Annotated in this window: 49 protein-coding genes and 2 tRNA genes (1 of these 51 only partly in view); 24 read left to right on the top strand and 27 right to left on the bottom strand. The window is 67.4% G+C overall.

Going from position 1 to position 57,213, the window contains the following annotated elements; genetic code table 11:
• Position 1 carries a 1-nt sliver of an ADP-ribosylglycohydrolase family protein gene (locus AC1DEY_RS09645; RefSeq protein WP_476867750.1) on the bottom strand. Its footprint begins 1,175 nt before the window's first position, so just 1 of its 1,176 coding nucleotides falls inside the window; its start codon straddles the left edge of the window (only 1 of its three bases is visible, at position 1); its stop codon lies off the left edge, out of view.
• A gap of 185 nt (positions 2-186) precedes the next feature.
• On the opposite strand from AC1DEY_RS09645, the gene AC1DEY_RS09640 reads away from it, so the two are divergent.
• From AC1DEY_RS09640 to AC1DEY_RS09615, 6 genes are all read left to right on the top strand, one after another.
• Entirely contained in the window at positions 187-543 is a 357-nt protein-coding gene (locus AC1DEY_RS09640) for a YidH family protein (protein ID WP_390204633.1), read from the top strand.
• Positions 540-881 carry a DUF202 domain-containing protein gene (locus AC1DEY_RS09635; RefSeq protein ID WP_441407532.1) on the top strand — a complete coding sequence of 114 codons (342 nt, stop codon included), beginning with the start codon at positions 540-542 and terminating at the stop codon, positions 879-881. The genes AC1DEY_RS09640 and AC1DEY_RS09635 overlap by 4 nt, the downstream gene beginning before the upstream one ends.
• Positions 882-1,120: 239 nt before the next feature.
• On the top strand, positions 1,121-2,185 hold the full coding sequence (locus tag AC1DEY_RS09630) for an aquaporin (RefSeq protein ID WP_476867749.1): 1,065 nt from the start codon (positions 1,121-1,123) through the stop codon (positions 2,183-2,185).
• A 92-nt stretch (positions 2,186-2,277) separates the two neighbouring features.
• A complete protein-coding gene (locus tag AC1DEY_RS09625; protein WP_476867748.1) occupies positions 2,278-3,459 on the top strand; it encodes an exonuclease SbcCD subunit D in 1,182 nt (393 codons plus the stop codon).
• Entirely contained in the window at positions 3,456-6,545 is a 3,090-nt protein-coding gene (locus tag AC1DEY_RS09620; RefSeq protein ID WP_476867747.1) for an AAA family ATPase, read from the top strand. The genes AC1DEY_RS09625 and AC1DEY_RS09620 overlap by 4 nt, the downstream gene beginning before the upstream one ends.
• A 108-nt stretch (positions 6,546-6,653) precedes the next feature.
• Positions 6,654-8,123 carry an MFS transporter gene (locus AC1DEY_RS09615; RefSeq protein WP_476867746.1) on the top strand — a complete coding sequence of 490 codons (1,470 nt, stop codon included), beginning with the start codon at positions 6,654-6,656 and terminating at the stop codon, positions 8,121-8,123.
• Positions 8,124-8,240: 117 nt separating this feature from the next.
• On the opposite strand, the gene AC1DEY_RS09610 is transcribed toward AC1DEY_RS09615, so the two are convergent.
• A complete protein-coding gene (locus AC1DEY_RS09610; protein WP_476867745.1) occupies positions 8,241-8,957 on the bottom strand; it encodes an IclR family transcriptional regulator in 717 nt (238 codons plus the stop codon).
• 220 nt (positions 8,958-9,177) lie between these two features.
• Here AC1DEY_RS09610 and AC1DEY_RS09605 point away from each other — a divergent pair, with 220 nt between their 5' ends.
• The 3 genes from AC1DEY_RS09605 to AC1DEY_RS09595 all read left to right on the top strand — a co-directional run bounded on the left by AC1DEY_RS09605 (position 9,178) and on the right by AC1DEY_RS09595 (position 12,752).
• Positions 9,178-9,711, top strand: coding sequence for a flavin reductase family protein (locus AC1DEY_RS09605; protein WP_476867744.1), 534 nt, complete (start codon positions 9,178-9,180; stop codon positions 9,709-9,711).
• 91 nt (positions 9,712-9,802) lie between these two features.
• Entirely contained in the window at positions 9,803-11,257 is a 1,455-nt protein-coding gene (gene hpaB, locus AC1DEY_RS09600; RefSeq protein WP_476867743.1) for a 4-hydroxyphenylacetate 3-monooxygenase, oxygenase component, read from the top strand.
• A 160-nt stretch (positions 11,258-11,417) separates the two neighbouring features.
• The gene (locus tag AC1DEY_RS09595; protein ID WP_476867742.1) at positions 11,418-12,752 is read left to right on the top strand and encodes an MFS transporter; all 1,335 of its coding nucleotides are present in this window, start codon (positions 11,418-11,420) and stop codon (positions 12,750-12,752) included.
• Positions 12,753-12,845: 93 nt separating this feature from the next.
• Here AC1DEY_RS09595 and AC1DEY_RS09590 read toward each other — a convergent pair whose 3' ends face one another.
• The 5 genes from AC1DEY_RS09590 to AC1DEY_RS09570 all read right to left on the bottom strand — a co-directional run bounded on the left by AC1DEY_RS09590 (position 12,846) and on the right by AC1DEY_RS09570 (position 17,658).
• Positions 12,846-13,673: an alpha/beta fold hydrolase gene (locus AC1DEY_RS09590; protein WP_476867741.1), complete on the bottom strand. Its 828-nt coding sequence runs from the start codon at positions 13,671-13,673 to the stop codon at positions 12,846-12,848.
• Positions 13,674-13,677: 4 nt separating this feature from the next.
• Positions 13,678-14,007 (bottom strand): biotin/lipoyl-containing protein, encoded by a 330-nt coding sequence (locus tag AC1DEY_RS09585; protein ID WP_091559612.1) that lies wholly within the window; start codon positions 14,005-14,007, stop codon positions 13,678-13,680.
• Complete coding sequence (locus tag AC1DEY_RS09580) at positions 14,000-14,983, bottom strand: alpha-ketoacid dehydrogenase subunit beta (RefSeq protein WP_476867795.1); 984 nt, start codon at positions 14,981-14,983, stop codon at positions 14,000-14,002. Before AC1DEY_RS09580 ends, AC1DEY_RS09585 begins: the two co-directional genes overlap by 8 nt.
• 100 nt (positions 14,984-15,083) lie before the next feature.
• Positions 15,084-16,133 (bottom strand): thiamine pyrophosphate-dependent dehydrogenase E1 component subunit alpha, encoded by a 1,050-nt coding sequence (locus AC1DEY_RS09575; RefSeq protein ID WP_476867740.1) that lies wholly within the window; start codon positions 16,131-16,133, stop codon positions 15,084-15,086.
• Between the two features lie 106 nt (positions 16,134-16,239).
• Entirely contained in the window at positions 16,240-17,658 is a 1,419-nt protein-coding gene (locus AC1DEY_RS09570; RefSeq protein WP_476867739.1) for an amino acid permease, read from the bottom strand.
• A 183-nt stretch (positions 17,659-17,841) separates the two neighbouring features.
• Here AC1DEY_RS09570 and AC1DEY_RS09565 point away from each other — a divergent pair, with 183 nt between their 5' ends.
• Positions 17,842-18,318 carry an Lrp/AsnC family transcriptional regulator gene (locus AC1DEY_RS09565; RefSeq protein ID WP_476867738.1) on the top strand — a complete coding sequence of 159 codons (477 nt, stop codon included), beginning with the start codon at positions 17,842-17,844 and terminating at the stop codon, positions 18,316-18,318.
• Here the strand turns inward: AC1DEY_RS09565 and AC1DEY_RS09560 are convergent.
• Positions 18,315-18,959, bottom strand: coding sequence for a maleylpyruvate isomerase N-terminal domain-containing protein (locus AC1DEY_RS09560; RefSeq protein WP_476867737.1), 645 nt, complete (start codon positions 18,957-18,959; stop codon positions 18,315-18,317). The genes AC1DEY_RS09565 and AC1DEY_RS09560 overlap by 4 nt on opposite strands.
• A 232-nt stretch (positions 18,960-19,191) precedes the next feature.
• Between AC1DEY_RS09560 and AC1DEY_RS09555 the strand changes: the two genes are divergently transcribed.
• From AC1DEY_RS09555 to AC1DEY_RS09535, 5 genes are read left to right on the top strand one after another with little or no spacing between them, the layout of a single operon-like run.
• Complete coding sequence (locus tag AC1DEY_RS09555) at positions 19,192-19,908, top strand: NUDIX hydrolase (RefSeq protein WP_476867794.1); 717 nt, start codon at positions 19,192-19,194, stop codon at positions 19,906-19,908.
• Complete coding sequence (gene nadA / locus AC1DEY_RS09550; RefSeq protein ID WP_476867736.1) at positions 19,905-21,218, top strand: quinolinate synthase NadA; 1,314 nt, start codon at positions 19,905-19,907, stop codon at positions 21,216-21,218. The genes AC1DEY_RS09555 and nadA overlap by 4 nt, the downstream gene beginning before the upstream one ends.
• Complete coding sequence (locus tag AC1DEY_RS09545; protein WP_476867735.1) at positions 21,215-23,044, top strand: L-aspartate oxidase; 1,830 nt, start codon at positions 21,215-21,217, stop codon at positions 23,042-23,044. The genes nadA and AC1DEY_RS09545 overlap by 4 nt, the downstream gene beginning before the upstream one ends.
• Positions 23,041-24,012 carry a carboxylating nicotinate-nucleotide diphosphorylase gene (nadC, locus tag AC1DEY_RS09540; protein WP_476867734.1) on the top strand — a complete coding sequence of 324 codons (972 nt, stop codon included), beginning with the start codon at positions 23,041-23,043 and terminating at the stop codon, positions 24,010-24,012. The genes AC1DEY_RS09545 and nadC overlap by 4 nt, the downstream gene beginning before the upstream one ends.
• Before the next feature lie 8 nt (positions 24,013-24,020).
• Positions 24,021-25,178, top strand: coding sequence for a cysteine desulfurase family protein (locus AC1DEY_RS09535; RefSeq protein ID WP_476867733.1), 1,158 nt, complete (start codon positions 24,021-24,023; stop codon positions 25,176-25,178).
• A gap of 73 nt (positions 25,179-25,251) precedes the next feature.
• Here the strand turns inward: AC1DEY_RS09535 and AC1DEY_RS09530 are convergent, their stop codons facing one another.
• Both AC1DEY_RS09530 and AC1DEY_RS09525 read right to left on the bottom strand, forming a co-directional pair.
• A complete protein-coding gene (locus AC1DEY_RS09530; RefSeq protein ID WP_476867732.1) occupies positions 25,252-25,737 on the bottom strand; it encodes a GtrA family protein in 486 nt (161 codons plus the stop codon).
• Positions 25,738-25,741: 4 nt separating this feature from the next.
• Positions 25,742-26,416, bottom strand: coding sequence for a DUF1684 domain-containing protein (locus AC1DEY_RS09525; protein ID WP_476867731.1), 675 nt, complete (start codon positions 26,414-26,416; stop codon positions 25,742-25,744).
• A 112-nt stretch (positions 26,417-26,528) separates the two neighbouring features.
• Here AC1DEY_RS09525 and AC1DEY_RS09520 point away from each other — a divergent pair, with 112 nt between their 5' ends.
• The 3 genes from AC1DEY_RS09520 to AC1DEY_RS09510 all read left to right on the top strand — a co-directional run bounded on the left by AC1DEY_RS09520 (position 26,529) and on the right by AC1DEY_RS09510 (position 29,733).
• Entirely contained in the window at positions 26,529-27,965 is a 1,437-nt protein-coding gene (locus tag AC1DEY_RS09520; RefSeq protein ID WP_476867730.1) for a M20/M25/M40 family metallo-hydrolase, read from the top strand.
• 39 nt (positions 27,966-28,004) lie between these two features.
• The gene (locus AC1DEY_RS09515) at positions 28,005-28,853 is read left to right on the top strand and encodes a hypothetical protein (protein WP_476867793.1); all 849 of its coding nucleotides are present in this window, start codon (positions 28,005-28,007) and stop codon (positions 28,851-28,853) included.
• 76 nt (positions 28,854-28,929) lie between these two features.
• On the top strand, positions 28,930-29,733 hold the full coding sequence (locus AC1DEY_RS09510) for a transglutaminase-like domain-containing protein (protein WP_476867729.1): 804 nt from the start codon (positions 28,930-28,932) through the stop codon (positions 29,731-29,733).
• Between the two features lie 57 nt (positions 29,734-29,790).
• Here the strand turns inward: AC1DEY_RS09510 and AC1DEY_RS09505 are convergent, their stop codons facing one another.
• On the bottom strand, positions 29,791-30,252 hold the full coding sequence (locus AC1DEY_RS09505; RefSeq protein ID WP_476867728.1) for a MarR family winged helix-turn-helix transcriptional regulator: 462 nt from the start codon (positions 30,250-30,252) through the stop codon (positions 29,791-29,793).
• Complete coding sequence (locus AC1DEY_RS09500; protein WP_476867727.1) at positions 30,252-31,373, bottom strand: LLM class flavin-dependent oxidoreductase; 1,122 nt, start codon at positions 31,371-31,373, stop codon at positions 30,252-30,254. The genes AC1DEY_RS09505 and AC1DEY_RS09500 overlap by 1 nt, the downstream gene beginning before the upstream one ends.
• 209 nt (positions 31,374-31,582) lie before the next feature.
• Here AC1DEY_RS09500 and AC1DEY_RS09495 point away from each other — a divergent pair, with 209 nt between their 5' ends.
• The 4 genes from AC1DEY_RS09495 (at position 31,583) to AC1DEY_RS09480 (ending at position 40,549) form a co-directional block, all read left to right on the top strand.
• A complete protein-coding gene (locus tag AC1DEY_RS09495; protein WP_476867726.1) occupies positions 31,583-33,040 on the top strand; it encodes an MFS transporter in 1,458 nt (485 codons plus the stop codon).
• A gap of 439 nt (positions 33,041-33,479) precedes the next feature.
• Positions 33,480-34,751, top strand: coding sequence for a diaminobutyrate--2-oxoglutarate transaminase (gene ectB, locus AC1DEY_RS09490; protein WP_476867725.1), 1,272 nt, complete (start codon positions 33,480-33,482; stop codon positions 34,749-34,751).
• Positions 34,752-34,838: 87 nt separating this feature from the next.
• Positions 34,839-36,227: an aspartate kinase gene (locus tag AC1DEY_RS09485; protein ID WP_476867792.1), complete on the top strand. Its 1,389-nt coding sequence runs from the start codon at positions 34,839-34,841 to the stop codon at positions 36,225-36,227.
• A 59-nt stretch (positions 36,228-36,286) separates the two neighbouring features.
• A complete protein-coding gene (locus tag AC1DEY_RS09480) occupies positions 36,287-40,549 on the top strand; it encodes a Pls/PosA family non-ribosomal peptide synthetase (protein WP_476867724.1) in 4,263 nt (1,420 codons plus the stop codon).
• Positions 40,550-40,576: 27 nt separating this feature from the next.
• Here the strand turns inward: AC1DEY_RS09480 and AC1DEY_RS09475 are convergent, their stop codons facing one another.
• The 6 genes from AC1DEY_RS09475 to bcp form a co-directional block, all read right to left on the bottom strand.
• A complete protein-coding gene (locus AC1DEY_RS09475) occupies positions 40,577-43,804 on the bottom strand; it encodes an efflux RND transporter permease subunit (protein ID WP_476867723.1) in 3,228 nt (1,075 codons plus the stop codon).
• A 121-nt stretch (positions 43,805-43,925) separates the two neighbouring features.
• Positions 43,926-45,428, bottom strand: a complete 1,503-nt coding sequence (locus AC1DEY_RS09470; RefSeq protein ID WP_476867722.1) for a malate:quinone oxidoreductase — start codon at positions 45,426-45,428, stop codon at positions 43,926-43,928.
• A gap of 78 nt (positions 45,429-45,506) precedes the next feature.
• Positions 45,507-47,162 (bottom strand): ABC transporter substrate-binding protein, encoded by a 1,656-nt coding sequence (locus AC1DEY_RS09465; protein ID WP_476867721.1) that lies wholly within the window; start codon positions 47,160-47,162, stop codon positions 45,507-45,509.
• A 243-nt stretch (positions 47,163-47,405) separates the two neighbouring features.
• The gene (locus AC1DEY_RS09460; protein WP_441407562.1) at positions 47,406-48,080 is read right to left on the bottom strand and encodes a fasciclin domain-containing protein; all 675 of its coding nucleotides are present in this window, start codon (positions 48,078-48,080) and stop codon (positions 47,406-47,408) included.
• A 227-nt stretch (positions 48,081-48,307) separates the two neighbouring features.
• Positions 48,308-48,389, bottom strand: a tRNA-Leu gene (locus AC1DEY_RS09455).
• Between the two features lie 114 nt (positions 48,390-48,503).
• Positions 48,504-48,977 (bottom strand): thioredoxin-dependent thiol peroxidase, encoded by a 474-nt coding sequence (gene bcp, locus AC1DEY_RS09450; protein WP_476867720.1) that lies wholly within the window; start codon positions 48,975-48,977, stop codon positions 48,504-48,506.
• Between the two features lie 109 nt (positions 48,978-49,086).
• Between bcp and AC1DEY_RS09445 the strand changes: the two genes are divergently transcribed.
• Positions 49,087-49,587, top strand: a complete 501-nt coding sequence (locus AC1DEY_RS09445) for a MarR family winged helix-turn-helix transcriptional regulator (protein ID WP_441407680.1) — start codon at positions 49,087-49,089, stop codon at positions 49,585-49,587.
• Positions 49,588-49,606: 19 nt separating this feature from the next.
• On the opposite strand, the gene AC1DEY_RS09440 is transcribed toward AC1DEY_RS09445, so the two are convergent.
• Positions 49,607-50,236 (bottom strand): DUF2510 domain-containing protein, encoded by a 630-nt coding sequence (locus AC1DEY_RS09440; protein WP_476867719.1) that lies wholly within the window; start codon positions 50,234-50,236, stop codon positions 49,607-49,609.
• A gap of 120 nt (positions 50,237-50,356) precedes the next feature.
• Positions 50,357-50,554 (bottom strand): hypothetical protein, encoded by a 198-nt coding sequence (locus AC1DEY_RS09435; protein WP_476867718.1) that lies wholly within the window; start codon positions 50,552-50,554, stop codon positions 50,357-50,359.
• Positions 50,555-50,738: 184 nt separating this feature from the next.
• Here AC1DEY_RS09435 and AC1DEY_RS09430 point away from each other — a divergent pair, with 184 nt between their 5' ends.
• The gene (locus AC1DEY_RS09430; RefSeq protein WP_441407566.1) at positions 50,739-50,930 is read left to right on the top strand and encodes a hypothetical protein; all 192 of its coding nucleotides are present in this window, start codon (positions 50,739-50,741) and stop codon (positions 50,928-50,930) included.
• Positions 50,931-51,726: 796 nt separating this feature from the next.
• On the opposite strand, the gene AC1DEY_RS09425 is transcribed toward AC1DEY_RS09430, so the two are convergent.
• From AC1DEY_RS09425 to AC1DEY_RS09395, 7 genes are all read right to left on the bottom strand, one after another.
• Positions 51,727-52,407 carry a hypothetical protein gene (locus tag AC1DEY_RS09425; protein ID WP_476867717.1) on the bottom strand — a complete coding sequence of 227 codons (681 nt, stop codon included), beginning with the start codon at positions 52,405-52,407 and terminating at the stop codon, positions 51,727-51,729.
• 89 nt (positions 52,408-52,496) lie between these two features.
• Entirely contained in the window at positions 52,497-53,339 is an 843-nt protein-coding gene (locus AC1DEY_RS09420; RefSeq protein ID WP_476867716.1) for an oxygenase MpaB family protein, read from the bottom strand.
• 25 nt (positions 53,340-53,364) lie between these two features.
• Positions 53,365-54,330 carry a hypothetical protein gene (locus AC1DEY_RS09415; protein ID WP_476867715.1) on the bottom strand — a complete coding sequence of 322 codons (966 nt, stop codon included), beginning with the start codon at positions 54,328-54,330 and terminating at the stop codon, positions 53,365-53,367.
• Complete coding sequence (locus AC1DEY_RS09410) at positions 54,327-54,812, bottom strand: hypothetical protein (RefSeq protein WP_476867714.1); 486 nt, start codon at positions 54,810-54,812, stop codon at positions 54,327-54,329. The genes AC1DEY_RS09415 and AC1DEY_RS09410 overlap by 4 nt, the downstream gene beginning before the upstream one ends.
• 261 nt (positions 54,813-55,073) lie before the next feature.
• A tRNA-Lys gene (locus tag AC1DEY_RS09405) sits at positions 55,074-55,149 on the bottom strand.
• Positions 55,150-55,266: 117 nt separating this feature from the next.
• Complete coding sequence (locus AC1DEY_RS09400; protein ID WP_476867791.1) at positions 55,267-56,328, bottom strand: PQQ-dependent sugar dehydrogenase; 1,062 nt, start codon at positions 56,326-56,328, stop codon at positions 55,267-55,269.
• A 94-nt stretch (positions 56,329-56,422) separates the two neighbouring features.
• Positions 56,423-57,213, bottom strand: a 791-nt coding sequence (locus AC1DEY_RS09395; protein ID WP_476867713.1) for a sunset domain-containing protein, incomplete at its 5' end; no start/stop codon positions are given.

Raw genomic sequence — 57,213 nt, 5'->3', positions numbered from 1 at the left:
TGTCCTCAAATTTACCCGGCGCCGCCCCACCCGTTGCACCGCACTCTGCAGTGCCGTAACTGTGCAATGCAGTGCAGCGCCGGACGGGCGGCGGATGCGGAACGCCGGTAGGGTGCTGTTAGGACCCGTCCAGCGGTCAGGCGAAGCAACCGCCGGCGGCGTATCCGTCGGCAGCGGAGGAATCGAATGCGCGAACCAGCGTGGCGGAAGACCGGGAACACGCCGGATTACAGATTCTCCCTTGCCAACGAGCGGACGTTCCTGGCCTGGATCCGCACGTCCCTGGCCCTGATTGCCGGTGCCCTGGCGATCGACCAGCTGGCCCCGGAGATCGCGCCCGGTCCCGTGCGGATTGTCCTGTGCGTCATCCTCGCGTTCCTGGGGGCGGGCCTGGCGGCACTGTCCTACCACCGGTGGGGACTCATGGAGGCGGCCATGCGGAACAACCGGGAGCTGCCGTTTTCCGCCGTGATGCTGGTGATGACGATCGGCGTCGCGGCCGCGGCCCTGGTGTTCGCCATCCTGATCCTGGTGGCACGGTGAGCCCTGATCCGGCCCGGGATCCCGGACTGCAGCCCGAGCGGACATCCCTGTCCTGGCGCCGGACGATGCTCGCGCTGATCGTGGCCGACCTGCTGATCTGGCGCAGCTGGGCGCTCGCGGGGTCCCGCGGCGGCGGAGCGGTCCCCGTCGATTTCCTTGGAGTGTGCGCGCTCGTCGCCATGGCCGCCACGCTGGTCCTGGGTGTGTGCGTGCTGGTCCGAGGGCGGGAGCTCCGGCGCTCCAACGCCGCGCCGCCGGCGACGCTCCTGCGCTGGGCCGCCGCCGCCGTCGTGGCCCTTGCCGCCAGCGCTGTGACCGCGGTGGCCCTGGGGCACTGAACCGATGTCTGGGCAGGACCGATAACTGCACAGGGCCGATAACTGGACAGGCGGTTGGGCCGCTTGACGGGCACGGGCACTAGGCAAGAATCCAGCCAACATCCAGATTCCGCTGGAAGACTGCTGGCGGACCTATTCTCCGGGCGGCCTAGGCCTTCCCCGGACCACAACCCAGCGGCGGGCCGGACGCCGCAAGTGCAGCCCCAGGCACGCCGCCACCAGCAAAGGAAGTCCTGAACATGACCCTGCTTGTGCCAGCCCCCGAGTCCGTTGGCGTCCAGCCTCCGGCCGCCGGCGACGCTTCGCCCCGACCGGGACTCATCGCCCGGCTGTCCGCCGAGGCGTTTGGGACCCTGATCGTCGTCGTCGCAGGCCTGGGCGTGCCGCTGTTCACCATTCCGCAGTCGAATCCGCTGCCCGCGGCCCTTGCCGCCGGCCTGGCGCTGACGGCGGCGATGCTCGCCGTCGGCTACGTTTCCGGTGGCCACTTCAACCCCGCCGTCACCATTGGCAACGTCATCGCCGGCCGAATCCGCCTGGCCGCAGCCGCGGCCTACATCGGAGCCCAGCTTGTGGGTGCGGCACTCGGCGCCGTGGCCCTGTTCGGCGTCCTGCGCACCGTGCCGACGATCAATGACAGCACCGGCGCCTTCGCCACCGTGGCGGCCGGATTCGGCGAGCATTCCATCATCCAGGTGCCCATGGCCGGTGTCCTGCTCGTTGAGGTCCTCGGCACGGCCCTGCTCGTGGCCGTCTTCCTTGCCACGACGGCCAGCCGGAACCCCGCCAGGGCGGCGGCTCCTTTCGCGGTCGGCCTGACGACGGCGATGCTCCTGCAGCTTGGCCAGGCGCTCGGCAATGTCCCGTTCAACCCGGCCCGGGCCACGGCATCGGCCATCTTCAGCGGCCCGGACGCGCTCGGGCAGCTGTGGCTGTTCTGGGTGGCGCCCGTGGTCGGTGCGGCCATCGCGGGACTGGCTTTCCGCGGCTTCGCGCAGGGTGCCCAGACTGCCAAGACAACCGGCCCGGCCGGCGCAGCGTTCACGCCTGCCGAATCTAACGACGCCGATTTGGCTGGGTCCGACTTGGAGGACTTCGAGGTCGCCGACTTGGATGACGCAGAACTGACCGGCGCACGGTTGACCGGCGCACGGCTGGCCGGCCCACGGATGACCGGTGCAGCGGACGACGCCGACAAGGGCGCCCCCGCCGGGCGCAACGGCAAAGCGAAGGCTGCCGCTGCCACTGACACTGCCGAGAACGACGAGGCCCGCAGCTTCTTCGACAGCAAGGGTGGAAAGTAGCCACCCTTCACCACGATTACCCGTAGTTGACCTCCGTCACCCTTCCGGGGTGGTGGCGCAAGAGTGTCGGTGGCAGCCGATACCGTAGGAATATGCGGTTATTGCACACCTCCGACTGGCACTTGGGCCGGTCCTTCCACGGCATCGGCATGCTGGATGCCCAGCGCGCCTTCATTGACCAGCTCGTGACCTTCGTCCGGGAAGAGGCCGTGGACGTTGTCCTCATCGCCGGGGACGTCTACGACCGCGCGCTGCCGGGAGTCGACGTCGTCGGCCTGCTGGATGACGCCCTGGTGCGCCTCACCGGTACCGGCGCCCAAGTTGTCCTGACCAGCGGCAACCATGACTCCGCCATCCGGCTGGGATTCGCTTCGCGGCTGCTTGAGCGCGGGGGAGTGCATTTGCGCACGCGGCTGGACGAGCTTGACCATCCCGTGCTCTTTCCGCTTTCGGACAATACAGATGACGAAGCTGCGCCGCTGCTGGCCATCTACGGCATTCCCTGGCTGGAGCCCCGGCTTGTTGCCGAGCAGCTGGCCGTCCAGACCGCCAGCCACTTCGAGGTCACACGCGCCGCCACGGAACGGATCCGTGCAGACGTGCTGCGCCGCAGTGAGAGCCGGACCGTACATTCAGTGGTCCTGGCGCACACTTTCGCCAGCGGAGGCATCAGCTCCGACAGCGAACGGGATCTGAGCATCGGCGGCGTCGGCGCTGTCCCGCTGGATCTCTTCGACGGCTTTGGCTACACGGCACTGGGCCACCTGCACGGCCGGCAGGAGCTGTCACCGGCAGTGCGCTACTCCGGCTCGCCGCTGGCGTACTCCTTCTCGGAAGCCAAGCACCGGAAGGGAAGCTGGCTCGTGGAGGTCGACGCCGAAGGCATCGGCGATGTGCGCGAAGTGCTGTGGGACGCATCCCGGAATCTCGCCGTGCTCCGCGGAAAGCTGGAGGACCTCCTCGAATCGGAGGATTTCGCGTGGGCCGAGGGCGCCTATTGCCAGATCACGCTGACGGACACCGCCCGCCCGGCACAAGCCATGGACCGTCTGCGGTCGCGGTTCCCCGACACCCTGGTGCTCGGCTTCGATCCCGAAGGGACCGGCGCGGCGCCGAAGGCCAGCTACAGCAGCCGGCTTGCCGAAGCCGACGATGACCTCGCCGTCTGCTGCGGATTCCTCGATCACGTCCGGGGCCGGCCCGCTTCCGACGCCGAAGCAGCCGTTCTCGCAGAAGCGCTCGAGGCCGTGCGCCTGGAAGGGATATCCCTGTGAGGATCCACCGCCTGGAGATTTCCGCCTTCGGACCGTTCGCCGGCACGGAGCGGATCGACTTCGACCGTCTCAGCGCACACGGTCTGTTCCTGCTGAACGGCGCCACCGGCGCGGGCAAAACCAGCGTCCTGGACGCCATCTGTTTCGCCCTGTACGGATCGGTGCCCGGTGCCCGGCAGGACGGAAAGCGGCTGCGCAGCGACCACGCGGACACGGCCACAGAGCCGCGGGTCACCTGCGAGTTCTCCGCTAAGGGCCGGCATTTCGAAGTCTCCCGGGCGCCCGCCTGGGACAAACCGAGCGCTCGGGGCAAGAACGGCTTCACCCTCCAGCAGGCCAACACGCTGCTGCGAGAACGCATCGACGGCGCCTGGGTCGAAAAATCCGGCCGGAATGATGAGGCCGGCGCCGAGATCGCCGACGTCCTGGGCATGAACCGGGACCAGTTCACCCGGGTGGTCATGCTGCCGCAGGGCGACTTCGCGGCGTTCCTGCGCTCCAAGGCATCGGACCGCCTGGAGCTGCTGCAGAGCCTGTTCGGCACCCAGCGCTTTGAAGCCGTGGAACAGGAACTGTCCCGGCAGGCGCAGACAGCCAAAACCGAAGTTGCCAGCCTGACCACGAGGCTGGAGCTGCTGCTGGCCCAGGCTGAGTCCGAAACCGCGGCGCTGGACCTCGACCCCGCCGGGGCCCCCGGCAGGGACATGCCCGACGCCCTGTTGGCCTGGCTGGACGGCGCAGCGGCAACCGCCGCGCAGGAGCGGCGGACCGCCGCCGCAGCAGCCGAGCAACGGGCCGCCGAACAGGCCACCGTGCTGGAGGCCGCCAATGCGCGGGCCAACCGCCACGCCAGGCTTGCCGCCGCGGAACTGCGACGGATCGACGCCGACGCTGCAGCGCCGGTCCTGGCGCAAAAGGCCGTCACGCTAGGCCTGCACCGCCAGGCCGAGGTGCTGGGCGGCCAGTTGCGCGCCGTCGAAAGTGCCGCTGCAGCCCAGGACCTGGCCGAAAAGGCCCTGCTGGAGGCCGCCCGGCAGCTGCGGACTGCGGCAGCCACGGACCCCGAACTCGCCGGTCAGGACCTCCTCGACGCCGGCGCCGAGGACACTTCCATCGACGCTGACGCTGCTGGCCGGCGCGCCCCGCTGGACAGCGCGGCCCTGCGGAGCACCCTCGGACGGCTGAGGTCCCTCCGGGCCGTGCTCACCGAACGCCTGCCCGACGAATCCCGGCTCATCGCACTCACTGACCGCAGCAGCACGCTAAGCCTGCAGCTCCAGGAGCTGGAAACCGGGCAGCGGACAAGTGCCGCTGCCCTGGACGCGCTGCGCTTGGAATCGGCGGCCATCTCCGCCGGCATCCGTCCCCTCGAGGAACTCGCTGCGGAAGTCCAGCTGCGCACCAAGGAGGCCACTGCAGCCGACGAACTCGTGACCATCGTTGGCCGCTTCCTCGACGCCGAGGCCGAGTGCTCGGCAACCGCGGACCGGCATGCCGCGGCCCGGAACGTCCATCAGGACCGGAGGCAGCACTGGCTGGACCTCCGTGAGCAGCGGCTGATGAACGCCGCCGCCGAGCTCGCCACCCAGCTCCTCGCCGGAGTTCCCTGCCCCGTCTGCGGCAGCCCGGAACACCCCTCACCCGCCCCCGCCGCGGCCTCCGCGCTGACGGTCGCCGAGGCCGAGAAGGCCGCGCAAGAGGCCACCGACCTCGCCGAAGAGGCCTTCGCTGCCCTCGGCCGCGAGCTCGCCGACGCACAACAGCGCGTCGCCGTCCTGGCGGCGCAGGGCGGCAACACGCCTCCGGAGGAAGCCCGTGCGGAGGCGGCCCAGGCAGGGGAACGGGCGGATGAGGCCGGCCGCGCGGCCACGGACCTCGCCGCGGGACGGGCCCGGCTGGCCGAACTCGAAGCGGCCATCGCCGCCGCGGACCGGGAGCAGGCCGACGCCGCCTCCGGCATCGCCCAAACGCAGTCCACGATCACCGAAGTCGGTGAACAGGCCGGGGTCCTCGAACACGCCCTCGAGCAGTTGCGCGCCGGCCATGGCACCCTAGATCAACGCATCGCCGCCCTGTCGTCGACGACGGCGGTCCTGGAGCGGGGCGACGCCGCTCAGTCCGCCCTCGAGCAGGCCGCCGCCCGCACCCAGGAGGCACGCCGGCAACTTGACGAGTCGCTTCCCCCGGCCGGGTTCGGTACCGAGGCCGCGGCGCGGGAGGCACTCCTGCCGGCACCGGTGGCCAGCGGTCTCGAAACAGCCATCCGGGCGGGACAGGACGAGGCCGCCCGGATCCAGGAACTGTTCGCCGGGGAAGACCTCGCACTCGCGGCAGCCGAGCGGGCCGCAGGGGACCTCGTCAGCGACGCCGCCCTCGAACAGCTCAAAGCGGAGTCGGTGGCCGCCGAACGCACAGCCCGGGAAGCCGCACTTGCGGCCGGACTGGCGGAAAACTCGGTGAGGAACCTCGGACGCATAGCCGGTGACTACAAGGAACTTGCCGCCGCCGGCAGGGAACCCCGGGACCGGGCCGCACTGCTTGCCGCCGTGGCCGACGCGGCCAAGGGCGGAGGCGACAACACCTACCGCATGAGCCTGAACAGCTATGTCCTCGCGGCCCGGCTGGAGCAGGTGGCGGTCGCGGCCTCGGAACGCCTGATCGGGATGAGCGACGGCCGCTACACTCTTCAGCACACCGATGCGAAGGCCGCGCGCGGCGCGAAGTCCGGCCTCGGCCTGGAAGTCGTCGACGAGTGGACCGGCCAGCGCCGGGACACCGCCACACTCTCCGGCGGTGAATCCTTCATGGCCTCGCTGGCGCTGGCCCTCGGGCTGGCCGACGTCGTGCAGCACGAGTCCGGCGGTGTGGACATCGAGACCCTGTTCGTGGACGAAGGATTCGGCAGCCTCGACGACCAGGCACTGGAACAGGTTATGGACGCCCTTGAAGGCCTCCGCGACGGCGGCAGGGTGGTCGGACTAGTCAGCCACGTGGCGGAAATGAAGCAGCGCATTGGCACCCAGCTCCAGGTGGTCAAAGGCCGCAGCGGCTCCACCTTGCACATCAGCGACGACGCTCAAGTCTGAGCCAGGCCAACGGGTTGCCCGTCGCGGAATCAGCTATCATTGATCTGTTACCGGGTCGCGCGCATCGGGAGGAGGGACGATGCGCATTATTGAGCGAACCCGGAAACCATGAACCCTTCACCGTCTTCTCTGGCGTCCACTCTTGACGCACCCCTTTCGACCGACGCCCGGCCCGCCGCTGCACCGGCGCTTGCTCCTGCCACTGCACCGGCACCCGCCGCTGCCATTGAGCCGGCCAAGGGCGGCCGCTTCGCGCGGCTGCCGCTGCTCGCCGGCCGGAGCTTCATCCCGCTGGGGCTCTTCGCCCGCCTGCCGCTGGCCATGCTCACCGTCGGTGCACTGACGCTCGTCACCGCCGTCACGGACTCCTACGCCGTGGGCGGCGCCGCGGCCGGTGCCGTCGGCATCGGTTCGGCGCTGGGAGCCCCCGTCCTGGGCGTCCTCGCCGACCGGCTCGGCCAGCGCGGCGTCCTGCTCGTGTCCGCAGTCGCCAACACGGTGGCCATTGTTGCCCTGATCCTCGCGGCGTACCTCATCCCCGGGGCGAAGGACCTTGCCGCCGCCGTCCCCGTCCTGGCCGCCGCGTTCGTGGCCGGCGCAAGCTGCCCGCAGGTCGGTCCGCTGGCACGCGTGCGCTGGATGGCGCTGACTTCCCGGACCTCCGGGCCCGGCCGCACCCCGGCGGCCAATTCCGCGGACCTGGACACCGCACTGTCCTATGAGAGCACCGCGGACGAGCTCACCTTCGTGCTCGGCCCGGCACTCGTCGGCATCCTCGCGAGCCTGCTCGCGCCGTGGCTTCCGCTGGCCCTCGCCGCGGTACTGACTCTCGTCCTTGTCCCGGCGTTCGCCGTCCACCCCACGCACCACGCGGTGGTCCGCACAGCGCGGCGCCCGGCCGCTGCTCCTTCAGGCGTGGCCGCCGCACCAGCCGCCGGATCAGCCGCTGGCCTCGCGGGCGACCCGCACCAGGAGACCCGCCGTGCGGCCCAGCGCGCCAGGACCCTGGCCGCCGTCGCGCTTCCCGTCCTGGCGATGGTGTGCATGGGCACGTTCTTCGGCTCCACCCAGGCATCCCTGAGTTCGTTTTCGGCCAGCTTCGCCACCTCCGAACTCGCGGGCCTGCTCTACGCCGTCATGGGACTGAGCTCCGCAGCTGCGGCCCTCTCGGTCGCGTACTGGCCCCGGCGCTTTAGCGTGAACGCCCGCTGGATCGCGTGCGCGGCCCTCATGGCCGGCCTTGCACCGCTGCTGTTGCTGCCCTCGACCGCGCTGCCGATGATCCTGGTCCTGCTGGTTCTGGGCCTGCCCGTGGGCCCGCTCATGGTCACCGTGTTCGCCATCGGCGGCCTCGTGGCCCCGGCCGGCAAGCTCGGCACGGTCATGACCGCCCTGGCCAGCGGCATTGTCGCCGGCACCGCGCTCGGATCCTCGATCGCCGGACAGCTGGCCCAGAACTTTGGATATTCGGCGGCGTTCCTGGTTCCGGTGTGTGCCGCCACGGCGCTCTTCTTGCTGGGAACGGCAGCCGCCGTCGTGCCCCGGCAGCGCGGAAGGAAGACGGCGCCGGCCGCCTAAGCCCCGCTAACCCGCCGTTGCGCTATCACTCTTGGTCCCTAAAACGGCGCCAAGAGGACATCTACTGATAGAGCAACGGGGGGAAGACGGCGCCGGCGCTCTTACCCCCGCCAACGCCTAGCCCAGTTGCGCCTCGATCCGCCGCGCCGCCTCCTGGAGGGCCCCGGCCACCTCGGCCGGATCCTGTGCGGCACGGATGTAGACGACGGCGAGGGCGGCCGGCCTGCCGCCCGGCACCCGCAACGGGACAGCAATGGAGGAAACGCCGGGGATCACCTCGTCATGGCTCGCGGCAAAGCCGCGGGTCCGGGCCTCGGCCGCCTCGGGCCGGTACGGGATACCCGGGGACAACGCGTGCCACTCCTGCTCATCGAAGGCGGACTGGATGGCGATGCCCGGCGCCCCGGCGCTGATGGGATGCCGCGACCCCGGGTGCTGGACCACAGCTGCTCCGCTGTGCCGCGGATCCACGGTCACCAGTGTCACGCACTGCTCCCGGTCCCAGACCGCCACGAAGGCACTCATCATCAAGGTGTTGGCCAGCTGGGTCAGTTCCGGCAGGGTTGCCGACTGCAGGTCGCGGGAGACGCCGCGCGCCAGGACGGCGAGGCCGGGCCCCGGCTGGACGCGGCCGCCGTCGTCGCGGACCAGCAACGAATGGTCCTCGAGGGTGCGCAGGATCCGGTAGGCCACGGAGCGGTGGACGCCCATGGCATCGGCGAGCTCGGCAATGGTGAGCGGTTGCTGGGCTTCGGCGAGTATCTCCAACGCCCTGATGCCACGGGACAGCGTCTGGGACGGGGAGGTCTGCGCAGTGCCGGCGTTCGGGGTCATGGGGTCCATCCTAGGGGCGGGATCGCTGGACGCCGGCCGATCATGCCGGATAGCCCTTGTGCTCTTGTACACGGTCGGCTAGCGTTCTATATGGGAATTACTTGTTCGATTATAGAACACGATCTGTCAGAAAGCACAGCTGGTTCGAAGCCCAGCTCATCCAAAACGCAGCTCATCCCACCACAGCCCAGGGAACCGCCACGACCGCAAGGAATCGATAATGATTGCCAAGCCGCGCGACCAGGCCGGGAACATCCCGGGCCGGGCTTCTGCCCCGCGGGCCAACCACTTCCGGGGCAGCCTCGGCAGGTTCGCCACCGGCGTCTCGATCGTGACCTTCGACGGGGTGACCAAGCGCCACGGCATCACCGTGAACTCCTTCACCGCGGTCTCGATGGAACCTCCGCTGGTGCTGGTAAGCATCGCCCGCACCGCCAAGGCCCACGACGAACTCGCCGGGAGGCCCTTCACGGTGAACATCCTCGGCGCCGAACAGCGGTACCTGGCGCTGCACTTCGCCGGACGCCCCGGCCCCGAGCCGCTGTGGGTGGAGGGAGACACCGCGCCGCGGCTGTCCAACGTGCTCGCCTATTTCGAATGCAAGCCCTGGGCAGCGTACGACGGCGGCGACCACACCCTGTACGTCGGCGAGGTCGTGGACTTCAACTACCGCAACGGCGACGCCCTGGCATTCGCCAACAGCACCTTCACCACCATCCCGGAAAGCCAGCTGGGCATGGAGGACCTGCTCTAGAGCACGCACACGGCGAATCAACTCAACAGTGACACCACATAACTGTGACACCACATAACGGCGAACCACTCGATGATGACTGGAGAATCCCATGGGTATCCGTACCGGACAGCAGTATCTGGCAAAGCTCAACGCCATGACCCCGCACGTGGTGATCGACGGCGAAGTGGTCAGCGAGAAAATCGCCGAGCACCCGGCCTTCCGCAATGTGGCCCGGTCCTACGCCAGGCTCTTCGACATGCAGGACGACCCGAAGTACCAGGAGGCCCTCACCTACGCCTCCCCGAGCACCGGGGACCTCGTCAACGCCTCTTTCCTGGTGCCGAAGACCATCGAGGACCTCCAGCGCAGGCGCCGCGCCATCTCCACCTGGGCTGAGTCCTCCAACGGCTTCCTTGGCCGCTCCGGAGACTACATGAACTCCGCGCTCACTGCGCTGAGCACGGCGGGGGAATGGTTCGCTCAAGCGGATCCGAAATTCGGCGAGAACATCCGCGACTACTACGAGTGGGCCCGGGAAAACGACGTCCTCGCCACGCACACCCTCATCCCGCCGCAGGTGAACCGCTCGGTCTCCGGGTCGGAGCAACTCGGCGGCCAGCTCTCGGCCCGGATCGTGGAGGAGCGCGAGGACGGGGTCGTCATCCAGGGCGCCCGCATGCTCGCCACCATCGCCCCGATCGCGGACGAGCTCCTCGTGTTCCCGTCCACGGTGCTGCGCGGCACTCCGGAAGACGCGCCCTATTCCTACGCATTCGCCATCCCCAACGATGCCCCGGGGCTGCGGTACCTCTGCCGTACCTCGCTGTACAACGGCGGCAGCACCCACGACGAGCCGCTGGCCTCCCGCTATGAGGAAATGGACGCCGTCGCGGTCTTTGACCACGTCTTCGTGCCCAGCAAGCGCATCTTCATGCTCGGCAACCCGCAGCTGTGCAACGCCTTCTACGCCGAGACCGGCGCCGGCGCGCTCATGACCCACCAGGTGGTCACCCGCACCATCGCCAAGAGCGAGTTCTTCCTAGGCCTGGCGTCGGAGCTGGCCGAATCGATCGGCATTGACGGCTTCCAACACATCCAGGAGGACATCGCCGAGCTGATTATCGACGTCGAAATCGGCAAGGCGCTGGTCCGCGCCTCCGAAGCCGACGCCGGGCTCAACGACGCCGGCGTCATGCTGCCGAAGTGGTCCACGCTGAACGCCGCCCGCAACTGGTACCCCAAGATCGCCCAGCGCTTCCCGCAGATCATCCGGAAGTTCTCGGCGTCGGGCCTCATGGCACTGCCCGGCGAGGCGGATGTCAACAGCGAGGCCCGGGCGGACATCGAGCTGTACCTGCAAGGCAAGAACCTGACCGGTCCCGAGCGCGTCCGGCTGTTCAAGCTGGCTTTCGATGCCTCGATCTCCGGGTTCGCCGGGAGGCAGTCGCTCTACGAGTACTTCTTCTTCGGCGACCCGGTGCGCATGGCCGGGGCCCTGGTGAACACCTACGACCGCGGGCCGGTCCGGGCCAGGGTCCGCGAGTTCCTCGCCCGCACGGACTGACCGGGCGGGGACACGTGCGGAAAACATGTGCGCGGAATCACATCTTCATAGTAGTATTTGGGATACTAACTGACCGTTCGATCAGTAATTCCAGCAGCATTCAGTTATCACTTCGCACCCACTTTGGGCAGTACCTCTGCCCCCGGACATGAAAGTTCCAATGACTGTAACTTCAGCCGTAGATTCCCAGGCAGGTCCCAGCAGCAAGCAAGAGGAACGCAAGGTCCTCGCCGGGACGCTGGTCGGCACCACCATCGAGTGGTACGACTTCTTCATTTTTGCCCAGCTGACAGCCACGCTGCTGTCCCCGCTGTTCCTCGCCCCGCTGAACGCCTCCAACCCGGGCCTGGCGCAGATCCTGTCCTTCGCCCTCATTGGCATCAGCTTCCTGTTCCGTCCGCTCGGCGCGATCGTCGCCGGCCACCTGGGTGACCGCCTCGGCCGCAAGGCCATGCTGGTCTTCACCCTGGTCATGATGGGTGCCGCCACCGCGCTGATCGGCATGCTGCCCACCTACGCGCAGATCGGCGTCTGGGCCCCGATCCTGCTCATCACCCTCCGCGTCATCCAGGGCTTCTCCGCCGGTGGCGAATGGGGCGGCGCTGCCCTGATGGCCGTTGAGCACGCACCCAAGAGCAAGCGTGGCCTGTTCGGCGCCTACCCGCAGATCGGCGTGCCGGTCGGCATGATCCTGGCGACGGGCCTGCTGTTCTTCCTCAACACCAGCATGTCCAAGGAAGACTTCGCGGCCTGGGGCTGGCGGGTTCCGTTCCTGCTCTCCATCGTGCTGATCGTGGTGGGCTACCTGATCCGCCGCGCCGTCGCCGAGAGCCCCGTCTTCAAGGAGATGCAGGACCGCAAGGAAGCCAGCAAGGCCCCGCTCGGCGAGCTCATCCGGAAGCACAAGAAGGCCGTCCTTTACTCCACGATGATCTTCATCGGCAACAACGCTGCCGGCTACCTGCTGATCGCCTTCTTCATCTCCTACGCGACGAAGACGCTCAAGATGCCCACCCCGCAGATCCTGCTGGCCACCACCCTGGCCTCCTTCGGCTGGCTCGTCTTCACCCTGGTCGGCGGCTGGCTCTCTGACAGGATCGGCCGGGTCAAGACCTTCCTGATCGGCTACGGCATTGTCTTCGCCTGGATGATCCCGATGTTCGCGCTGATCGACACCAAGGACATCCTGCTCTACGGCGTGGCGCTGTTTGTCCTCACGATCGGCCTGGGCCTGTCCTACGGTCCCATGTCCGCGATGTACGCCGAGATGTTCCCGGCCAATGTCCGGTACTCCGGGATTTCCATCGGGTACGCGTTCGGCGCCATCCTGGGCGGAGCGTTTGCGGCCACCATCGCGGAGGCGCTCCTGCAGGGCACCCACTGGACCGGGTCGATCGGCATCTACATCATGGTCCTCTGCGTCATTTCCGCCGTCGGAGTCCTGCTGGCCGGGGAAACGAAGGGCCGCCCGCTCGGCCTCAGCAGCCACCACTAGGCTGAGGTTCCGGCAGGTAGAGCACGACACAAAAGAGGCACGGACCGCGGTCCGTGCCTCTTTTGTGTTGGCCTGTGGTGCGGCTTCCTCGGCTTAGACGCCCAGGAAGCTGATGGCACCTTGCTTGAAGGCGCGGCTGGTGATCGCGTTGGTGTGGTTGCGGGCCGGCAGCACGAGCTGTTCGACCATGGCGCCGGCCTTGGCGCCGAGGGCGGCCAGTTCCGGCATGGACGCTGCACGGTCGTCCTTTTCCCCGGCCACAAGGAGAATGGGCATGTGCGGGATGGCTTCGGCGGGATCGTACGGTTCGGTCTTGATCGCCTCGATCAGCGAGAGCAGCGCGAAGATGTTGTTGCTCGGCAGCAGCATGGCCATCTTCAGCAGTCCCGCGGTCGATTCGTCCGCGATCGGGGTGCCGTCGGCCAGGTACCGCTGCGCGGCGATCAGGTCGAAGTCCGCCAGAGGGTCCGCGACGTTCGGGCCTCCCAGGACCAGCCGGTGCACGAGCTCATGCTGGGTGGCGCCGAACTCCCACGCAAGCCGGGATCCCAGCGAATAGCCGATCACGTCGAGGCCGCTGGACGGGTCCCCGTCGCGCAGGGGCCGCGCACCGGCGTCGAACACGATCTGCAGCAGGTCCGCGCGGATCCGGCTGGGGGAGTAGGAGTCCATGTCCTCCGGCGCCCCGCTGCGGCCGTGGCCGGGCAGGTCCACGGTGATGACGCGGCGGCCGGCTTCCAGGAGCGCGGTGAGCCAGCCGCTGTCCTCCCAGTTGAGCTTGGAGGAGGAAGAGAAGCCGTGCAGCAGCAGGACGGGACGGAGCCCGGCGTCGTTCTGGGGCTCATGCACCTGCACGTACAGCTGGGGGTCGGTGCCCTCCACGGTGTGGGAATGCAGTTCGCCGGTGTGTCTGCCGCTCATGCTCTCAGTCCTCATCAAGTACGGCGCTCAGGCGGACCCGGCGCTTAGGTGCCTCTTCCTTCGGGACGGTGCCCACGATGCCGGCGGTGTTGTCCGGCACCTCAAACACAATCAGGGGCTCGCCGACGTTGATCTTGTCGCCGGGCCCGCCGTAGGTACGCACTACCTTACCCGCCTGCGGGCTGGGCAATTCAACGGCCGACTTGGTGGTTTCGACCTCCACCAGCGGCTGGTTGCGCTCCACCTGCTCGCCCGGCGAAACCAGCCATTCGAGCACCGTGGCCTCGATCAGGCCCTCGCCGAGATCCGGCAGCGGGAAGGAAATTTCAGCCACGTTTGTACTCCAATACTCGCTGGATGCCGAAGAGGATCCGGTCAATGTTCGGGATGTATTCATCTTCCAGGTCGCCGGAAGGGTACGGGACGTCGAAGCCGGTGACCCGTTCCACCGGCGCCTTGAGCGTATCGAAGCAGCTCTGGGTGATCAGCTGCGCCACCTCGGCGCCGAGGCCTGAGGTCAGCGGCGCTTCGTGGACGACGACGGCGCGGCGCGTCTTGCGCACGGAGGCGGCCAGCGCCTCGGCGTCGATCGGCTTGAGCCAGCGCAGGTCCAGGACCTCGATGTCGATCCCGTCCTCGGCCGCGAGTTCGGCCACCTGCAGGCAGCGCGCCACCATGGCGCCCCACGCGACCAGCGTCAGGTGGCGGCCCGTGCGCATCACCTTGGCGCCGGTGGGGGAACCGCCGGCTGCATCGTGCCGGGCGGCATCCACCTCGCCCTTCTGCCAGTACCGCGACTTCGGCTCCATGAAGATCACCGGGTCCGGCCGCGTCGCGGCGTACTTGAGCAGGTGGTAGGCCTCGTGCGGGTTCGACGGCGAGACGACCTTGAGCCCCGGGACGTGGGCGAAGAGCGCCTCGAGGCTTTCGCCGTGGTGCTCGGGGGCCCGGATGCCGCCGAAACTGGGCACCCGCAGGGTGATGGGCATCGGCATGGTGCCCCGGCTGCGGTAGTTCATCCGGGCGATCTGGCAGACGATCTGGTTGATGGCCGGGTAGGCGAAGCCGTCGAACTGGACCTCGGGGATGGGGTGGAAGCCGGCCATCGCCAGGCCCACGGACATGCCCAGGATGCCCGATTCCGCCAGGGGCGTGTCGAAGACGCGCTGTTCGCCGTGCTTGGCCTGCAGCCCGTCGGTGATCCGGAAGACGCCGCCGAGCCGGCCGCAGTCCTCGCCGAAGATGACGGCCTTGGGGTTTTCTGCCAGGACCTCGTCGAGGGCACGGTTGAGCGCCTGCTGCATCGACATCACGATGGCGGAAGCCGGTGCGTCTGCGCTGTTGGCAGTGCTCTCGGCGGTGTTGTCGGCAGTGCTCTCGCTGCTAGCGCTTGCGCTTTCAAGGATCGAGTTAGACATGTTCGGACTCCTCACGCCAGTTGGCGGCCTGGGCCTGCAGGGCAGGGGTGGTTTCCTGGAAGACCAGGTCAAACATTTCAGTCCCGGGACGGGAGCCCAGAGCCTGGATGCCGGTGCGGATCTGCTCCTCTTCGGCCTTGGCCGCCGCCAGCACCTCGGCAAAGAACGCCTCGTCCGCGATTCCGTCGGCCAGCAGCCGCTGCCGGAGGCGTTCCAGCGGGTCGATGCCGGCGCCGTCGCGTTCCTCGTCGAGGGATCGGTAGCGGCCCGGATCATCGGAGGTGGAGTGCGGGCCGCGGCGGTAGGTCATCGCCTCGATCAGCACCGGGCCGCCGCCGGCGCGGGCATGCGCGAAGGCGCGGCGGGTCGCCTCGAGGACCGCGACGACGTCGTCGCCGTCGATCTGCAGCGCCGGGATCCCGTAGCCGGCGGCGCGGGCGGCGACGGAGCCGCCGGCCACCTGGCGTTCGGTGGGGACCGAGATGGCCCAGCCGTTGTTCTGGACGAAGAACACCACGGGCGCCTTCATGACGGCGGCGAAGTTCATCGCCTCGTGCACGTCGCCCTGCGAGGAGGCGCCGTCGCCGAAGTAAGTCAGGGCGACGCCGAGCTCTCCGTCGGCAGTGCCGGCCAGCGTCTGGCCGTGGGCCCAGCCGACGGCGTGCAGGACGGACCCGGCCACCACCGCCTGGATCGGGGCAAGCCGGGATTCCATCGGGTTGTACAGCCCGCCGTGCCACGTGGCCTTGTGGGTGGACATGTAGGCCACCATGTCAACGCCCATTGCCCGGGCGACACCCATCTCGCGGTAGGTGGGGAAGACGAAGTCACGGGTGGTGTCCACGGCGTAGCCGCTGCCCACCTGGGCCGCTTCCTGGCCGAGCTCGGGGGCGTAGCCGGGAATGATGCCCTGCCGCTGCCAGGCGATGGCAGAGGTATCGAGGTGGCGGACGGCCACCATCAGCGTATAGAGCTCGCGGAGCTCGTCGGCAGTGAGGGGCCCGGCTTCGCCGCCGGAAGCCACAGGGAGAAGTGTGTCCATGCCTGTGACCCTAGTCACCGGCGGGAGAGTGTGCAATCAGCCTAGAACGAGGTGCCCAGACTGCACAGTTATGCCGCCCCTACCGCCGGCGAGCTTGGCAATTTGTCTAGCGAGCCTGCTGGTCGGCCTCTACGCCTGCGCGGCGGTTGCGGGTGAGCCGGGCGCCGATCCAGCAGGCGGCGGCGATGCCGGCGACCAGGGCCATCGTGCTGAACAGCTGCTTGCTGCTCTCCGCGCCGGTGAAGCCGACCGCGAAGATCAGTGCCAGGAGCACGAGCCCGAAAATCGTCAGCCCGGGGAACCCCTTCATCCGCAGCGGCAGCGCGGTGCCCTCGCGGTCCGCACGGCGCCTCAGAATCAGCTGGGACACGAGGGCAGTACCCCACACCACCAGGCAGGTGGAGCCGACCAGCTGGAACAGGGCGGGCAGGATCTTCTCCGGGAACAGCAACTCGAGCACGGTGGCGATGAAGCCGAAGGCCACCGAAACGCCGACAGCCACCACGGGGACCCGGGACTTGTTCAGCTTGGACAGGAACCGCGGGGCCTCGCCACGCTCGGACAGCGAGAACACCATGCGGGAGGCGCCGTAGAGGTTTGCGTTGAGGGCCGAGAGCAGGGCGACGACGGCGACGAGCGTGATCGCGGCGCCGGCGCCAGGGATGCGGGCGGCGTCGAGGACTCCCGCGAACGGGGACTTCAGCGCCTCGGATGTGGCGGGAAGGACGGCGGCGATGACGAACACGGAGCCGATATAGAAGACCAGGATCCGCCAGACGACGGTGCGGATGGCCTGGGCGACGCTGCGCTCCGGGTTCTCGGTCTCGGCGGCGGCCACGCTGACGATCTCGGTCCCGCCGAAGGCGAAGATCACGACGAACAGGGCGGTGGCGATGCCGCCGAGGCCCGCGGGGGCGAAGTCGGAGGTGATGTTGCTCAGTCCGGGGGAGGGGACCTCCGGCAGCCAGCCGAACAGCAGGGCCGCGCCGATTGCCAGGAAGATCACGATGGCGGCCACCTTGAGGATGGCGAACCAGAACTCGAACTCGCCGAAATTCTTCACCCCGGCGAGGTTGATGGCCGTGAAGAGGACCATGAAGACCAGGGACAGCGCCCAGACGGGGATGACCGGCCACACCGTGAAGAGGAGCCCGGCGGCACCGAGGGCCTCGGCTGCGATGACGACGACGAGCTGCAGCCACCAGAGCCAGCCGACCGTGGCGCCCGCCGTCGGTCCCATGGCCTTTTGCGCATAAACCGAGAAGGCCCCGCTGTTGGGGTTGGCCGCCGCCATTTCACCAAGGGCCCACATGACGAGGATGATGAGCGTTCCGGCGACGAGGTAAGAGATCAACACGGCCGGCCCTGCGGCCTGGATTCCCGCCCCCGAGCCGAGGAACAGGCCGGCGCCGATGGCACTGCCCAATCCCATCATGGTCAGCTGGCGTGGCTTCATGCTGTGGCCCAGGACCAGGGCCGGGGCCGGGAGCGTTGTGGGTGACGTCGCGGTGGACTTCGTTGTCATGGCGAACCTTCGTGTGGTCTGGATCTGTGAGTCCTTATGGGACCTATTGAATTTACCGTCTTTGGGCCGGCCCCACGGATCGCCGGGGCGCCGCCGTCGTGAGAATATGGTGGCAGTTTGCGCACTGAATCGGGGCATCGGAAGCGGTTTGTCAGGTCCGGGCCACTTGGGAAGGAAAAATTCATGGACGTTGATCCGCTGGATGCAAAAATTGTCCGATTTTTCACGGATTCCCCCCGGGCCTCGGTGCTGGAGGCCTCCCGGGTGCTGAAGGTGGCCCGAGCCACTGTCCAGTCCCGGCTGGACCGGATGCAGGACGGCGGTGTGATCGGCTCGTGGGTGCCGCAACCCGATCCGGCGCACTTCGGCTACCCGGTGGTGGCTTTTTGTTCCCTGACCATCAACCAGGACCTCGGGCATGACGCCGTCGTGGAGGCCCTGGCGCGGATCCCCGAGCTGATTGAGATCCATACCGTCTCCGGGAGTTCGGACCTCATGGCCCGCATAGCCGCGCGCTCCAATTCGGATCTCCAGCGTGTCCTCGATGCCATGATCGCCACCCGGACGGTCCTGCGGTCCTCCTCGGTGATCGTCCTCAATACCCACTTCCAGGGGCGCACCCTGCCGCTGCTGGAAGCCGCGGCCGCAGCAAGGGGCTAGAGAACGCTCAGGCCCTCGGGCAGGCCGGTCCGGCCGGTGACCAGGAGCAGCAGCTCGCCGGCGGACGGCGACCGGGATCCGATAGCGCCAGCGAGCTCCAGGGAGGCCGCGACCGCCGGGGCCAACAGGGCGGGCGGGGGGAGCCCCAGGGCGCGTGCCAGGTCCAGCGTGTGTACGGCCAGTTCGAAGGTCCGGGTCGGCAGGTAGTCGATGAGCCGCATGGCCCCGGCTGGGGTGGCCACCAGGGCATCGTCCGGCGTCTTCCCGAGAAGTGCTGTGACACGTTGGACCAGCTCCCGCACTGCGGAGGCCGGGTCCTCGCCCAGGGCCGTCCCGGTTTCCTTTCCTCGCTGGGCGATCGCGTCCGGCGAAGTGGCGCCCCGGACGGCTAGGAAGTATTCGACCGGACCTGCCAGCAGTTCCCCGGTAGCCGGGGTGGCGAGATAGGTCTCCACCGTTGTGAGGGCACGGCTCGTGTGGCCGGTCAGCGCCCGGACATCCCATACACCCAGTGCCTGCCGCGACCACGCCTGGTCCGGTATCTGTCCGGCGAGCTCCAGGAATGCCTGCGCCGCTCCCGCGTAACGGGCCCTGGCTGCCGCTGCGGCCCCACCCTCCAGGTCCATGTCTTCTGCTTCCATAGCCCCGATTAATACCGTTGTCCGCAGCCGCGGACAAGGTCGGACCGAATGCCCGGCCCGGGGCCCCGGCCCGCCAGCGGCTCTCCTGCATGTGACCTGAAACATTTTGCGCTGGGCCAGCGTCGTCGTATCATTAGTTCTAGTCAATCTGACTATAACTAATCCGGCGGTCGGGCCGGAGACGTCCGGGCAGTCCACAGCGGACCCGGCCGGGACTTCAGAAGGCGGGTGGATCACCGTTTACACCGCAGCAGCCAACGTCTCGGAGCGCCAGACCGCTCCGCCGTCGCTGGCCATCTCCACCGTGATCTTTGCGCTGCGTCCCAGCGAGAAGTCCGGGCGCCCCACCCTCTGGATCCCGCTGGTGCGCCGGATCCGCGAACCGTTCAAGGGCCTCTGGGCGCTGCCCGGTGGTCCGCTCACGCACTCCGAGTCACTCCAGGACGCTGCGTCGCGGAATCTGCGCGAGACCACGGGCCTGGACCCGAACTACCTGGAACAGCTCTACGCCTTCGGCGGACTGCACCGCTCACCCACCCAGCGCGTGGTCTCCATTGTGTACTGGGCCCTCGTCCAGCCCACGGAGGCAGCGCTCGCGGACGAATCGGAGAACGTGCGCTGGTTCCGCGCCGACCGGCTCGGCGAGCTCGCCTTCGACCACAACGCGATCGTCGACTACGCCCTGTGGCGGCTGCGCAACAAGATGGCCTACGGATCCATCGCCTACCACCTGCTGGGCGAGTACTTCACCCTGGCCCAGGTCCGCGAAGTCTACGAGGCCGTCCTGGACCGCGAACTGGATCCCGCCAACTTCCGCCGGCAGGTCAAGGCCACCCCGGAAATCGAAGAAACCGATCAGTACCTGCAGGGCGGTAAACACCGCCCGCCCCGCCTCTACCGCTTTACCGGCCGCCCAGGCCTTGACCCAGACAACAGGAGCACACCATGAGCAGCGTTAACACGGCAATCCAGCTGATCACGCGCGAGCAGGCCACCGCCAGCACCAAGGGCCTTGCAGCAGCCGCCTCCACCTGCAGCCCGGCGCTGGCCCGCGGGCCCTGGGACTATGACCTCGCCGAGGCCCTCGCCGGAACGCCCGCCTACGGACCGGGCGCCTCCTCCGCCGACGTCGCGCCGGTCTCGACCCCGCGGCAGGGGCAGCTGCCGGAGGAGTACAAGCTGGCCAGCGATGCCGAGCTCGACGCCCGGATCCGGGCCGCCAAAGCGACGCTGGGGGACCGCGCCGTCGTCCTGGGGCACTTCTACCAGCGCGACGAAGTAATCGAATATGCCGACTTCGTGGGCGATTCCTTCCAGCTCGCCAATGCGGCGCTGACCCGGCCGGACGCGGAAGCCATCATCTTCTGCGGCGTGCACTTCATGGCCGAGACCGCGGACATCCTGTCCCGGCCGGACCAGGCAGTGATCCTGCCCAACCTCGCCGCGGGCTGCTCCATGGCGGACATGGCGGACATCGACTCGGTCACCGAGTGCTGGGAACAGCTTGAGGAAGTTTTCGGCACGGAGCCCGACGCCGACGGCCGGGTCCCGGTCATCCCGGTCACCTACATGAACTCCTCCGCAGCCCTGAAGGGCTTCTGCGGCGAGCACGGCGGGATCGTCTGCACGTCCTCGAACGCCGCGACGGTGCTGGAGTGGGCGTTTGAGCGCGGCCAGCGGGTGCTGTTCTTCCCGGACCAGCACCTGGGCCGCAATACCGCCAAGGCCATGGGCGTGCCGCTGGAGCAGATGCCGATGTGGAACCCGCGCAAGGACCTCGGCGGCAACGACGAACAGACACTGCTCGATTCCCGGGTGATCCTCTGGCACGGCTTCTGCTCGGTCCACAAGCGCTTCAACGTGGGCCAGATCGAGAAGGCCCGCGCCGAGTTCCCCGGCGTGCAGGTGATCGTGCACCCGGAATGCCCTATGGAGGTGGTGGACGCCGCCGATTCCGCCGGGTCCACCGACTTCATCAAGAAGGCCATTGCCGCGGCCACGGAACCCACCACGTTTGCGATCGGCACCGAGATCAACATGGTGAACCGGCTCGCCGCGGAATACCCGCAGCACACCATCTTCTGCCTGGACCCGGTGATCTGCCCCTGCTCCACCATGTACCGCATCCACCCCGGCTACCTTGCCTGGGTCCTGGAGGCACTGGTCCGCGGCGAGGTGCTCAACCGAATCACCGTGGACGAGGGCGTCGCCGCCCCGGCACGTGTGGCGCTTGAACGCATGCTGGCGGCGCGGCCGTGACCAGGCGGCTTGTGATTGTCGGCAGCGGGGTTGCGGGGCTCTACGCCGCGCTGCTCGCCACCGACGCCGCCACCGCCGGCGGCCGTGACATCGAGGTGGTCCTCCTGAGCAAGGGGACACTGGAGCAGAGCAACACTTTCTATGCCCAGGGTGGCGTCTCCGCCGTCCTGGGCCCGGAGGATGCCGCTCCCGGAGATTCCGTGGCAGCGCACATCGCGGACACGCTCGCCGCCGGTGCCGGGCTGAACGACGCCGAGGCGGTCCGCGTCCTGTGCACCGAAGCCGTCCGGGACATCGCCGGCCTGGGCCGCTACGGCGTGCATTTCGACGTGCGTCCCGACGGCGGACCGGCCCTGGGCCTGGAGGCGGCGCATTCGGCGCCGCGCATCCTGCACGCCGGCGGCGACGCAACGGGCGCCTGCATCTCGCGCGGGCTCGTCGCAGCCGTCCTGGAACGCGCCGTCCTGGATCGTGCCGGCCGCGGCCGGCTCCGGGTGGAGACCAGCGCGTTCGTCACCGAACTCCTGACGGAGCCCGACGTGCACTCGGAATCCCTGTCCGGGGCGGAGTCTCTGTCACGGCCCGGCAGCGAGCCCCCGACGCCGGCCCGGGTCACCGGCGTGGCCTACCTGGCCGGCGGCCGGCCCCAGCGGTTGGCCGCCGACGCCGTCCTGCTCGCCACCGGCGGCGCCGGCCGGCTCTTTGCCCGCACCAGCAATCCCTCCGTCGCCACCGCCGACGGGCTGGCCTTGGCCTGGCGCGCCGGCGCCGCGGTGCAGGACCTCGAGTTCTTCCAGTTCCACCCCACCACGCTTGCCGCCGAGGAAGTCCCGGGCGGCCCGCCGGCCCTGCTCATCTCCGAAGCCGTCCGTGGCGAGGGGGCCATACTGCTGGACTCAGCGGGGTACCGCTTCATGCCGGACTACCACCCGGACGCGGAACTGGCCCCCCGCGACGTCGTCTCCCGCAGCATCGCCCTGCACCTGGCCGCCACTGGGGCCCCCGCGGACGCTCCCGTATACCTGGACGCCCGCGGCATTGAGGCCGACCGGGGCGCCAGCTTCCTGGCCCGGCGGTTCCCCACGATCAGCGCGGCCACCCGGGCCGCCGGCTACGACTGGACGGCAGAGCCGGTCCCGGTGTCCCCGGCCGCCCATTACTGGATGGGCGGCGTGTGCACCGGCCTGTCGGGCCGCACCTCCGTACCCGGGCTGTACGCCGCCGGTGAGGTCGCCCGGACCGGTGCCCAGGGGGCAAATCGGCTGGCCAGCAACTCGCTGCTGGAGGGGCTGGTCTTCGGACGCCGGGCGGTCGAGGACTTCCTCGCCGACGAAACGGGCTGGATGGTGGCCGGGGCGTCGTCCGACGCCGTTCCTCCGCGTGCTGTCTCGGCCGCTGGCGGCCTCCCCTTGACGCACGCTTCCGGAACGCCATCGAACGACGGCATGCAGGCAGCTCTGGGTGCCGGCCGGGAATATCACCCGGCCAGCTTGCCCGATGGTGTTTCGAGGACTGAGATTGGTCCCGGGCCGTTTTGCCGCGACGCTCTTCGGCGGTTGATGACTGCGGACGCAGGCGTAATCCGCAGCGGGGAGCAGTTGCGGAAAGCGGAGCACGTGCTTGCCGCCTGGGCAGCCGAGGTCCACCCTGAGAGCGCACCGGACACGGCGGACCAGGCCGCCCACGAGGACCGGAACCTGCTCCTCGCGGCCCGCCTTCTCGTGGCGGCGGCCCGGCAGCGCACGGACTCAGTCGGCGCGCACTACCGGGCAGACGCGGACCACGCCCCAGCCCTCACCCATTCCATGCAAAGGATTTCCTCGTGACCACCACTGCCCACGCAACTGCTGCTCCGGAAACGGTGCCCGCCCTTACCGCGGCGCTCGCCGGGAGCCTGCCCGAGGCCGCCGTCCTGGCTGTCCTGCGAATGGCACTCCAGGAGGACGCCCCCTACGGGGACATCACCTCGCAGACGCTCATCCCCGCGCAGGCGCGGGCGACGGCGGTGCTCAATGCCCGGGTTCCCGGCGTGCTGAGCGGTGGGGAAGTGTTCGCCGCGGCGATGAAGCTGACTGACCCGGGCGACGTCGTCGAGCTGCTGGTCAACGACGGCGAGGCCTTCACCGCCGGAACCGCCCTGGCCCGGGTGACCGGCAACGCCCGCGCGGTGCTGCTGGCCGAACGCGTCGGACTGAACCTGGTCCAGCGGATGAGCGCCATCGCCACCAGGACTGCGGAGTATGTGGCGCTCGTGGACGGCACCGGGGCCCGGATCACCGACACCCGCAAGACGACGCCGGGACTGCGGGTGCTCGAACGCTATGCCGTGCGCTGCGGCGGCGGCGCGAACCACCGCTTCAGCCTCTCCGACGCCGTCCTGGCCAAGGACAACCACCTGGCAGTCCTCACCGGGGGTGACCCGGCCAAGCTGACCTCGGTGCTGCGCGCAGCCAAGGCCCAGCTTGGGCACACGACACACTTCGAGGTCGAGGTGGACACCATGGAGCAGATCGAGCCCGTCCTGGCGGCCGGGGTGGACACCATCATGCTGGACAACTTCTCCTTGGCCGAGCTGGCCGCCGGCGTCAAGCTGGTGGGCGGCCGGGCCCGTGTTGAGGCCAGCGGCAACGTCAACCTCGCCACCGTGGCGGACATCGCGGCCACAGGCGTGGACGTCATCTCGATCGGGGCCCTGACCCACAGCGTCACCGCCCTGGACCTCGGGCTCGACATTGAGTTGGACGTTGAGCCCGACCTCGAGCCCGTCCCCGGCCCGGACCAGACAGCCGGCTGAAAACCACCATGATCTTCCTGGACGCCGCCGCCACCACCCCGGTCCGCCGCGAGGTGCTTGAAGCCATGTGGCCCTACCTCACGGGGGAGTTCGGCAACCCCTCGAGCCACCACTCCCTCGGCGATGCCGCGGCCTCGGCACTCGCCGGGGCCCGGGCGGCGACGGCCAAGGCCCTCGGCTGCCGCCCGGGCGAGGTCACCTTCACCTCCGGTGGCACCGAAGCGGACAACCTGGCCGTCAAGGGCATTGCCCTGGCCCGCCGGGCCGCCGACCCGAGGCTGGACCGCGTGGTGATCAGCGCCGTCGAGCACCCGGCCGTGGAGGAATCGGCGCGGTATCTCGAACGGGTGCACGGCTTCGCTGTCGATGTGGTCCCCGTGGACCGCTACGGCCGCGTCACTGAGGAAGCCCTCGCCGCGGTCCTTAGGCCGGAGACAGCACTGGTGAGCATCATGTACGCCAACAATGAGGTGGGCACGGTCCAGCCCATCGCCCGGCTCGCCGCGCTGGCCCGCGCGCAGGGCATCCCGTTCCATACCGACGCCGTCCAGGCCGCCGGCTGGCTGCCGCTGGACACTGCCGCGCTGGGCGTGGATGCGCTGAGCATCTCCGGCCACAAGCTGGGGGCGCCCAAAGGCAACGGCGCGTTGTTTGTGCGCGGCCGGGTCCTGGTTGAACCGCTGGTCCACGGCGGCGGCCAGGAGCGCGGCCGCCGCTCGGGCACCGAAAACGTCGCCGGAGCCGTGGCGCTGGCGACGGCCCTGGCCCTGCCCCGGGAAACGGACGCGGCACTGCACGTCTCGGCACTGCGGGACGGGTTTATTGACGCCGTCCTTGCCGGTGTTCCCGGCGCGATCCTCACCGGCCACCCCACCGAGCGGCTGCCCTCGGTGGCGTCCTTCTGTTTCCCGGGCACCAGCGGCGAGTCAGTGCTGCTGGAACTCGAACGCCAGGGAGTCATCTGCTCGAGCGGCTCCGCGTGCGCGGCCGGCTCGGACGCGCCGTCACCCGTGCTGCTGGCCATGGGCGTCGAGCCCGAGACCGCCCAGACGGCCGTGCGGTTCAGCTTTGATTCGACCATCACCGCAGCGGAGCTGCAGGAGGCGGCGGCCGCGGTCCGCACCGCCGTCGGCAGCGTCCGCTCCCTCGGCACCCCCACCAGTTGATCTGTCAACAGATGTCCTTATCGGGCAACTATGGCCGCCTCAACTGATAGCTCAACCGGGGGATCAACCGGAGCTAGCGGTGGCGGGCGCGCCGGAAGATCCAGTGCCGCAGCATCGTGAACCGCACGGCGGTGGCGGCGAAGCCGGAGAGGGTGGTGGTCCACAGCTCCTCGGCGACAGTGGCATCCGGGTTGACCCAGTGCAGGATGGCCAGGCTGCCGCCGGTGATCAGCAGCGCCACCAGGATCACAATCAGGCCGTTAAGGTGGTCCCGCTTCATCCGGCGGCGTTCGGTGATCTTGAACGTTAGTCGCCGGTTGAGGGCGGTATTCATGAACGACGTCAGGATCAGGGCCGCCGCGTTGGCCGGCTGGGCCCCGAGCCACGGCCGGGACAGGGCGTACAGGGCCAGGGAAGTCAGCGTGCAGACAATCCCGACGCCGGTGAACCGGATGAGTTGCCGGACCACGGGGTAGCGGAGGACTCCCCGGTAGCGTTTGGCGTTCTGCCCGCGGACGACGGCGGGAGCAGGAGCCTGCTGTTCGAGCTGGGACTCCATCCGCTCAGTACAGCTCGCCCACGGGGATCTCCACGGCCAGCCGGTTGGCCGGACCCGCAAGGGGACATGCCCAAGCTTCGTTGTAGGCGCAGGAGGGGTTGTAGGCGAAATTGAAGTCCAGGACGAATTCGGCCTGGGGACCGGAGCCGCGCACGCCGTGGAAGGCCCCCTTGATGGTGTCCAGGAGGTAGCGTCCGGCGCCGTAGCTGCCGCCTGGCTGGCCGGCGGTGGCGTCGCGGAACGGCACGAAGATGCCGCCGCCGTAGCCCCTGAGCTTCCAGACCGCGAGCTGCCCCATTTCGGGCAAGTCGAAGGTTCCCAGCCTTACGAAGCGGACCAGGCCGTCCGTCCCGGTCTCCACATTCATCTCCCGGCCGGCACCCTCGAGGGTCAGCGGGACGTGGAAACGGTAGATCGGATCGTAGTCCGCTGTCTTTAGGCCGCCGAAGCTGGCCTTGGCCTCGGGAGTCAGCGCGGAAGCCGGGTGGGTGCCGAACATGCGGTCCCGCTCCTGGCGCCAGTAGGAGTGGGCTTCCGCAGGGCTGTCCGCGGCGATCTTGCGCGTGGTGGCATAGAGGGCAAAGGTCCGCAGCCGCCAGTCCGCGATATCGAGCGCCGACATGCCTGCCACGTCACCCTGGTCACCAAGATGCGTTCCGTCAAAGTGCTGTTCGGCCATGCCCCCAGCGTATCCGCTTTCCCGGGACTGAAATTTTGCCCGGGATTCCGGGGCAGGACCCGCGCGCCGGATAATCCGTTCGGCCGGGACGTCCAGCCGTAGACTTTCGCCCATGCGCAACCCCCTGCAGAACACCGTCCGCGGCAATGCCCTCAAAAGCACAGGCGAAACACCATCCAGCAGCAGCGACACCCAGGGCAGGAGCCGGCGCGCGGCGGCCTCGCTGGCGGAACTGGTGACGTACCGGACCGTCTCCATCCGGACCGGGGAGGAGGCAACCGCGGAGTTCGAGGCCTTCATCGCTGCACTGCCCCGGCTGTATCCGGCGGTCCATGCTGCCCTCGAAGTGGAGCGGGTCAACGGGCACGCCCTCCTGTACCGCTGGCCCGGCCGCGCCCTAGCGGAAGACCCAGCGGAGGACCCGGCGGCGCCGGCGCGCCCGTCCGTGCTGATGGCGCACTACGACGTCGTCCCGGCCGGCGACCCGGGGGAGTGGACGCATGCGCCGTTCTCCGGCCACAACGACGGGACCTTCCTGTGGGGCCGCGGAACGCTCGATGACAAAGGCCAGCTCGTGGCCATCCTGGAAGCGGCCGAGAGCCTGCTCCGGACAGGGTATGCGCCGGCGCATGACCTCTACTTCTCGTTCGGCAACAACGAGGAGACGGCCGGGGACAGCGCGGCAGCTGCCGCAGATCTGCTGGCCGGCCGTGGCGTGGAGCCCTGGCTCGTGCTGGACGAGGGCGGCGCTGTCGCGGGCGGCGCCTTCCCGGGAGTGAGCCGGGCCGCCGCCGTCGTCGGCGTGGCCGAAAAGGGAATCCTTGACGTGGAGCTGCTGACCCGGGACCCGGGCGGACACGCCTCCACGCCGCCGCGGATGGGCGCGACGGCGCGGCTGGCCCGCGCCATCACCCGGATCGAGCGCAGCCCGTTCCCGCAATCCCTGCCGGACGTGACCGCGGAGATGCTGCGCCGCTTCGGCCCGCACACGCCGGCGCCGCTTCGTGCCGTGTTCGCCCAGGTGGTCCTGCTCAGGAAACCGATCACCTGGCTGTTCGCGCGGCTCGGCAACGAGACCAATGCGATGACCCGAACCACCGTCGCCATCACCACGCTCGAAGGCAGTTCCGGGGCGAACGTCCTCGCCGCCACGGCCAAGGCGAACGCGAACATCAGGGTGGCGGTGGGAGAAACCGTCGAGGGCACCGTGGCACGGCTACGGAAAATCATCCGCGATCCGAAGGTTGAGCTGCGGGTCGTGGAGGGCAACGACCCCTCCCCGGTTTCCCCGTCATCCGGGCCCCAGTGGGAACTGCTGGCAGGGTGCATCGGACAGATCTACCCCGAGGCGATCATCACTCCCTACATCATGATGGGCGGCACCGACTCACGCCGCTTCACCGGGATCTGCGGCAACGTGTACCGCTTCGCGCCGTTCTTCATGGACGTCCCGGCCCGCGGCTCGATCCACGCCTTTGACGAGAAAATTTCCCTGGACACGCTGGAGCAAGGCGTCCGCTTCTACGAAACACTGATGCGGGAACTCTGAGCCGGCCGGCGCCCCGGCTACGCTGGCACCATGACTGGGATGTCCCTCTCCAGAGGATCAGGCCCCGCCAGGGTCCGGGGCGCTGTGCTTCGCACCGGCCTGGCGCTCGCGGTCGCGGGAGCGGCCCTGGCGGGCTGCAGCAGCGACGGCAAGGGGACGCCGGTCTGGACTGCCGGGAGCAGCCCGGCGGACAGTGCCACACCCAGTACGGCGGGAAGCGCGACGTCGACTGACGGGCCGACGCCGGGACCGTCGGGCAGCGCTTCTGGCAGCGCTTCTGCCGCCCCGGGATCCAGTGCAGGTGCGACGGCCGCGGGCTGGAAAGTGTTTACCGATCCGGCCAAGACCGTCAGTTTTGAGGTGCCGCAGGACTGGATTGTCCAGTCCGTCGCTCCCGATCCGGGCACGCTTCCCGGCGCGCTGAAGATCACCGTCAAGGACGCCGACGGCGGGTACGTGGCCACCCTGCAGACCGGCCTTTCCCCGCAGGGTGCCCCGGCCTGCCCCGACGGCGCCGCACGGGACTACGTCGTGGTCAGCAGCGTTCCCGTTGACCTGCCGCACGCCGGCGGCGAGGGGACCATCGAACCCCACGTGGTGTTCCGGGTCATCCAGGGCTACAGGTACTTCGGCTCCTATGGCATCACCAATGTGGTGGGCGGCTCCGGCGGCAAGAGCTGCGCGCTGCACAATGTGGTCCGTGGCCCGGCAGGCAAGGGGGACTATTCGTTTGGGGACCTGACAGTGCTCAAGACGCTGGCCCCGGACCAGAAGGTCGCCCCCGCCAAGGCGTTCGACACTCTGGACCAGGCGGCTAAGTACGTCAACGAGGGTTCCGAATTCGCCAACGTCCAGCGGATGCTAATGTCTCTGGAGATCAAAAACTAGTCCCGCCCGCCCGCACATCCCCGGGCCGTTGACGGCGACTTCCCATCTGCCCCCCACCTCACATCCCCGGAGATTAATGGAACGCGCCGTAGCCGCCCGCCTGGCCTTCAAGACCGTTGCCGAGACGAAGGTGGCGATGGCCGTGGCAGTGGCCCGGAACGCCGGCTACGACTCCCTGGAGGAGTCGCTCACGGTGACCGCGGATGGCCAGGACGTGCCGCTGACCGAACTCACGGACCATCACGGCGGGCGCTTCCACTACATGGAATTCGCCGAACCCACCGACGTGCTGGTCGAATACTCGGCCACCGTCACTGGCTTCGCCGTGCCCGAGGAACCGGGGCTCATGGAACTGATCCGCTACGTCCGGCCCAGCCGTTACGCCGAGTCGGACCGGCTCCTGCCCACCGCCTATGCCGAATTCGGGGGACTCCAGGGCGAAGAGCTTCTCCATGCTGTCCGCAACTGGGTCTTCGGCGAACTGCGCTACGTCAGCGGATCCTCGCGCGGGACTGATGGCGCCGTCGAAACGCTGCTGCACCGCCGCGGCGTCTGCCGGGATTTCGCCCACCTCGCCATTGCCCTCCTGCGTTCCAAGAACGTCCCGGCCCGGCTCGCCGCTGTCTACGCCCCCGGCCTGACCCCGATGGACTTCCACGCCGTGGCCGAGGCCCACATCAACGGCGCGTGGCACGTCATCGATCCCACCGGGCTGGCGCCGCGGGAGAGCATGCTGCGGATCACGGCCGGGCGCGATTCCTCGGACACGGCCTTCCTGTCCACCGTGGGCGGCAGCCTCTCCCTGCAGGAGCTGAGCGTCACCGCGGTTGTCGATGAGCTGCCGGTCGAAGACCCGTCGGAGCTCGTCGCCATCCACTAAGCGCCGTCCGGCCCGCCTCCTGCGTGCGATTGCCGGCGGCCGGGCCTGGGCCCGCGCTCAGCGCACGGTGACCGAGGCGCGGAGTTTCTCGGTCAGCCGCAGCAGTTCCTGCTGTTCGGCGGCGGTGAGGGCCGGGCCCACGAGCGCGGCGATGTCGCGGACGTGTTCCCGGCCGATCTGTTTCTGCAGGTCCCGCCCGGCGTCGGTGAGCCGGATGAGGATCCCGCGGCCGTCGTCGGGGGCCGGTGTCCGTTCCAGGAGCCCGCGCTTTTCGAGCCGCTCCACCAGCCGGCTCAGGCTGGACTGGCTCAGCAGGACGTTGTCGTTGAGCTCGTTCAGGCGCAGCCACCCGGAGGGGCACCGGGAGAGCGTGAAAAGGACGTCGTATTCATTGAGCGCCAGGGCCTTGAAGGCCGGCGCCGCCTGCAGCTTGCGCATCACCGCCACCTGGGCCCGGAACAGGGATTCCCAGGTTTCTGCGGCCAGGCGCACCGGCGATTCCGAGGTCTTGGCGGACATCACGCGTCCTGGCTGGTGGACTCTGCGGCGGCGTCCGCGGTGCCGGCGGCCATAGCGGCGGCCACCCGGCCGGCGTGCGTCGGCGGTTCCGGGACATGTGCGGGCTTGAGCGCGGCATATTCCTTGCGCAGCACCGGCAGGACCTCTTCGCCGAAGAGGTCCAGCTGTTCCAGGACGGTCTTCAGCGGCAGGCCGGCGTGGTCGATCAGGAAGAGCTGGCGCTGGTAGTCGCCGAAGTACTCCCGGAACGTCAGGGTCTTCTCGATCACTTCCTGCGGGCTGCCGACGGTCAGCGGGGTCTGGGACGTGAAGTCCTCCAGGGACGGTCCGTGGCCGTAGACCGGGGCGTTGTCGAAGTAGGGGCGGAACTCCTTGACCGCGTCCTGGGAGTTCTTCCGCATGAAGAACTGGCCGCCGAGGCCCACGATGGCCTGGTCCGCCTTGCCGTGGCCGTAGTGCTCGTAGCGTTCGCGGTAGAGGCCGATCAGCTGCTGGTAGTGCTCCTTGGGCCAGAAGATGTTGTTCGCGAAGAAGCCGTCGCCGTAGTAGGCCGCCACCTCGGCGATCTGCGGCGTGCGGATGGAGCCGTGCCACACGAAGGGGGCGACGCCGTCGAGCGGGCGGGGCGTGGAGGTGAAGTTCTGCAGCGGGGTGCGGTGCTTGCCGGACCAGTTGACGGTGTCCTCGTCCCAGAGGCGGCGCAGCAGGGAGTAGTTCTCGATCGCGAGCTCGATCCCGTCCTGGATGTTCTTGCCGAACCAGGGGTAGACGGGGGCGGTGTTGCCGCGGCCCAGCACCAGGTCCACGCGTCCGTCCGCGAGGTGCTGGAGCATCGCAAAGTCCTCCGCGATCTTCACCGGGTCATTGGTGGTGATCAGCGTGGTGGCCGTGGACAGGATGATCCGCTCGGTCTGGGCGGCGATGTACGCGAGCGTGGTGGTGGGGGAGGAGGAGAAGAACGGCCGGTTGTGGTGCTCGCCGAGGGCATAGACATCCATGCCGATCTCTTCGACCTTCTTGGCGATCGCCACGGAGGCTTTGATGCGTTCGTGCTCCGTGGGGGTGCGGCCCGTGGTGGGGTCGGTGGTGATGTCGCTGACGCTGAAGACGCCGATCTGCATGATGTGCCTTTCCGTGGCCGGTCTGATCCGGGAACTGCTTTTCACTATACCCGATTTACATGCATTTGCATGTATCGATGGCTATAACATCCGACACGGCCGAATATTCCCGGCACTTCCGGCCGGGTTTGCCACCCGCGCCGGAGCAGGGGCCTAGGATGCAATCAATCGGCTGGCCATGAGGTGCCTGCCCGCCCGGAAGGCCTCCCTTGCGACGTGTCGTAGCTTTTCTGTGTCTGGTAGAGCTCACGAGCGGAATCCTGCAGGGCTACTACACGCCCATCCTCACCGACATCGCCCGGCACCTGGGGATTCACGACGCCGACGTCAACTGGTTCGAAGCCGCCCAGCTCATGGTCAGTGCCCTGGCCGTGCCGGTGCTGGCCAAGCTGGGAGACATGTACGGGCACCGGAAGATCCTGCTGGTCTCAACCCTGGTCACCGCCGCGGCCTCCTGGGGCGTCGCGCTCGCCCCGGACTTTTGGACGTTCCTGGCCGCGTGGGCGGTCCAGGGCTTCTACGTGGTCTGGCTGCCGCTGGAAATCGCGCTGATCTTCAGCCGCGTCCATCAGCTACCCGACGGCGCCGCCCGGACCCGGCGGGCGGCCGGTGTTCTGGTCGGGGCACTGGAGGCCGGTGTCATCGCCGGGGCACTCGCGGCCGGCGCGCTCGTGGAAGTGTTCGCCGGGCAGCTGCAGCTGGTGCTCCTGGTTCCGGCGGTTGCCGTATCCGCGTGCTGGTTCGCCATCCGGTTCGGCGTGCCGGAGTCCCGTGAGCGCAGCGGTGGCCGCGTGGACACCCGCGGGTTCACCCTGCTCGCGCTCGGGCTCCTGCTCATCACCTCTGGCTTGACGTTTATGCGCCTCAACGGACCCGGCACGTGGTGGCCGTGGGCGCTGGTGGCGGCAGGGATCCTGGTGTTCATCCCGTTTGCGCGGTTCGAGCTGCGCACGGCAGATCCCCTCGTGGACATCCGGATGCTGCGGGGCAAGTCCATGTGGCCGGTCCAGCTGACCGCCGGGCTGTTTGGCGTCTCGGTCCTGGGCGCACAGGCTCCGTTGTCCACCTTCGCCAGGACCGACCCCGCGCTACACGGCTACGGCCTAGGGCTGCGCGCCGGGCAGGTCTCCATCATCATCGGCGTGTACGTGCTGGCACTGCTCGTGGGCGCACTCCTGTACCCGGTGATCACACGCCGGCTCACGCCACGCTGGACGCTCGTGGGCGCCGCCGCACTCGTGGGGCTGGGCTATCTGCTGTTCCTGCCGTTCCATGGCAGCCTCGCCGAGGCGCTGGCGAACATGGCGGTCGCCGGCGTCGGCTCCGGGGCACTCGTCGCGGCGCTGCCCTCGGCGGCCGCCGCGGCCGCGCCCCTCAACCGCACCGCCATGGCCACTGGCCTGACCAACACCACCAAAACCATCGGCGGGGCCTTTGCCTCCGCGGTGTTCGGCATCGCCCTGCTCAGCCACGTCCTCGCCGACGCCGGGGCCGGACCGGGGGACTCCGTGCAGACCGCGGCGCCGCTCGCCGGGTACCTCACGGTATGGACCATCTGCGGGGTGACCGGGCTGGCCGCGGCCGCCGCACTGGTACTGGTGCCGCGGCTGGCATTCTCCGACCCGGCCACGGCCGCCGGTGCGCCCCTCCCCGCCGGCTCCCGCTAGCCTGTTCCGTGCACTGAAAATCCATGACATAGAGTACCGACGTCGAGTACCGGCGCCGGTATGCCGGCAGCACGTCCACGGATTGTCGAGTGCCGTCGGCTTCTTCTAAGTACCCGGGATCGCGATTACCACAGGCTCTCCGGAGAATCGGGTAGTTTGACCGCCTTTTGGGCGGAAAAAACAGGTACCGGCTACTGAGGTGCCGTAAGTTTCCTGAGAATAAGATAAGAACCGATAAGCGTACGGGCAGACCCAGCTGATCTGCCCAGTTCACGTATAGGCAACGTCGATACGTGACCAAATACGGGCCCCGCGAAAGAAAAACCCAGCGCGCCACGGAAGTTGCGCTGTCTCCTTTCCATGCCCGTAATCAGGAAAGCCCGAGCGGTGTTTACACTTGGGAAACTTCGCCAGTCGGAAGTGCGGGGGACATTGACAGATGGATATCTTTGAAAGCTTGGAGTCTGAGGTTCGCACCTATTGTCGCAGTTGGGACACGGTGTTTGAGCGAGCGGCTGGCAGTAGCCTGTACAGCGAGGACGGCAGAGAATATCTGGACTTCTTTTCCGGCGCCGGAGCACTGAACTACGGACACAACAACCCGGTGCTGTTGCAGCCGCTGGTGGACTATCTTCTCTCCGGCTCAATCATTCATTCACTCGACATGAAGACGCCTGCCAAGCGGCGGTTCCTGGAAACATTCCAGGAGTTGATCCTCAAGCCCCGGAACCTGGACTACAAAGTCATGTTCCCCGGCCCAACGGGAACGAACTCCGTAGAGGCGGCCCTGAAGCTCGCCCGTAAAGTCACCGGCAGGCAGCATGTCCTGAGCTTCACGAATGCATTCCACGGAATGACCCTTGGCTCATTGTCGGTTACCGGCAATTCAATGAAACGGCAGGGAGCCGGCGTTCCGCTAACGAATACCTCGAGCATGCCCTACGACGGATTTTTCGGCGGTCAAGTGCCGGACTTTCTGTGGCTCCGGCAAGCCCTGGAGGACAGGGGCTCAGGACTCGACAAACCCGCCGCGGTGATCGTGGAAACCGTCCAGGGCGAGGGCGGGCTCCGGGCCGCCCGGGCATCCTGGTTGCGGGGCCTTGCGGAGCTGTGCCGCCAGCACGAGATCCTGCTGATCGTTGACGATGTGCAAGCAGGATGCGGACGGACTGGAACCTTCTTCAGTTTTGAGGAGGCGGCCATTACTCCGGATATCGTCTGCCTGTCCAAGTCCATCTCTGGCTTTGGACTGCCTTTGGCACTGACATTGTTCAAACCCGAGTTGGACATCTGGAAGCCTGGCGAGCACAACGGAACATTCCGTGGGCACAACCCGGCGTTCGTCACGGGGGCAGCCGCCCTGGAACACTACTGGCAGGACGGCAGCTTCCAATCAAACGTCGCGGGACTCATTGCGCAGCTGCACGAAGGCCTCGGACAGATCGCGGCAGCCGTCGAAGGCGCCACCGTCCGTGGACGGGGACTGCTCGCGGGAGTCTTTTACCCCAACCCTGCGACGGCGGAGAAGATCGCGGCCGAATCGTTCGCCCGTGGCCTGCTCGTGGAAACGTCGGGACCGGAAGGCGAGGTCGTCAAAGCGATGCCGGCGCTGACTATCAGTCCTGCGGATCTGCAGAAGGGGCTCGATATTCTCGCTGCCGCGGCGGTCTCAGTGACCGGAGAGCCGGTGGTCTTGGGATCAACTGTTTAGGCATTAGCTGTAGGGGGCTCATAGGGGGAGTACCGCTCGCAAAAATCGAAGCAGATTTCGGGGAGAGAAATGGGTACCCGCAAAGCAATAGCGGTTTATGAGGGTGATCTAGTTGAAATCGACCCGGCGATTCGCCCGGGTAGCGTCATCGTACAAAAATTTGGTGGTTCGTCCCTGGCTGATGCCGCGGGCATCCTCCGTGCAGCTGAACGCATAGCCAAAACGCGGGCCAACGGATACCGGGTCGTGGCGGTAGTGTCCGCCATGGGGGACACCACTGACGAACTCTGCGACCTAGCCGCCGAGGTTTCCGCCCGGCCGCTTCCTGGTGACCTCGATGCCCTCCTGAGCATCGGCGAACTTGTGTCCTCGGCCCTGCTGGCGATCGCGCTCGCGGATCTTGGCCAGGTGCCGCGCACATTCACCGGCAGTGCGGCCGGCCTCATTACCGACAACATCCATGGCAAGGCACACATCACTGATGTCAGGCCGGACCGCGTCCGCACTAGCTTGGCCCACGGCGAAGTCCCCATCGTTGCAGGATTCCAGGGCAGAACGAAGAAACGGAACAAGGTGACCACACTCGGTCGCGGCGGCTCCGATCTCACCGCCGTCGCGCTGGCAGCAGCACTTGGGGCAGATATTTGCGAAATCTACACGGACGTCGACGGCGTCTACACCGCGGATCCCCGCGTCGTCCCGACAGCCCGAAAGATCGAAGTCCTCTCGAGCGAGGAAATGCTGGAGTTCGCGGCCTCCGGGTCCAAGGTGCTGCATCTGAGGTGTGTTGAATACGCCCGCCGGTTCGGTATCCCGATCCACGTCAGGTCCTCGTTCGTGCCGGACCCTGGGACGCTGATCCTGCCTGGCCTCGACCGCCATCCAGTGCACCAGCCCGCGCGGGAGCAGCCCGAGGTGACCGGAGTAGCCGGAGTCAACTCGGCCTCGAAAATCACCGTCGTTGGAATTCCGGACGAACCGGGCAGCATGGCGCGCATCCTCAGTGTGCTGTCGCGGTCCGGGGCGCACGTCCAGAAGATTGTCCACAACACGGCCAGCCCGGGCTCAAGCCGCTCCAACGTTGCCCTGATCGTTCCTGCTGCCCAGGCAAATTCCGCGCTGGCCGTGCTGCATGCCGAAAAGGCAACCATCGGATTCCGCGGCCTGCAGCACGACGGCCAGGTGGGCAGGGTGTCCGTCACAGGCCTGGGCATGCGGTCGTCACCGGAAATCTTCTGCACATTCCTCAAGGCCCTGTCCGACGCCGATGTGGACCTCGATCTCGTGGACATCTCCGAGACGTCCGTTGGGGCCATCACACAAGCCGACCGGCTCGCCGATGCCGAGCGGGCCGTCCGGCTGGCGTTCGGCATGGCCCCGGCGGAGGAACACGCCGGAACGGGTCATTACGACAACCTCGCGCCCGCTGTTTACCCCCGGCCGGCAAACGGACTGCGATCTCTGGCAGGGATATGACCCCTGCCCCGCAGGGTGGCAGAACCATGGCACGTGACGTAAAGCGAAGGAGCGAAACGATGGGCAAAAGCGCGAGGACCGGCAGCGGCCCCACCCTCCCGCCGGAGCTGCGTGGCAAAATGTCGCTGAACGGCGGCTCGACGGGGGGAACAATCCTGACTTCGGCCGCGCCGGATCAGACGGCCCGCTGGCATCGGGGCGAACGGCTGGACCAGCTGTTCGAGGATCGCTGTGACCTCTTGCGGGACGAGGGGCTCGGTACGCAGGTCGCCGTCGATGCGGGCACCATCGTCTTGACGTATGCCCAGCTGGACGAGCGGGCTAATCAGCTCGCGCGACATCTGCTGCTGTGCGGCGCCCGGCCCGGCGACCGCATTGCACTGCTGTTTGACCAGCCGTGGCGGGCCTACGTGGCGATGCTCGCCGTGTTGAAGATCCGCGCCGCCTATGTTCCCCTGGATCCGGGATTCCCTCCTGACCGGCTCAAGTACATTGTCGAAGACGCCGATGCCACCATGGTCCTGTCCCTGTCGCATTTGCGGGATCTGCTGCCTGAGGTGGCCGCCGTCACCGTGTGCCTTGATGGTGTGCGGGACCAAGTCGATGCCAAGGACTCTTCGCGGCTGGACCATACGGACATGGGCGGAACCCAAGACGAACTGGCCTACATCATCTACACCTCGGGTTCTACCGGCAGGCCCAAGGGCGTCGCCGTGGAACATGCCAGCATCTGCAACTTCGTCCGGGTCGCCGCCGCGCACTACGGCATCCAGGCAACGGATCGCGTGTACCAGGGCATGACCATCGCGTTCGATTTTTCGGTCGAGGAAATCTGGGTCTCGTGGATGGCCGGAGCCACCCTGGTGCCCAAGCCAAAGGGGCCCAACCTGCTTGGCGCCGACCTCGCCGAGTACCTGACCGAACATAAGATTTCGGCCCTTTGCTGTGTTCCGACGCTGCTGGCGACCATCGACGAGGACCTGCCCGGCCTCAGGTTCCTGCTGGTCTCCGGCGAGGCATGCCCGAAGGACCTGGTCACGCGCTGGCACCGCCCGGACCGGCGCTTCCTGAACGTCTACGGGCCGACCGAGGCGACGGTTACCGCGACCTGGGCCCTGCTGGATCCGGACGGACCCGTCTCACTGGGCGTGCCGCTTCCCACGTATTCGGCGGTCATCCTCGACCCCGATGGGTGCCGTGCGTTGCCCCACGGTGAATCCGGGGAAATAGGCCTTGCCGGAGTGGGCCTGGCACGGGGCTACGTGAACCGGCAGGACCTGACGGAGCGGGCCTTTGTCCCGGATTTCCTCGGGATCGACAACAATCCCTCCGGGCGGATCTACCGCACAGGAGACCTGGGCAGGATCAATGACCGCGGGGAACTGGAGTACTTCGGCCGGATCGACACGCAGGTCAAGATCCGCGGGTACCGGATCGAGCTGACTGAAATCGAATCCTGCCTCCTGCAGCTGCCCGGAATCGCGCAGGGGGTTGTTCAGACCTTCGAACCCGAGCCGGGAGTGGTGGAACTGGCCGCGTATTACACCCTCCGCCAGGACATCGAGAGCATTGATGCCCAGGACCTCCACCGGATGCTGCGCACCAGGTTGCCCGGCTACATGGTTCCGGCATACTTCGAGGAGCTGGACGCCATTCCCATGATGCCCAGCGGCAAGGTGGACCGGAAGCTGCTGCCCCGGCCGGCGCGCAGGCTCAGCCTGGCTGCCGCCGGGTCCTACACCGCCCCGACAAACGACGCTGAGGAAGCCCTGGCCGGGCAGCTCGGCACAGTGCTGGGGCTCGAGAAAGTGTCCGTCGATGCGCACTTTTTCAACGACCTGGGCGCCGACTCCCTGCTGATGGCGCACTTCTGCGCCCGCGTCCGGAAGGACACGGACCTGCCGTCGGCGGCGATGCAGGACATCTACGAAAACCCCACGGTCCGCCAGCTCGCCGCGTACCTCCAGGCTCTTCAGACCAGGCAACTCGAGTCGGCACTGGCCCATTCGACGCCCGAGGACGGTCCGGCGGCCCCCAAACCGGTGCCGCCGCCGAGCACTTTCCAGTTCGTCATGTGCGGAGTAGTCCAGCTGCTGATATTTCTGGGGTACACCACGTATGCGGCCGGCCTGCTGATTGTCGGCTACCAATGGACGTCCGGAGGAACCAACCTGTTTGACATGTGGTTGCGGTCCATCGGTTTCGGCGCCGCCACATTCCTCGTCCTGTCCGTGACACCGATCCTCGTCAAGTGGGTCCTGGTGGGGCGGTGGAAGCCGGAGCAGATCCGAATCTGGAGTCCGGGCTACCTGCGGTTCTGGGCAGTGAAGACCCTGACCCGCGCTAATCCCCTGGTGCTGTTCGTGGGCTCGCCTCTCTATGTGCTGTACCTGCGGCTCCTTGGGGCAAAGATCGGCAAGGGGGTGGTGATCCTCTCCCGGAAGGTGCCGGCCTGCCCGGACCTGTTTACGGTCGGCGACAACACTGTCATCCAGAAAAACTCCTCGTTCCTCTGCTACCGGGCACAATCGGGCGTGATTGAGACCGGACCGGTGACGCTGGGCAACAATGTCCTGGTGTCGGAGAAAACCACCCTCGACATCGGCACTTCGATGGGAAACGACACCCAGCTCGGACACAGCTCGTCGCTGCAGACGGGGCAGGCCGTACCTGATGGACAAACCTGGCACGGATCGCCCGCGGCGCGCACCAACACCGACTACCGGCGGGTCCCGGCCATGACCTGCAGCACCCGCCGGCGAGTCATTTTCAGCCTGCTCCAGCTCTTCAACCGGCTCGTCCTGGTGGTACCAGCCGCCGTCCTCGGGCTGGCGGCGCTCCTGCCGTCCTATCTTGGCAGCGGGCACCTGCAGCTGGGCAACGCGAGCTTCTTCCTCGACGTGGTCGGCGTGACGCTGGTGCTGTACGTCGTCGGCCTGGTCACGGGCCTGATCGTGGTGTTCACCGTCCCGCGTCTGCTCAACCGCTTCCTCAAGCCGGACAAGGTCTATCCGCTGTACGGCGTGCACTTCACCATCCAACGCATGGTGTCCCGCACATCCAATGTCAGGCTGTACAAAGACGTCTTTGGCGACAGTTCCTACATCGTGCACTACCTGCGCGCGCTGGGGTACAAACTCGGCAAAGTGCAGCAGACCGGATCAAACTTCGGCCCTACCCTGGCCCACGAGTCGCCGTACCTGAGCTCAGTGGGGACAGGGACCATGGTCGCGGACGGCCTCAACATGATGAACGCCGACTTCACCAGCACCTCGTTCCGCCTCTCGCAGGTCCGCATCGCCGGCCACAACTTCCTCGGCAACGCCATCACCGTCCCCATCGGATCCCGCGTGGGGGACAACTGCCTGCTGGCCACGAAGGTGATGATCCCGATCGACGGTCCGGTCCGGACGGATGTTGGCCTGCTCGGCTCGCCGCCCTTCGAGATTCCCCGGTCTGTCCAGCGTGATGCCCAGTTTGATGAAAAGAAGATGGAGGAGGCCAAGAACAGGGCCCTCCCGGCAAAGAACCGGCACAACATCCTGAGCATGGTGCTGTTCCTGGCCGTCCGGTGGGTCCTGCTGTTTATCGCCACGCTCAGCGGCGCCGTTGCCGTGTCCGCCTTCAGCGTCCTCGGTGTGTTGTCCGTCGCCGCCATGATGCTCGCCATGCTGGTGTTCCGGGTGCTCATCCTGGTGCTGGTGGAGCGCTCGGTCATGGGTTTCCGCCATCTGAAGCCGCAGTACTGCTCGATCTACGACCGCTACTTCTGGCGGCACGAACGGCTGTGGAAGCTGCTGGCCATGCCCGGGTTCAACGGGACGCCCTTCAAGCCCCTGATCTGGAGGATGTTGGGCGTCAAGGTTGGCAAGCGGCTCTACGATGCCGGCGCCAACATGCCGGAGAAGACACTCGTGACGATCGGTGATGACGGCGCCTTGAATGAAGGGGCAACCATTCAGGGCCACTCCATGGAAGACGGCGCCTTCAAGTCGGACCGCATCCGTCTCGGCGACCGGTGCACCGTCGGCGTGGATGCATGGATCAATTACGGCGTGACGATGCAGGACGGTGCAGCCCTGGGGGCCGATGCCCTGCTCATGAAAGGCGAAGACGTCCCGGAAAATGCAACTTACACGGGCAACCCGGCGCGCGAGGTGATGATCCCCACCAACCCGGAGCCGCGCCGTGCCGGGACCATCGGTGCCGGGACCATCAGCGGGCCACGCCACCGGGATCCACTCGCCTCACAGGGCGGGCTCCTGAGGCTTCCGAGGGTGGCCCACGGGGCACACCGGTCAGCGCGGGCCACCACGCACTGACCGGGCAGGATCCCAGCCCCGGAGTCCCTAGTGAGATCCGGTTGGCAGGGGGGCGTCTTCGGGGAAATCGTCCGGGAAGTCCGCGGCCGCGGCTGCCGGTGCGGAGTGGCGACCGCGGGGCAGGGACTTCTGCAACGCCTTGCGCTCACGCCGTCCTTCCACGAGCCGGTACAGTACCGGCACCAGGATCAGCGTCAGGGCCGTGGAGGAGATCAGGCCGCCGATGACCACGATCGCCAGGGGCTGGGAGATGAAACCGCCGCCGCCGGTCAGGCCCAGTGCCATTGGCGTCAGAGCGAACACCGTGGCCAGGGCTGTCATGAGGATCGGGCGGAGGCGCTGGCGGGCGCCGTGCGTGATCGCGTCCGCCACGGCCATCCCGGGCTCGCCGTTGCGGGGCTGGCGGTACTGGTTGATGAGGTCAATCAGCACAATCGCGTTGGTCACCACGATGCCAACGAGCATCAGCATGCCGATCAGTGACGGCAGTCCCAGCGGCACCCCGGTCACCACGAGCAGGGCGATGGCCCCGGTCGCCGCGAACGGGATGGAGACCAGCAGGATCAGCGGCTGAATGAGGGATTTGAACGCAGCCACCATGATCACGTAGACGATCGCGACGGCGGCCAGCAGCGCGAGCCCCAGCTGCCGGAACGAATCGGCCTGCTGCGTCGTGGCGCCGCCGATCGTGGCGGTGACCCCCGGCGGCAGCTGGACCGACTTGAGGCGGTTCTGCACTTCAGTGCTGACCGCGCCGAGGTTGGCGCCCGACGGCGTCACGGAGATCCGTGCGGTGCGCTGCCCGTTGCTGGCGGTGATGGAGACCGGTACGTCCACCTGTTCCACGGAAGCGATGCTGCCCAGCGGCACGGTGCCGGCCGCCGTCGGGAGCGGGATCGCGCGGACAGCGTCGATGCTCGTGAAGCGGGTACCGTCGCCAATCCGTACCGGGAAGTCGTTGGTGTCGATGCGGACTGTGCCGGCCGGGATCGGGCTGATCGTGGCGGCCAGGACCCCTGCCACGCGCTCTTCGTTCAGGCCGGCAGCGACGGCCTTGGCCCGGTCCACCTTGACCTGGACCACCGGCTGGCTGGCGGCCAGGTTGGTGGCCACCTCGCTGCTGCCGGGCACCCCGTCCATGGCCTTGACCATGGCGTCACTGGCGGCCCGGAGATCAGCCGTGGTGGCCGCCTTGAGGGTAATGTCCACGGTCGAGGACGTGCCGAAGCCGCCCTGCTGGGATCCGACGGTGATCTTGCCGGCGTCGCCGAGCTGGGCGAGCTGGCTGCGGACGGTGTCCTGGAGCTTGCCCTGGTTGGCCTTTTCGTCCGTCACCACCGTGAACGTCGAGTTCGACGCGCCGCTGGAGAGCAGGGCCGAGAAGCCGGTCTGGGCGTTGCCGGTAGTGGACTGGACGTCCTTGATCCCGTCGATGCCCCGCAGGACATCCTCAACCCGGATGGCCGAGGCGCTGGCCTCGGTGAGGCTGGTGCCGGCCGGCAGGACCTGCTTGACCGTCATGCTGTTCTCACCGGAGCGGCCCAGCAGGTCGGTGGCGAGCAGCGGGGACATCGCCACGGTTCCGCCGAGCACCAGGGCCGCGGCGATCAGCGTGAGGACCGGGTGCCGCTGGGTTCCGGCGAGGACGGGCAGGTACCCGCGCTGCAGGAGCGTGCGCTTCTCGGCCTCGTGCGCCCTGGCAGCAACGCCAGCGGCAGAACCGGCGCCAGCACCAGAACCAACGCCAGAATCAGCGCCAGAGCCGGCGGCGGAACCGGTGCCGGCGGGCGTGCGCAGGAACCAGTACGCCAGCACCGGCACGATGGTCAGGGAGACCAGCAGCGAGGAGATCAGGGCGATGGTCACCGTCAGGGCGAACGGCCGGAACAGCTCGCCGGCCAGATCGCCGACGAAGGCTATCGGCAGGAAGACAGCCACCGTGGTCAGTGTGGAGGCCGTGATGGCTCCAGCCACCTCGCGGATGGAGGTCAGGATCGCCGTGATCTTGGTTTCGCCGTAGCTCAGATGCCGTTTGATATTTTCGATGACCACGATCGAGTCGTCCACCACGCGGCCGATCGCGATGGTGAGCGCGCCCAGAGTCAGGATATTCAGCGAGTAGCCGGTGGCCGAGAGGCCGATGAACGTGATCAGCAGTGACAGCGGGATGGACACGGCCGTGACAAGGGTGGAGCGCACGGACATGAGGAACACCAGGATCACGGCGACGGCGAAGCCCAGGCCCAGCAGGCCCTCGGTGGTGAGATCCTTGATCGATTTCTCGATGAACGGCGCCTGGTCGAAGACCGGGGTGAACTTGGCGTTGGAGCCGAGCTCGGCCTCCAGTTGCGGGATGGCGTCCTTGACCGCGTGGGAGATCCCAACCGTGTCGCCGTCGGGCTTCTTGGTCACGGACAGGGCAAGGGTTTCCTTGCCGTTCGTGCGTGTGATGGACGTGCGGGCGTCCTCGACCAGGCTGACGTCGGCCACGCTGCCAATCGTCGCCGCATCGCGGGCCGAACCCAGCGGGAGGGCCTTGATGGCGTCGAGGGAATCCACCGGGCTGCCGATCTGCAGCGAGAGGGTCTTGCCCTGTTCCTCGACGGTGCCGGCCGGAACCAGCGCACCGTTGTTCTTCAGCGCGTCACTGATGGACTGGAGATTCGCGCCCGACGCCGCCAGGTCCCCGGGGCGCGGCAGGATCCGGATGTGCTCGGTGGCGCCGCCGGTGACGTCGGCGCCCCTGACGCCGTCGAGCTTCTGCAGCCGGGGGACACTGAGCCGGGCGAGGTCGGCGTTCAGTTCGCTGAGCGGCTTGTCCGAGGACACGGCCAGGAACACGATCGGGAAGTCGCTGATGCTCCCGGCGATCGCCTGCGGCTGGACGTCCTTGGGCAGGGCCTGCTTGGCGTTGGAGATGGCGCGGTCGATCTGGTTCCGCGCGCGGTCCAGGTTGGTGCCGTACGTGAACGCCAGGGTGATCTGGGAGACACCGTTCCGCGAGGTCGAGGACGTCGACTCCAGGCCCTCGACGCCGTTGAGCGCCGTTTCCAGCGGAGCGCTGATCTGCTTGTCCACGACTTCCGGCGACGCGCCGGGCATCGAGGAGATGACCGTGATCTGCGGGAACTCGATGGACGGAATGAGCTCCTGCTTCAGCGAGGACATCGTGATCACACCGAAAACCGACGCGAACACCGTGATCAGCGCGATCAGGGCCCGGTTGGCGAGGGACAGCTTTGCGAGCCGGAACATCTCATGGTCTCCTGGTGGGTCGGCGACGTCCTGCACTACAGGCCATCAAAGCGCAGGGACGTCAAAGAGTTGCAGCGGTCCCAAACCAGCAGTGTAAACCAGCCGCCGCCCCGCCCCGGACTTAGTTGTGGGCGGAGACCTGTTCGAGTTGCAGCGTCTTGGCCGTCTCGGCCTCCAGCTGTGCGGCGAGCTCAGGGTTGTCGTTGAGCTTGATGCCGTAGCCGGGCATCATGTCCTTGAGCTTCGACTGCCAGCCCTTGAAGTTCTTGGGGAAGGACTTCTGGAGCAGTTCGATCATGATCGGCACGGCCGTGGACGCGCCCGGGGACGCGCCAAGCAGGGCGCCGATGCTGCCGTCGCGTCCGGCGATGACCTCGGTGCCGAACTGCAGCACGCCGCCCTTCTTCGGGTCCTTCTTGATGATCTGGACCCGCTGGCCGGCCGTGATGAGCTCCCAGTCGCCGTCCTTGGCCTCGGGGTAGTACTCCCGCAGGGCCTCGACCTTGTCGCCGTGGCGTTTGGCGACCTCCTTGACGAGGTAGGCGGTGAGGTCCATGTTGTCCTTGGCCACGGCCAGCATCGGGATGATGTTGGAGGGGCGGATGGACAGCGGCAGGTCCAGGTAGGAGCCGTTCTTGAGGAAGTTGGTGGAGAACCCGGCGTAGGGGCCGAACAGCAGGGAGCGCTTGCCGTTGACGTAGCGGGTGTCCAGGTGCGGCACGGACATGGGCGGGGCGCCGACCGATGCCTGGCCGTAGACCTTTGCGCTGTGCTGGGCCGCGAGGCTCTCGTCGGTGCAGCGGAAGAACTGGCCGGAGACCGGGAAGCCGCCAAAGCCCTTGCTTTCCGGGATGCCGGAGGCCTGGAGCAGGTGCAGGGCGCCGCCGCCGGCACCGACAAACACGAACTTCGCGTGGATGGAGCCGTGTTCGCCGCTCTCGGGGTGCTTGAGCGACAGGTCCCAGCCGCCGTCGGACGCCCGCTTGATGTCGCTGACGTTGTGGCCGTAGTTGATTTCCACGCCGTTGTTGCCCAGGTAGGTGGTCAGCTCCCGGGTCAGGGCGCCGAAGTCGACGTCGGTGCCCTCGGCGGCGCGGGTTGCCGCGACCCGCTGTTTGGGGTCGCGGCCCTTGACGATCAGCGGGGCCCACTTGGCGATCTGGGCGTGGTCCTCGGAGTACTCCATCGAGCGGAACAGCGGGTTCGGCTTGAGTGCCTCGTAGCGGGTGCGCAGGAACTTGGTGTGGTCCTCGCCGATCACGAAGCTCATGTGCGGAACGGTGTTGATGAAGCCCTTGGGGGAGCCGATCAGGGAATTCGAGACCAGGTGGGACCAGAACTGGCGGGACAGCTGGAACTGCTCGTTGATGTTCAGGGCCTTGCCGGGGTCCACCGAGCCGTCTTTGGCTGCGGGGGAGTAATTAAGCTCACACAGGGCCGCGTGGCCGGTGCCGGCGTTGTTCCAGGGGCCGGAGCTTTCCAGTCCCGGCTCGTCGAGCTTCTCGAACAGGGAGATGGTCCAGTTCGGCTCAAGCTGCTTGATGAAAGCACCGAGAGTGGCACTCATGATGCCGCCGCCAATCAGGACGACGTCGGCATGTTGGGTCTTGGAAATGAAAGTCACAATCAGTCTCCGATAGCAGCGGCTCTGGCTGTCACAGAATATCCCGCACCGCCCACTAACTGAAATTGGCCCCGGGCGTCAAGGCTTTAGCTCGACCTTTGTGAAAACTTCATTAAGCACCGGGGACGCCGGGTACTTCAGGACCCTGTCTGAGAGCGCCAGAGCGGAGATCGGGTACGCGATGGGAACCGCCGGCACCGTGGCCGCGATCTGGGCATTGATCGTCTGGTATTCGGACGTGCGGTCCTTGCCGTCCGGCAATCCCCGGGCCCGGGCGATTTTGGAGAAGACCTGGGGATCCTGGTAGCCGAATTCGCCGGTGTTCTCGCCAAAGAGCGGGCCCACGAAGTTGTCAGGGTCCGAATACGAGCCGTTCCAGCCGAGCAGGTGGAGGGCGTGGTCACCCGGGGAGGTGACCTTCTGCAGGTAGCCGTCGGCCCAGTCCACGGGCACCGGCTTGATGTTGAGTCCGACGGCGGTGAGTTGCCGGCTGATTTCGGCGTACACCTTTTCGGGCGTCGGCAGGTACGGCCGGGTGACGTTGAGCGGATAGTAGAACTTCAGCTCCTCGCCCTTGTAGCCGGCTTCGGCGAGGAGTTCCTTGGCCTTATCCGGGTTGTAGCCGAGCGCGGCGGCGTTGTTGTTGAAGCCGCTGAGCTTGGGCGGAACAAACTGGGACGCCTGCGCTGTGTTGTCGATGAAGAAGCGGCGGATCAAGGTGTCCTTGTCCAGCGCCATCTCGATCGCCTGGCGCACCTTGAGGTTCTGCAGGATGGGGATTTCCTGGTTCATGCCCAGGTACATGACGGAGAAGGGGTCCCGCTGGATGATCTGTTTTCCACTCTTGACCAGCTGGTCGAAGTTGCCGACAGTGACGGCGTCGTAGGCGTCGATCTTGCCGTCCAGCAGTGCCTGCATCCGGGTCTGCGGGTGATCGTAGGTCACGAACTTGATGGTTCCGATCTGTCCCTTGTCCCCCCAATAGTCTTTGTTGCTGGTCAGGGTGATGCTGCCCGGGTCCCAGGAGCCGAAGACATACGGTCCGGTGCCCACCGGGTGGAGGCCGTAGGCGGACACCGGCTGGCCGCCGCGGCTCTGGTCCAGGACGTCCGCGTGCTGCGCGGCAAGTGCCTTGGGGGAAGAGATCGCGAAGGCGGGGAGGGTGAGGGCCTGGAGAAATCCCGTGAAGGGCTGGGTCAGGTCGATCCGCACATTGTCCGGAGCCACAGCGGTGCAGCCTTTGTAGATGGACAGGGGCGCCTGGTCCGCATGGGCCTTGAACACGCCCTTGAACGTGGTGCCGCTGGCCTCCTGGCGGAGGGCAGGAGAGAAGTTGAACCAGCGGTTGAAGTTGGTGCAGACGGCGGCGGCATCGAACGGCGTCCCATCCTGGAAGGTGACGTGCTCGCGCAGCTTGAACCCGTAGGTCCGGCCTTCATCGCTCTGGGACCACTCCGTGGCCAACAGCGGCGTGGGCTCGCCCGTGGTCTGGTCGACGCCCACAAGCCCCTCCAGGACCTGCCGAGTGACGCGATAGGACTCGACGTCGGAGACAAGGGCGGGATCGAGGCCCAGCGGATCCGAGCCGGTGCCGAAGGTGAACGCGGCGGTGGGCGCCGCGGCAGGAGCGGATGTGGGGGTCGCGGAGCTGGGTGCCGGGCCGAGGTTGCCCGTGCAGGACGCGAGCGGGAACACAAGGAGTGCGGCCCCGATGCTGGCGGCAATCTGCCGCATTGTCCTGCTGGGCACTGTACTGCTGGGCACTGAAAGAATCACCTCTGGGGAACTGGTTGGGCCGCCGGCTGCGGAACAGCCCCAGTCTAGTTGACAGCGGAGTCCGCCAGCTTTTGTGGCGCACCGGCACGCGCAGCACGTGCTTGCCAAAAGCGAAGGCCCGCACCTGCTGGTGCGGGCCTTCGCTTCTCCTAGTGGTCCAGGGAGTCAGGCTGGAGCCGGGACAGGAGTGCTTGAGTTTGACTACTTGGGCATCAGGACAGAGTCGACCATGTAGACCGTTGCGTTGGCGGTCTGGACGCCGCCGCAGACAACGTTGGCGCCGTCGACCTTGAGGGCGTCCTTGGTGCCGGTAACGGTCACCGAACCGCCTTCTACGGTCTTGTGGGTGCCGACGATCTGGTCCGGGGTGATCTTGCCCGGGACCACGTGGTAGGTCAGGATCTTGCTCAGGGTGGCGTCATCCGTCTTCAGGGCCTCGATTGTGGCCGGGTCGATCTTCTTGAAGGCGTCATCCGTCGGGGCGAAGACAGTGAATTCGCTGCCGTTCAGGGTGTCCACCAGGTTGACCTTGGGGTTGAGCTTGCCGGAAACGGCGGCGGTCAGCGTGGTGAGGATCGGGTTGTTGGAGGCGGCGGTGGCTACCGGGTCAAGGGCCATGCCCGAGACGGAGCCGGCACCGCTCGGAACCTGGGCGGCGTAAGCTGCGCAGCCGGGGCCGACGAGGTTGGCGGCCGGATCCATGGCTGCGGCGGAGGCGGTCGCCGACGGCGCCATGCTGGATGCCGACGGCGCGGCGGACGGTGCCGCAGAAGACGGTGCCGAGGAAGCGGAAGATCCGCCACAGGCCGTGAGGCTGAGCATAGCGGCAGCTGCGATACCTGCAACGGCGAACGTGGTGCGCTTGATGTTCTGCATTTTGGTTTCTCCTTTATTGTGCCGAATGTTGCCTGCGGCGGACGTTGCCGCTGTGGCCTTTCCCGACTGTTGGGCACCGACCCTTGGTTGGTGTCTCAATGGGTATTCGGCTGCTCGGAGGAAACGGATGGGTGGGGAATTGAAATTCTTTTTGAACACCCCCGAATGCCCTGAAAACCGCTGGAAAACACGAGAACCCCGGTCCGAAGACCGGGGTTCTCTCTGTGTGCGCAAGGGGGGACTTGAACCCCCACGCCCGAAGGCACAGGAACCTAAATCCTGCGTGTCTGCCAATTTCACCACTCGCGCGCGGCGCCGTCGTCGTCCGGGAATTGAACCCCGGCGGCTGGCGCCAGGCTCCATTGTACCTATTACCCGGTACCGATTACCCTCACGCTTTACTAGTGCGGCGTACGGCGTAGGTCAGGCGTCCAGCTTCAGGTCGCGGCGAAGTTTGGCTACGTGCCCGGTGGCGCGGACGTTGTACTGCGCGAGGGCCACACGCCCTGCGGCGTCGACGACGATCGTGGAGCGGATGAGGCCCTGGTAAGTCTTGCCGTAGTTTTTCTTCTCGCCCCACGCCGCATACGCGTCGGCGACGGAGTGGTCTTCGTCGGAGAGCAGCGGGAAGGTCAGGCCTTCGGCGGCCGCGAACGCGGCAAGCTTTCCGACGGGGTCGGGGGAGATGCCCACCACGTCGTAACCGGCGGACTGCAGGGAGGCGAGGGAGTCCCGGAAGTCGCAGGCCTGCTTGGTGCATCCCGGGGTTGAGGCCGCAGGGTAGAAGTAGATCACGGTCTTCCGGCCCCGGAAATCGCGCAGGCTGACGTCCTGTCCTTCGGCATTCTTGAGGGTGAAATCCGGTGCTGTGGCACCGGCGATGAGTCGCTCAGGCACGGGGGTCTCCTAGATCGGTTGGGTCGCAATACGGGCTGACCATCCAGCGTAGTGAGGCGATCGGCCCACGACGAATCCGCTGCTCGCTATACTCTTGGGTATGCCTGATATGGATCGCTGGCCCACGGGCCGCCTATTGTCCACGGCAGCACGTCTCGTAGAACACTCCTGGAACGAAAAATTGGGCGCCATTGGGCTGACCCATGCCGGGGTGATCGCCATGGAGGTGCTCTCGGCGAATGGGCCGATGACGCAAGCCCAATTGGCCCAACTCGTGCGGGTCCAGGCCCAGACCATGGGCAAGACGCTGAGTCGCCTGGAAGCGCACGGCCACATTTCGCGGCAGCGCAGCGCCTCTGACAGGCGCAGCCATGTGGTGTCGCTGACCGACCAGGGACGCCAAGCCGTGACAGCGGCCGCCGACATGGAACGCTCGGTGCTCGCCGCGACGCCCATTGACCCCGACGTGCTGCGCCAGGAACTCCAGGCCGTGGTCAGGGTGCTGGCAACAAGGTCAACTTCCGTGGAGGCCAAGGCCATCGTCACGTCCGCGGACCCGGCCGCCGCGGCCAATCCCGGTGCCGCGGCCGAGGCCGCCCCGCTTAACTAGCCGCTTATTAACTAGCCGCTCAGATTGTCACGGCCTGGTTTGCCAGGGTGGCCACGATGGCTGACATCTTGAGGCCCGTGAGCACCACCGTGAGCAGGGTGACGCCGATCATTGCCCAAAGCGGTGCGAGCCCGCGCCGCGGTGCCACTTCATGGACAATCACGGAGCGGCCGATCACGTAGAGCGCAAGGCTCAGGAAGACCCATGCCCAGTGGAACGGACGGACCACGCCGTCCTTGCGCAGCCTGTCCCAGTCCAGGTACGCCAGGAGCGCGGACACGCCATAGATCACGAAGCTCGTGGCCACCAGGATGAAGTAGGGAGCCGTGAAGATCGACGCCGGATCGAGCGTCTGGATCTGGCGGGGGCCCACGGTGCGCAGCCGGAATACCGGGTTCCAGAACATGAGCAGAATGAGCGACACGAGCGGAAGGGCCACAATGGTCCAGATGTACGCGTTGTAGACCGGTGTCTTGTCACTGATGCGCCTCCGCGGTGCCACCAGGCCTTGGGGCGGTGTCGCCTGGAACTGGCCTGCGTTCAACTGTCCGGTCCACGCCGTCCCGTTCCACCACCGAAGCCGGCCGGAGCCCGCGGGGTCTGGATACCAGCCGGGGCCAGGGGATGAAGCGTTGGGCGGGACGGTCATGGCGTTTCATCCTTTGCGGCGCGGCGCGTTCGCTTATTCAACGCACTCTTCGGTTCTGACTGGGTGCACATCTAGGACAGAGAGTACATGGGCGCGGCCGCAACGGCGGGTCAAGGGCCGTCAGCGGCGGTGGCCGGTGTTGTCAAGGCCGACGAAGTGCGACAGGCCGCTGGTCCTCCCGCGCCGGAAATCCCTGAGGGCCCTTTCGGACTCGGCGTTCGAGACCGTGCGCCGACGCCTGGATTTGTGCCGCACGTCACGGACGATGGTTGCGATCACGACGAGTGCGGCCGCGCCGCCGAAGATAAGCAACTCCAAGGTTCCCCCTTATGTTGGAGCGTTTCTCGATTCTAGCCGCGGGCCATGGCGGCCGGTAGGGGACCCGGACGTCTGGCGGGTCCCCTTGAAGGCCTGGCACTTACGCGGAAATGTCCAGCACCGAAGTATCGACGCGCCACCGGATCGGGAGGACGATTAAAGGGCCACACCATCAAGGAGGTCAATGATGTGCTACCCGTACAACAGGGATTTCCGGCGGGACACCACGAAGGATGCCGCGCGGGAAACTGAGGAACGCCCGGAGCCCCGGGTGGAGGCAAAGGAATCCAGGTTCTGGGGCTTCCCGCGCCGCAGCAAGGAGTTCACAGTCGAAGAGCCGGAGACAGTGGTCGACCGGCCCCGCGAGAAGGTCTAAGGACACGATGTGACCCGACCGGCCGCTGAACCACACATTTAGCTGAGACAGTGAAAATGTGGGTTCGGCGGCCGCTTCATGGCCGGGCCGGCCGGCGGAGGCCAATCGCCGCGGAGAGCCCAAGCAGGAGGCCACTGACCGCCAGCAAGGATCCGGCGACGCCGATCTGCCCGTCCGGTCCGGGATCACCAGCGCCGGCCGCGTCCGGCGGCTGCTCCGCTGAGGGGCCCGGACCCTGCCCCGCATCCCCGGTCGGGGACGCAGTCGTCCCCGACCCGGGAGCGGGCGTGGCTGTAGTCGGGACGGACGTCGTCGCAGGTTGAGCAGGCTTGCCGTCGCCCGCCGTCGAATCCTTGGGGCCTGAGGTTGGTGTCGCGGGTACCGGCGCGGGCTGGGCGGGTTGCCCTGCGGACGGTGTCTGTGACGGCGCCGGAGGCGGAGCGGCCCCGGAGGGTGACGGCGAAGCGCCGCCCGGACGCTTCGGGCTGGGCGCAGGGGAGGCAGGCGGCGGACTCGGCGTCGGCGAAGACGGACAGAATTTCACCGGGAGAAGGCCGGCCGGCCCACAAGGATCGGCCACTGCGGGCAACCCCAGAACGAGCGGCGCTGCCGCGAGCACGAGTGCCACGGCGGATGTATATGAGGCCTTCCGGATGGAGTTCATCCACACCATCGTATGGTTCCACCGACGGCCGGCTGGGAATCTCAACCCGGTGAGGCTCCTTTTCGCTGACAAAAAGGAACGGCAGAGGCCCGGCGGCCACGGTGGTCGCCAGGCCCCGAGCGGCGGTGGGCGCTAGCGCTGTCCGGGCGCTCCAGGCTCCTGTGGGTACGGCGGCTGCACCGGCTGTCCCTGGGGCGGGTACAGCCCCTGCTGTGGGTACTGGCCCTGCTGCGGATACGGGCCTTGCTGCGGCGGGTAAGGCTGGCCCTGGGCGTAGGGGAACTGGGCAGGTCCCTGTGGCTGCTGCACCGGGGCGTATGGCGCCTGCATGGGCATCCGGGCGAAGGTGGCCTTCCTGTCCTCCTCCCGTGCCCTGGCGCGGGCTTCGACTGCCCGCGCGGAGAAGAAGCGCTGGTGCCCGAGGTACACCACGACGAACAGGCCCACGGCCACGGAGAAGAACGCTACTGCCGTCACGCCGGACGTCAGGCCGCGCATCAGGCCGTAAATGAGGGTCAGCATGCCGCCCACGAGGAACCCGCCGGCGAACAAGGGCTTCCTCGACTCCGTCCAGATGCTGGCCCCCAGGATCAGGAGTGCGGAGGCGAGCGCCGCGATGGTCACGTTCCGGTTGTAGTCGTGCACCGCCGACTGGTGGGCTTCGATGGCCGCCTGCCGGGCCGCGGAGTCGAGATTAACCATGGAGGAGAGCTCGGGGGCCGGATAGAAGGTGGCGATGCCGAGGCCGACGAAGAGCACGATGATGATGCCCAGGCCGATCGAGTAGAGGACGCGCAGGGATTTTTCGGTCATAGCCCTATCATGCTTAGGCAATCAGGCGGAGTGGGGCAGGCGCGCCTTTTGCTTGGCTTCCCTCTGTGTGCGGCGGGCCGCCTCATACGTCAGTTTGCGCGCGGCCCGATCATGTCCAAGGTGTACCCGTCCGGGTACGCGGACAGGCTGCCGCCGGGCACAAATTTGGGCTCGGTCGGCAGGGGGCGCCGCCTGGCCTTGAGGGCCTGGAACCGCAGCACCGCGTTGAAGGGTAGGCGCAGCGCCGCCGGGGCAGGTTTCAGACCCAGAGCAACCGCGACCTGGGGTTTGTCCATCATCAGCGCCAGGATGGTCGGGGTGAACCGGCGAAGCCAGGTGGGGAAACGTCTGGCGAGGGCCGCGGCCGTCGCCTCGAGCAGCATTGCACCCTCGGGGCTCGGGCCCATGTTCCGGTCCTCGTACTCGTCCAGGAACCGTTCAGCCTCTGCGAAGGTGGCCGGGACGCCGTCGAGCCCCATCTGCCGGCCCAGCTCGACGTAGAAGTCCGTGGCGGCCCGCTTCTCCAGCTCGGTCAGCCGGCGCCAGCCGTGTCGATCGGTCCAGCGCAGCGGCAGGACAAGCATGGTCGTGAGGACGTAGACGAAGTCGTCCTGGGTGCCGGGCACTCCCCTGTGTACCCGGCGGAGCAGTTCGATCATGGCCTGGCTGCGTTCGTGGTCGAAGCCGTTGGCGATGATCTCGTGGATGACGATGCCGGTGTCGTAGGAGCGCTTCATTGGCCGGGACTTCATCTCCCCGGTCGCCGCCAGGGTCCGGGCTGTGGAGGGGATGGCGAAGTTGCGGTAATAGGCGACGAAAAAGCCCGAATGGATTTCAGCCTTGAAATCGAAGAGGACCATGTTCCGGTAGATCCCGTACATGTCCGTACCGCTAGGGCCTTTTTGGCGGGTTGGGTGCGTCAGAAGGTGCATGGGGGCTTTCTGTAGCTGCCGCAGGTTATGCCCGGGCAGGGGAGACATGGAGTTTTGATTCGACGGCGAGCACGTAGCTGCGCTCCTCCGCGGTCAGGAAGGTCGCCGAAGTGCCGGCAGCGAGCTCGGCGTCCCAGATTTCGACAATCATCCGGTGCAGCCTGTCCTGAACCGGTGCCTGGGGGTCGGCCTCAAGGGTCCGGTCAAGAGACGTGCTCTGCTGTGCTTTGGCCCGGATGGACTCGACGCGTGCGAGGGTTTCGGTGTTCCAGCGGTGCTGGTTTCTGCGGGCAGTCCTGCCGGCAACTGCCGGGATCGTGAGTCCGGCGCCGGCCAGGACGGTCGCGACCAGTTCCAGCTGGTGGTAGGGGAAGTCGGGCCTGACCAGTACGGCCAGGAACGTCAGGTGCCGGGACAGCAGGGAGAGGCACATCTCGGCCATCACCAGGAAGCCCATGATGCAGCCGGCGCCCAGCATGGAGAATCCGACTCGGAACGAGGGGCTCATTCGCGGGACATAGCGGAAGCAGATCACAGCAATTTCCGCGCTCATCGAGCAGATGAAGAGGGTGAGCATCAGTGAGAATAGGAGCGCCGGGAAGCGGTCCTCGTAGATGCCCCAGGCGGGGGTCGTGGTGGTGGGACCGGTGAGGAGGAAGAACGCTGTTTGCAGGGTCAGCGTGAGCGTCAGAGGCAGGGACCGCGTCCACCAGGACCGGCGGCCGCGGCCTTCCGGGGCGATGGCGGCGAATGCAGCGAGGCGCAGATACCACAGAGAGATGATCATCAGGGAGTTCAGGACCAGTTTGACCAGGTTCATCCCGCCCAGGGCCGTGTCGACGGGGACGTAGACAATCGGGGACATGAGCAAAGAGCCCATGCCTCCGTACACGGCACAGGAGAACACCAGGTCGGTCCGGTTGCGGCGCAGGGCGGGAATGCGGGCGACGGCGAGCAGGACCAGGGCTCCGGCCATGAGGAGCTGCGTCATCCGAAGACCGCCCCGAAGTTGCCCGGCTGCGTGTCAGGCTTCCGGCGGGAGCGGCGGATGCGGGACGCGAGCCGGTCCGCGAGGAGTTCGGCCGTCACCTCGAGCTCGTCGAAGAAATCGGTTCGCTTGAGGGCTGTGACGACGCGCTCCGGGTCGAGGTCCGGGAAGAAGGCGCTGGCGTAGCCGTGTGACAGGACTTCCTGTTCGTGACGGAGGATCATATGCGCGAACTCGTGGAGCACGATCTGCTGGCGGTGCACCTCCGATGCGGCCCTGGCATGCAGGATGAGATCCATGTCGTCCAGCCCGAACCACAGGCCGCAGACCTTGTCCGTGGGGGTGTTGTTGATGGGCTTGATGACGATCCGGCGTCCCCTGGTGGCCTCCAGATGGGCCTGGATGGAATGCATGGAGACTGGCTCATGAAGCCGCAGGCCCTCTTCCTCATTCCGCGCTCGCTCGCGGGCGACACTGTAGTCCATGGGCGCTGATCCTTGGGATGGTCCAATAGGGTTGGGAGTTCTCCTCCTCCAATGGAGGAGCGTATCAGTCCTGCTCAGCGACCTGCCCGGTGACCTGTGTGTCGGAAGTAGTGAAGTTCCTCCCTGCCAGGACGCATCTGACGCACCCGGGATTTACACACGTTTTGTCCCATTAACCCAGATATCCCCTCGGAGGGATCAAGGCAAAAAGAAAACCCCGCCTTCACCGGCCGTTAGGCTGGTGAAGGCGGGGTTTCTCTATGGTGCACCCCCCGGGACTCGAACCCGGAACCCATTGATTAAGAGTCAATTGCTCTGCCAGTTGAGCTAGAGGTGCATCTGTTGTTTTCGTTCATCGTGGGCTTTTTATTTCCCGCGTTGTTCTCCGCAACGACATGAAACTCTACACGAGTTTGGCTGTCGTGTGAAATCGAGCGGCGCGGAGTGGGTGCGGCTATCCGGGAAGGTCCAAAATCAGCGCGAAATCAGGGTTTTGGTTGTTGATGAGGAGCCACAGCCGGCCGTCAGGGGCGAGCGAAACGTTCCGGACCCGGCCGTACTTTTGCGTGAAATAGCTCACAGGTTCGTCGACGAATTCGCCCCGGAGGGGAACAACCCACAATCTTTGACCGCGCAGGGCACCCAAGTAGGCGGTGCTGCCGACAATTTCGAGGCCGCTGGGTGACGAATCCGCCGTCGACGGCCACACCACCTTGGCGTCCAGGAAGCCGGAGCGGTGCGGGGCGCCTGTCACTTCCGGCCAGCCGTAGTTGCCGCCCGGCACTATCAGGTTGAGCTCGTCGTTGACGTCGGGGCCGAATTCGCTGGCCCAGAGCCGGCCGGCGCTGTCCCAGGCAAGTCCTTGCACGTTCCGGTGGCCAAGGCTGTAGACCGGGTTATCGCCAAACGGGTTTCCCGGTGCCGGCCGGCCGTCTGCTGTGAGGCGGAGGATCTTTCCGCCGAGCGCCCTGCTGTCCTGTGGCTGCTCGCGGCGCTGGGAGTCGCCCGTCCCCACATACAGGAAGCCGTCCGGTCCAAAGCGGATTCGTCCGCCGTTATGCGTTCCGGCCTTCGGAATGCCCGTGAAAACTGTCTCCAGGGCACCGAGCTCCAACCGGCCGTCACGCTGCTCCAGCCGCATGCGGGCGATCCTGTTGTCCGTCGCCGCGGTGAAGTAGGCGTAGAGATACCGGTCCGCGGCAAAGTTTGGCGAAAGGGCAAGGCCCAGGAGGCCGCCTTCTCCGCCGGGTACGACGCCGGGCACCTGGCCAAGCGTTCCCAGCGCCCCGCCGCTGACGGTCCGGAGCAGTGCGGTGTCGCGTTCGGAGATGACCGCGGTGCCGTCGGGAAGGTAAACCGTGGACCACGGCAGGTGCAGGCCGTCGATCCGGCCCGCAACCTTGGGCTCGCCCGCTGCGCCGGCTGTGGCGGTCGCGGTGCGGTCTCCTGGCTGAACCACGGGAGGGGAGGTGCCGCTGCCAGTACAGGCGCTGAGGAAAAGCAGGACAACAATCAGGGCAGTCACCCGGGCCGTTGCCCTCACAGGGAAGCTTGGGGGCGTAACCAAACTGCGGGGCGCCTCAGGACCGGACGCCGGCCCGGACGGCCAGCTACTGCCGGGTCCGGCGCGGAGGCCGAAAGCCGGCTGCTTCGGCATGAGCGGCCGAGAGGAACCACACCTCTGCCCGAGTTTCCTCATACGAAGGACTGGTCTCGTCGTGGTAGACCATCGACGATGCATTGCCCTTGACTGTGAAGCCCTCAGGACCACTCCCATCGGCCGCCGGTGCCGCTGATCCTTCACCATAGGGCTGCTCAGTGGCCAGGTGGCCGGTGGGCTCGGCCGTGTGGCTGGCGGAGGCCTCCGCCGCCGCGGACGAGGCGGCCATCTGCCGGGTTTCTGCGTCAGCGAGGGGCGCTGCCGGAGCCTCGGGGACGGGGGCTTCAGCCATCGCCGGTTCCGGCGTGCTAATGCCAGTGCCAGTGCCAGTTCCGGTGTCCGCGGCGGTTCCAGTGGCCTCGTCCTCGCCCGGTTCCGCGGCTGCCGATTCTGCTCCGGGCAGGGTCGGCGCGTGGGGTTCGGTGTATTCGGGATGGTGGACGGGGAGGCCCTCCGCTGGAGCCGTTTCCGCGGCCGCTCCGGGTTCGGCTCCCGCCGCAACGTGTGCGCCGCGGGTCGGATCGATATGGGCCGGGGCGGCATGCGCATCCGACGGCGGAGCAGTTTCGGACCACTGCGTCTCCCACTCGGCGTTCTCCGGGGTTCCGGCCGCTTCTGCGGCTGGTCCGGCGGCCGGCTCGCTCGAAGGCGCGGCTGTGGCCGCCGCGGCTGCTTCCGGCGCCACCAGAGGGGCCGCCTGGTGCTCTGCCTCCTCCGGGGCAGCCGCGGCCGGCTCGGGCG

Source organism: Arthrobacter sp. 05T47, assembly GCF_056395825.1.
This window is presented reverse-complemented; position numbering and strand designations above follow the sequence as displayed.

What these genes read in the sequence shown, in the direction of transcription:
- AC1DEY_RS09430 (WP_441407566.1), top strand. Translation starts at nt 50,739, where the DNA reads ATGATGTGCTACCCGTACAACAGGGATTTCCGGCGGGACACCACGAAG.
- AC1DEY_RS09530 (WP_476867732.1), bottom strand. Translation starts at nt 25,737, where the DNA reads ATGGAGTCCCAGCTCGAACAGCAGGCTCCTGCTCCCGCCGTCGTCCGC.
- AC1DEY_RS09440 (WP_476867719.1), bottom strand. Translation starts at nt 50,236, where the DNA reads ATGACCGTCCCGCCCAACGCTTCATCCCCTGGCCCCGGCTGGTATCCA.
- AC1DEY_RS09475 (WP_476867723.1), bottom strand. Translation starts at nt 43,804, where the DNA reads ATGTTCCGGCTCGCAAAGCTGTCCCTCGCCAACCGGGCCCTGATCGCG.
- hpaB (WP_476867743.1), top strand. Translation starts at nt 9,803, where the DNA reads ATGGGTATCCGTACCGGACAGCAGTATCTGGCAAAGCTCAACGCCATG.
- AC1DEY_RS09625 (WP_476867748.1), top strand. Translation starts at nt 2,278, where the DNA reads ATGCGGTTATTGCACACCTCCGACTGGCACTTGGGCCGGTCCTTCCAC.
- AC1DEY_RS09575 (WP_476867740.1), bottom strand. Translation starts at nt 16,133, where the DNA reads ATGGACACACTTCTCCCTGTGGCTTCCGGCGGCGAAGCCGGGCCCCTC.
- ectB (WP_476867725.1), top strand. Translation starts at nt 33,480, where the DNA reads ATGGATATCTTTGAAAGCTTGGAGTCTGAGGTTCGCACCTATTGTCGC.
- AC1DEY_RS09535 (WP_476867733.1), top strand. Translation starts at nt 24,021, where the DNA reads ATGATCTTCCTGGACGCCGCCGCCACCACCCCGGTCCGCCGCGAGGTG.
- AC1DEY_RS09510 (WP_476867729.1), top strand. Translation starts at nt 28,930, where the DNA reads ATGGAACGCGCCGTAGCCGCCCGCCTGGCCTTCAAGACCGTTGCCGAG.
- AC1DEY_RS09565 (WP_476867738.1), top strand. Translation starts at nt 17,842, where the DNA reads ATGGACGTTGATCCGCTGGATGCAAAAATTGTCCGATTTTTCACGGAT.
- AC1DEY_RS09505 (WP_476867728.1), bottom strand. Translation starts at nt 30,252, where the DNA reads ATGTCCGCCAAGACCTCGGAATCGCCGGTGCGCCTGGCCGCAGAAACC.
- AC1DEY_RS09460 (WP_441407562.1), bottom strand. Translation starts at nt 48,080, where the DNA reads ATGCAGAACATCAAGCGCACCACGTTCGCCGTTGCAGGTATCGCAGCT.
- AC1DEY_RS09580 (WP_476867795.1), bottom strand. Translation starts at nt 14,983, where the DNA reads ATGTCGATGCAGCAGGCGCTCAACCGTGCCCTCGACGAGGTCCTGGCA.
- AC1DEY_RS09560 (WP_476867737.1), bottom strand. Translation starts at nt 18,959, where the DNA reads ATGGAAGCAGAAGACATGGACCTGGAGGGTGGGGCCGCAGCGGCAGCC.
- AC1DEY_RS09410 (WP_476867714.1), bottom strand. Translation starts at nt 54,812, where the DNA reads ATGGACTACAGTGTCGCCCGCGAGCGAGCGCGGAATGAGGAAGAGGGC.
- AC1DEY_RS09425 (WP_476867717.1), bottom strand. Translation starts at nt 52,407, where the DNA reads ATGACCGAAAAATCCCTGCGCGTCCTCTACTCGATCGGCCTGGGCATC.
- AC1DEY_RS09610 (WP_476867745.1), bottom strand. Translation starts at nt 8,957, where the DNA reads ATGACCCCGAACGCCGGCACTGCGCAGACCTCCCCGTCCCAGACGCTG.
- AC1DEY_RS09630 (WP_476867749.1), top strand. Translation starts at nt 1,121, where the DNA reads ATGACCCTGCTTGTGCCAGCCCCCGAGTCCGTTGGCGTCCAGCCTCCG.
- AC1DEY_RS09640 (WP_390204633.1), top strand. Translation starts at nt 187, where the DNA reads ATGCGCGAACCAGCGTGGCGGAAGACCGGGAACACGCCGGATTACAGA.
- AC1DEY_RS09525 (WP_476867731.1), bottom strand. Translation starts at nt 26,416, where the DNA reads ATGGCCGAACAGCACTTTGACGGAACGCATCTTGGTGACCAGGGTGAC.
- AC1DEY_RS09570 (WP_476867739.1), bottom strand. Translation starts at nt 17,658, where the DNA reads ATGACAACGAAGTCCACCGCGACGTCACCCACAACGCTCCCGGCCCCG.
- AC1DEY_RS09445 (WP_441407680.1), top strand. Translation starts at nt 49,087, where the DNA reads ATGGATCGCTGGCCCACGGGCCGCCTATTGTCCACGGCAGCACGTCTC.
- AC1DEY_RS09480 (WP_476867724.1), top strand. Translation starts at nt 36,287, where the DNA reads ATGGGCAAAAGCGCGAGGACCGGCAGCGGCCCCACCCTCCCGCCGGAG.
- AC1DEY_RS09615 (WP_476867746.1), top strand. Translation starts at nt 6,654, where the DNA reads ATGAACCCTTCACCGTCTTCTCTGGCGTCCACTCTTGACGCACCCCTT.
- nadA (WP_476867736.1), top strand. Translation starts at nt 19,905, where the DNA reads ATGAGCAGCGTTAACACGGCAATCCAGCTGATCACGCGCGAGCAGGCC.
- AC1DEY_RS09605 (WP_476867744.1), top strand. Translation starts at nt 9,178, where the DNA reads ATGATTGCCAAGCCGCGCGACCAGGCCGGGAACATCCCGGGCCGGGCT.
- AC1DEY_RS09515 (WP_476867793.1), top strand. Translation starts at nt 28,005, where the DNA reads ATGTCCCTCTCCAGAGGATCAGGCCCCGCCAGGGTCCGGGGCGCTGTG.
- AC1DEY_RS09590 (WP_476867741.1), bottom strand. Translation starts at nt 13,673, where the DNA reads ATGAGCGGCAGACACACCGGCGAACTGCATTCCCACACCGTGGAGGGC.
- AC1DEY_RS09595 (WP_476867742.1), top strand. Translation starts at nt 11,418, where the DNA reads ATGACTGTAACTTCAGCCGTAGATTCCCAGGCAGGTCCCAGCAGCAAG.
- AC1DEY_RS09520 (WP_476867730.1), top strand. Translation starts at nt 26,529, where the DNA reads ATGCGCAACCCCCTGCAGAACACCGTCCGCGGCAATGCCCTCAAAAGC.
- AC1DEY_RS09420 (WP_476867716.1), bottom strand. Translation starts at nt 53,339, where the DNA reads ATGCACCTTCTGACGCACCCAACCCGCCAAAAAGGCCCTAGCGGTACG.
- AC1DEY_RS09415 (WP_476867715.1), bottom strand. Translation starts at nt 54,330, where the DNA reads ATGACGCAGCTCCTCATGGCCGGAGCCCTGGTCCTGCTCGCCGTCGCC.
- AC1DEY_RS09500 (WP_476867727.1), bottom strand. Translation starts at nt 31,373, where the DNA reads ATGCAGATCGGCGTCTTCAGCGTCAGCGACATCACCACCGACCCCACC.
- AC1DEY_RS09465 (WP_476867721.1), bottom strand. Translation starts at nt 47,162, where the DNA reads ATGCGGCAGATTGCCGCCAGCATCGGGGCCGCACTCCTTGTGTTCCCG.